Annotated in this window: 50 protein-coding genes and 1 pseudogene (2 of these 51 cut by a window edge); 24 read left to right on the forward strand and 27 right to left on the reverse strand. The window is 57.8% G+C overall.

Features of this window, described 5'->3' with window-relative positions:
- Positions 1-447: the start of a MalY/PatB family protein gene (locus DW112_RS03310; protein WP_118065670.1), read on the reverse strand. 765 nt of this gene lie to the left of the window's left edge; the window shows 447 of its 1212 coding nt (coding positions 1-447); it begins with the start codon at positions 445-447; its stop codon lies beyond the left edge, outside the window.
- Positions 448-559: 112 nt separating this feature from the next.
- Positions 560-1297, reverse strand: a complete 738-nt coding sequence (locus DW112_RS03315) for a tRNA (N6-threonylcarbamoyladenosine(37)-N6)-methyltransferase TrmO (protein ID WP_233545850.1) — start codon at positions 1295-1297, stop codon at positions 560-562.
- Between the two features lie 142 nt (positions 1298-1439).
- Between DW112_RS03315 and DW112_RS09935 the strand changes: the two genes are divergently transcribed.
- The gene (locus DW112_RS09935) at positions 1440-2267 is read left to right on the forward strand and encodes a TipAS antibiotic-recognition domain-containing protein (protein WP_158563822.1); all 828 of its coding nucleotides are present in this window, start codon (positions 1440-1442) and stop codon (positions 2265-2267) included.
- A gap of 51 nt (positions 2268-2318) precedes the next feature.
- Entirely contained in the window at positions 2319-2564 is a 246-nt protein-coding gene (locus DW112_RS03325; protein ID WP_118065674.1) for a glutaredoxin, read from the forward strand.
- Positions 2565-2735: 171 nt separating this feature from the next.
- Here DW112_RS03325 and DW112_RS03330 read toward each other — a convergent pair whose 3' ends face one another.
- Positions 2736-3692: a tRNA-dihydrouridine synthase gene (locus DW112_RS03330; protein WP_118065728.1), complete on the reverse strand. Its 957-nt coding sequence runs from the start codon at positions 3690-3692 to the stop codon at positions 2736-2738.
- Between the two features lie 538 nt (positions 3693-4230).
- Between DW112_RS03330 and DW112_RS03340 the strand changes: the two genes are divergently transcribed.
- Positions 4231-4758 carry a DUF3592 domain-containing protein gene (locus DW112_RS03340; protein WP_118328323.1) on the forward strand — a complete coding sequence of 176 codons (528 nt, stop codon included), beginning with the start codon at positions 4231-4233 and terminating at the stop codon, positions 4756-4758.
- 63 nt (positions 4759-4821) lie between these two features.
- The gene (locus DW112_RS03345; RefSeq protein WP_117583288.1) at positions 4822-5955 is read left to right on the forward strand and encodes a hypothetical protein; all 1134 of its coding nucleotides are present in this window, start codon (positions 4822-4824) and stop codon (positions 5953-5955) included.
- Positions 5956-5992: 37 nt separating this feature from the next.
- On the opposite strand, the gene DW112_RS03350 is transcribed toward DW112_RS03345, so the two are convergent.
- The 5 genes from DW112_RS03350 to DW112_RS10170 form a co-directional block, all read right to left on the reverse strand.
- The gene (locus DW112_RS03350) at positions 5993-9247 is read right to left on the reverse strand and encodes an ABC transporter ATP-binding protein/permease (RefSeq protein WP_118328324.1); all 3255 of its coding nucleotides are present in this window, start codon (positions 9245-9247) and stop codon (positions 5993-5995) included.
- A 221-nt stretch (positions 9248-9468) separates the two neighbouring features.
- Positions 9469-11160, reverse strand: coding sequence for an FAD-dependent oxidoreductase (locus DW112_RS03355; protein ID WP_117636918.1), 1692 nt, complete (start codon positions 11158-11160; stop codon positions 9469-9471).
- Positions 11161-11385: 225 nt separating this feature from the next.
- Positions 11386-12348, reverse strand: coding sequence for a redoxin domain-containing protein (locus DW112_RS03360; protein ID WP_117635847.1), 963 nt, complete (start codon positions 12346-12348; stop codon positions 11386-11388).
- Between the two features lie 35 nt (positions 12349-12383).
- Positions 12384-13295, reverse strand: a complete 912-nt coding sequence (locus tag DW112_RS03365; protein ID WP_233503109.1) for a 4Fe-4S binding protein — start codon at positions 13293-13295, stop codon at positions 12384-12386.
- A complete protein-coding gene (locus DW112_RS10170) occupies positions 13288-13464 on the reverse strand; it encodes a CD1871A family CXXC motif-containing protein (RefSeq protein WP_055252401.1) in 177 nt (58 codons plus the stop codon). The genes DW112_RS03365 and DW112_RS10170 overlap by 8 nt, the downstream gene beginning before the upstream one ends.
- Positions 13465-13523: 59 nt before the next feature.
- On the opposite strand from DW112_RS10170, the gene DW112_RS03375 reads away from it, so the two are divergent.
- Both DW112_RS03375 and DW112_RS03380 read left to right on the forward strand, forming a co-directional pair.
- Positions 13524-14198 (forward strand): response regulator transcription factor, encoded by a 675-nt coding sequence (locus tag DW112_RS03375; RefSeq protein WP_118328325.1) that lies wholly within the window; start codon positions 13524-13526, stop codon positions 14196-14198.
- Positions 14195-15343: a HAMP domain-containing sensor histidine kinase gene (locus DW112_RS03380; protein ID WP_055252403.1), complete on the forward strand. Its 1149-nt coding sequence runs from the start codon at positions 14195-14197 to the stop codon at positions 15341-15343. Before DW112_RS03375 ends, DW112_RS03380 begins: the two co-directional genes overlap by 4 nt.
- Before the next feature lie 346 nt (positions 15344-15689).
- Here the strand turns inward: DW112_RS03380 and DW112_RS03385 are convergent, their stop codons facing one another.
- Entirely contained in the window at positions 15690-16187 is a 498-nt protein-coding gene (locus DW112_RS03385; protein WP_118328326.1) for a nucleotidyltransferase domain-containing protein, read from the reverse strand.
- Between the two features lie 84 nt (positions 16188-16271).
- Entirely contained in the window at positions 16272-17186 is a 915-nt protein-coding gene (locus tag DW112_RS03390) for an ATP-binding cassette domain-containing protein (protein WP_233545851.1), read from the reverse strand.
- Between the two features lie 49 nt (positions 17187-17235).
- Between DW112_RS03390 and DW112_RS03395 the strand changes: the two are divergent.
- A pseudogene (locus DW112_RS03395) lies at positions 17236-17607 on the forward strand (transcriptional regulator); the annotation flags it as partial.
- Positions 17608-17899: 292 nt separating this feature from the next.
- Here the strand turns inward: DW112_RS03395 and guaA (DW112_RS03400) are convergent.
- Positions 17900-18880 (reverse strand): glutamine-hydrolyzing GMP synthase, encoded by a 981-nt coding sequence (guaA, locus tag DW112_RS03400; RefSeq protein ID WP_118328327.1) that lies wholly within the window; start codon positions 18878-18880, stop codon positions 17900-17902.
- A gap of 297 nt (positions 18881-19177) precedes the next feature.
- On the opposite strand from guaA (DW112_RS03400), the gene DW112_RS09985 reads away from it, so the two are divergent.
- Together DW112_RS09985 and DW112_RS03410 are read left to right on the forward strand one after the other, a co-directional pair.
- Positions 19178-20182: a helix-turn-helix transcriptional regulator gene (locus DW112_RS09985; protein WP_055252404.1), complete on the forward strand. Its 1005-nt coding sequence runs from the start codon at positions 19178-19180 to the stop codon at positions 20180-20182.
- 155 nt (positions 20183-20337) lie between these two features.
- Positions 20338-24705, forward strand: coding sequence for a hypothetical protein (locus DW112_RS03410; protein WP_118328328.1), 4368 nt, complete (start codon positions 20338-20340; stop codon positions 24703-24705).
- A gap of 175 nt (positions 24706-24880) precedes the next feature.
- On the opposite strand, the gene DW112_RS03415 is transcribed toward DW112_RS03410, so the two are convergent.
- Entirely contained in the window at positions 24881-25441 is a 561-nt protein-coding gene (locus DW112_RS03415; RefSeq protein ID WP_117635853.1) for a sugar O-acetyltransferase, read from the reverse strand.
- Positions 25442-25676: 235 nt separating this feature from the next.
- Between DW112_RS03415 and DW112_RS03420 the strand changes: the two genes are divergently transcribed.
- Entirely contained in the window at positions 25677-27674 is a 1998-nt protein-coding gene (locus DW112_RS03420) for a type IIA DNA topoisomerase subunit B (protein ID WP_055252409.1), read from the forward strand.
- Positions 27675-27719: 45 nt separating this feature from the next.
- Positions 27720-29960: a DNA gyrase subunit A gene (locus tag DW112_RS03425; protein ID WP_118328329.1), complete on the forward strand. Its 2241-nt coding sequence runs from the start codon at positions 27720-27722 to the stop codon at positions 29958-29960.
- A gap of 99 nt (positions 29961-30059) precedes the next feature.
- On the opposite strand, the gene DW112_RS03430 is transcribed toward DW112_RS03425, so the two are convergent.
- The 3 genes from DW112_RS03430 to DW112_RS03440 form a co-directional block, all read right to left on the reverse strand.
- Positions 30060-31349, reverse strand: a complete 1290-nt coding sequence (locus tag DW112_RS03430; RefSeq protein WP_089572817.1) for an ATP-binding protein — start codon at positions 31347-31349, stop codon at positions 30060-30062.
- 180 nt (positions 31350-31529) lie between these two features.
- A complete protein-coding gene (locus DW112_RS03435; RefSeq protein ID WP_055252412.1) occupies positions 31530-32060 on the reverse strand; it encodes a flavodoxin family protein in 531 nt (176 codons plus the stop codon).
- Between the two features lie 198 nt (positions 32061-32258).
- The gene (locus DW112_RS03440; RefSeq protein WP_118328330.1) at positions 32259-32819 is read right to left on the reverse strand and encodes a TetR/AcrR family transcriptional regulator; all 561 of its coding nucleotides are present in this window, start codon (positions 32817-32819) and stop codon (positions 32259-32261) included.
- Positions 32820-32962: 143 nt separating this feature from the next.
- Here DW112_RS03440 and DW112_RS03445 point away from each other — a divergent pair, with 143 nt between their 5' ends.
- The 3 genes from DW112_RS03445 to DW112_RS03455 are packed head-to-tail and all read left to right on the forward strand — an operon-like array spanning position 32963 to position 35466.
- Positions 32963-33928: a hypothetical protein gene (locus tag DW112_RS03445; protein WP_199585308.1), complete on the forward strand. Its 966-nt coding sequence runs from the start codon at positions 32963-32965 to the stop codon at positions 33926-33928.
- Between the two features lie 3 nt (positions 33929-33931).
- A complete protein-coding gene (locus DW112_RS03450; RefSeq protein WP_118328331.1) occupies positions 33932-34630 on the forward strand; it encodes a hypothetical protein in 699 nt (232 codons plus the stop codon).
- Complete coding sequence (locus DW112_RS03455; RefSeq protein ID WP_118328332.1) at positions 34618-35466, forward strand: NAD-dependent protein deacetylase, SIR2 family; 849 nt, start codon at positions 34618-34620, stop codon at positions 35464-35466. The genes DW112_RS03450 and DW112_RS03455 overlap by 13 nt, the downstream gene beginning before the upstream one ends.
- Positions 35467-35494: 28 nt before the next feature.
- Here DW112_RS03455 and DW112_RS03460 read toward each other — a convergent pair whose 3' ends face one another.
- Positions 35495-35845: a TetR/AcrR family transcriptional regulator gene (locus DW112_RS03460; protein ID WP_118065712.1), complete on the reverse strand. Its 351-nt coding sequence runs from the start codon at positions 35843-35845 to the stop codon at positions 35495-35497.
- Positions 35846-35988: 143 nt separating this feature from the next.
- Between DW112_RS03460 and DW112_RS03465 the strand changes: the two genes are divergently transcribed.
- The 4 genes from DW112_RS03465 (at position 35989) to DW112_RS03480 (ending at position 38562) form a co-directional block, all read left to right on the forward strand.
- Positions 35989-36189, forward strand: coding sequence for a hypothetical protein (locus DW112_RS03465; protein WP_089572807.1), 201 nt, complete (start codon positions 35989-35991; stop codon positions 36187-36189).
- Complete coding sequence (locus tag DW112_RS03470; protein ID WP_118328333.1) at positions 36186-36875, forward strand: radical SAM mobile pair protein A; 690 nt, start codon at positions 36186-36188, stop codon at positions 36873-36875. The genes DW112_RS03465 and DW112_RS03470 overlap by 4 nt, the downstream gene beginning before the upstream one ends.
- A complete protein-coding gene (locus DW112_RS03475) occupies positions 36863-37771 on the forward strand; it encodes a radical SAM mobile pair protein B (protein WP_118328334.1) in 909 nt (302 codons plus the stop codon). Before DW112_RS03470 ends, DW112_RS03475 begins: the two co-directional genes overlap by 13 nt.
- A 230-nt stretch (positions 37772-38001) precedes the next feature.
- A complete protein-coding gene (locus tag DW112_RS03480; protein WP_233545853.1) occupies positions 38002-38562 on the forward strand; it encodes a GNAT family N-acetyltransferase in 561 nt (186 codons plus the stop codon).
- Between the two features lie 345 nt (positions 38563-38907).
- Here DW112_RS03480 and DW112_RS10060 read toward each other — a convergent pair whose 3' ends face one another.
- Positions 38908-39117 (reverse strand): hypothetical protein, encoded by a 210-nt coding sequence (locus DW112_RS10060; RefSeq protein WP_233505628.1) that lies wholly within the window; start codon positions 39115-39117, stop codon positions 38908-38910.
- A gap of 1396 nt (positions 39118-40513) precedes the next feature.
- On the reverse strand, positions 40514-40681 hold the full coding sequence (locus DW112_RS09940; RefSeq protein ID WP_158571723.1) for a hypothetical protein: 168 nt from the start codon (positions 40679-40681) through the stop codon (positions 40514-40516).
- Positions 40682-41515: 834 nt separating this feature from the next.
- Between DW112_RS09940 and DW112_RS03495 the strand changes: the two genes are divergently transcribed.
- From DW112_RS03495 to DW112_RS03520, 4 genes are all read left to right on the forward strand, one after another.
- Positions 41516-42802, forward strand: a complete 1287-nt coding sequence (locus DW112_RS03495; RefSeq protein WP_117628872.1) for an MFS transporter — start codon at positions 41516-41518, stop codon at positions 42800-42802.
- Between the two features lie 260 nt (positions 42803-43062).
- A complete protein-coding gene (gene abc-f / locus DW112_RS03500; protein WP_117629050.1) occupies positions 43063-44532 on the forward strand; it encodes a ribosomal protection-like ABC-F family protein in 1470 nt (489 codons plus the stop codon).
- A gap of 674 nt (positions 44533-45206) precedes the next feature.
- Complete coding sequence (locus DW112_RS03510; RefSeq protein WP_117628874.1) at positions 45207-46169, forward strand: Abi family protein; 963 nt, start codon at positions 45207-45209, stop codon at positions 46167-46169.
- A gap of 533 nt (positions 46170-46702) precedes the next feature.
- The gene (locus DW112_RS03520; protein WP_118328337.1) at positions 46703-47122 is read left to right on the forward strand and encodes a YjdF family protein; all 420 of its coding nucleotides are present in this window, start codon (positions 46703-46705) and stop codon (positions 47120-47122) included.
- Between the two features lie 208 nt (positions 47123-47330).
- On the opposite strand, the gene DW112_RS09865 is transcribed toward DW112_RS03520, so the two are convergent.
- Together DW112_RS09865 and guaA (DW112_RS03530) are read right to left on the reverse strand one after the other, a co-directional pair.
- Positions 47331-47720 (reverse strand): hypothetical protein, encoded by a 390-nt coding sequence (locus DW112_RS09865; protein WP_158571724.1) that lies wholly within the window; start codon positions 47718-47720, stop codon positions 47331-47333.
- 384 nt (positions 47721-48104) lie between these two features.
- A complete protein-coding gene (gene guaA, locus DW112_RS03530) occupies positions 48105-49703 on the reverse strand; it encodes a glutamine-hydrolyzing GMP synthase (protein ID WP_035136929.1) in 1599 nt (532 codons plus the stop codon).
- Positions 49704-49971: 268 nt separating this feature from the next.
- Here guaA (DW112_RS03530) and DW112_RS03535 point away from each other — a divergent pair, with 268 nt between their 5' ends.
- Positions 49972-50985 (forward strand): asparaginase, encoded by a 1014-nt coding sequence (locus DW112_RS03535; protein ID WP_117786451.1) that lies wholly within the window; start codon positions 49972-49974, stop codon positions 50983-50985.
- A 22-nt stretch (positions 50986-51007) separates the two neighbouring features.
- Here the strand turns inward: DW112_RS03535 and DW112_RS03540 are convergent, their stop codons facing one another.
- Together DW112_RS03540 and tnpA are read right to left on the reverse strand one after the other, a co-directional pair.
- Positions 51008-51256 (reverse strand): helix-turn-helix domain-containing protein, encoded by a 249-nt coding sequence (locus tag DW112_RS03540; protein ID WP_118328338.1) that lies wholly within the window; start codon positions 51254-51256, stop codon positions 51008-51010.
- A 133-nt stretch (positions 51257-51389) separates the two neighbouring features.
- Entirely contained in the window at positions 51390-51860 is a 471-nt protein-coding gene (gene tnpA / locus DW112_RS03545) for an IS200/IS605 family transposase (protein WP_117734320.1), read from the reverse strand.
- A 207-nt stretch (positions 51861-52067) separates the two neighbouring features.
- On the opposite strand from tnpA, the gene DW112_RS03550 reads away from it, so the two are divergent.
- On the forward strand, positions 52068-52457 hold the full coding sequence (locus DW112_RS03550) for a hypothetical protein (RefSeq protein ID WP_118328339.1): 390 nt from the start codon (positions 52068-52070) through the stop codon (positions 52455-52457).
- 9 nt (positions 52458-52466) lie between these two features.
- On the opposite strand, the gene DW112_RS03555 is transcribed toward DW112_RS03550, so the two are convergent.
- From DW112_RS03555 to DW112_RS03575, 5 genes are all read right to left on the reverse strand, one after another.
- Positions 52467-52820, reverse strand: a complete 354-nt coding sequence (locus DW112_RS03555; protein ID WP_233545854.1) for a DUF1648 domain-containing protein — start codon at positions 52818-52820, stop codon at positions 52467-52469.
- A gap of 41 nt (positions 52821-52861) precedes the next feature.
- The gene (ychF, locus tag DW112_RS03560) at positions 52862-53938 is read right to left on the reverse strand and encodes a redox-regulated ATPase YchF (protein WP_035136922.1); all 1077 of its coding nucleotides are present in this window, start codon (positions 53936-53938) and stop codon (positions 52862-52864) included.
- A gap of 114 nt (positions 53939-54052) precedes the next feature.
- Positions 54053-55306, reverse strand: a complete 1254-nt coding sequence (locus DW112_RS03565) for a 4Fe-4S binding protein (protein ID WP_118328340.1) — start codon at positions 55304-55306, stop codon at positions 54053-54055.
- 151 nt (positions 55307-55457) lie between these two features.
- Positions 55458-56525 carry a glycerol dehydrogenase gene (locus DW112_RS03570; protein WP_118328341.1) on the reverse strand — a complete coding sequence of 356 codons (1068 nt, stop codon included), beginning with the start codon at positions 56523-56525 and terminating at the stop codon, positions 55458-55460.
- A 113-nt stretch (positions 56526-56638) separates the two neighbouring features.
- On the reverse strand, positions 56639-57671 hold the 3' portion of the coding sequence (locus DW112_RS03575; RefSeq protein WP_118328342.1) for a glycerol dehydrogenase. The gene runs 68 nt beyond the window's last position; only the last 1033 of its 1101 coding nucleotides appear in the window; the start codon falls outside the window, past its right edge — the gene reads right to left on this strand; it ends in the stop codon at positions 56639-56641.

The following is a 57671-nucleotide window of genomic DNA, read 5'->3' on the forward strand; positions in this document are numbered from 1 at the left end:
AAGCGGGCTGTGGACAATGCGATAGCCCGCGGCCTCGATGGACTTGGTAAAGCCGATGTAGGTGGGACTGTGGACCAGCACCGCATCGCCCGGCTGGACATATGCGCGCAACGTCGACACGACACCGCCCAGTACGCCGTTTTCGTAGCCGATATGCTCAGGGAGCAGGCCTTCGACGCCATTACGGCGGGTCTGCCATTCGATGATGCGGTCGAAGTACTCGTCGCGCGGATTGAAATAGCCAAACATGGGATGCTGGGCGCGCTGAATGATGTACTCCTGGACCGTGGGCACCGTGGCAAAGTTCATGTCCGCTACCCACATGGGGATGCGGTCGAAGCCCTCGTCGGGTGCGTTCGGAGCCATGCCGGGAATTTCTCCCCAGGAGTCAACGGCGATGGCGTCCATGCCGTGGCGGTCGATAAGCGAGGTAAAGTCGTATTTCATGCTGAGCTCCCGTGCAAAGCGGATTGTTTCGGTAGGCGTTATTGTCCACCAGCGTGGGCGGTTTTGACATGGGGTTTGGCGCTTAATTTGACGGGTGCGGACGAATGGCTGGTTAGTCTTGCGCGTCGTTGATGGCGGTTACCGTCAGCCTTGTTCCGTCGACCGTAAACGATATGTCGAGCCCGGCGTAGGCCAAGTGGTAAACGCGGTTGGGCTCGTGCTTGCTACCCGCACGGCGCGGATCTTGGCGAAGGACCTCGACCAAGCCGGGGAGCTTTGCAGGCGGGACCATATCTTTCAGCGCTTGTGGGAACTCAACATCGAGCTCTTGCCACGGCGCGTCCTCAATCCAGCCGCCCGTCGCATCCGGGTGACAGTCGGCAAATGGAATGTAGGGCTTGATGTCGTAGATGGGCGTGCCGTCGCGCAGGTCGGCCCCCAGTATATGGATGATCGGGCCATCATCGGTGAGCTCAACACGGCTGAGCTTGACGCAGGTGAGCCCGATGGGATTAGGGCGAAACGGACTGCGTGTGGCAAACACGCCCACACGCTCGGCTCCACCCAGACGCGGCGGGCGCACGGTTTTCGACCATTTTGCGTTGGTGCCGGACCTGTCCTGCGTTTTGGCATCGGCGGCTATGTCCTTAGCCGTGCCACCGGGCGTTCCGTTTTCGAAGCACCATAGCAGCCATAGGTGAGAGAAGGAGTCCAGACCCTCAACTGCAGCGTTGGAGGCAAATTCCGGCTCAAAGACGATGCGCCCCTGCAGATGGGGCGCCAAAAAGCTGTTGCGTGGGATGCCGAACTTCTGCGGCAGGTCGGTATGTATGTGTGCAATAGGTTCCATGCCGGTCATTGTACGGCATGAAGGTGTGAGGCGTCGTGCGCAATTCTTTGTCGCGGTCCCCCGTCGTGCAACCAACGGTTGCTTGGAAGGGCGTCTGCCGCCGCGTATGCTTAATGCCATCAACCAGCAGAAAGGAGCCGCTATGGCCTTCGCAGAAAAGCTCATTGCTGTCCGTCGCGCCCATCACCTAACTCAGGAGCAGCTCGCCGCCAAGCTCTTCGTCACACGCCAAGCCGTCAGCCGTTGGGAGCGCGGCGAGGTCACACCGGGCATCGACATGATGAAGCTCATTGCCGCCGTGACCGGCGAGCCACTGTCTCATCTGCTCGAAATGCCCGAGTACTATTGTCAGAGCTGCGGCATGATACTCACGCCCGACGACTGCGGTACCGATGCTCACGGCGCAACGACCGACCATTACTGCAAGTGGTGCTACGACCACGGCAAGTACACCTACGAGACCACGATGGAGGCAATGATCGAGGACTGCGCCCCGCGTCTGGCGCAAAACACCGGCATGTCGCTCGACGAGGCAGTCTCGCTCATGGGTGCCGTGCTGCCGCAACTGGAGCGCTGGCGTACCGTGCAGGAAAACGAGGAGCGCTACGGCGCCGAGGCACGGGCGCGCTATGGCGATGAGGCTATCGATGCAGCAAACGAAACGTTACTGGACATGGATCCCCAGACATGGAACGACATGAAGGAACTCGAGCGTGCCATTCTGGGTCAGCTCTCGATTGCCATGGGCGACGGCGATCCAAAGAGCAGAAAGGCCCAAAAACTTGTTGCGATGCATCGTCGTTGGATTGGCCTCAACTGGGGAAGCGAACCCCAAGACGAGGCATACCTGGGGCTCGCCCACGGTTACCTCGCCGACCAGCGCTTTGTTGACTACTACGACAAGCCCTGCGGCACCGGAGCCACGGCGTTTCTGGTCCAGGCAATCGAGTCATCGCTGACTCGCGCATAGACCGCGGCGGCATTGGGTATCTCAATCGAAACCTCAACCGATTGGAGACCTATGGCTACTGATCACAAGCTCGAGCTGTACGTTATGACCGGCTGCCCGTATTGCATAAAGGTCAAGCGCTTTTTGGCCGATAACGGCGTGACCATCCCCGAGCGCAATATCTCGACCGACCCCGATGCCGAGCAGACGCTCATCGCCGTCGGCGGCAAGCGCCAGGTTCCCTGCCTGTTCATTGACGGCGCGCCGCTCTACGAGTCGGGCGACATCATCGCGTGGGTGCAGGAGAATTTGCTCTAGCGTTCTATTGCGGTCGGCCGGCCCCAACGCACAAACCCATACGAACCAAACATGTACGTCAGCATCCAAAGTCGACATTTTTCGACATCTTTGGATGCTGGCGTACAGCTTTTCAATCTAGTCATTGGGGACGTTCTTGAATGACTAGTCGTTAAAGAACGTCCCCAACGACTAGTAGCCACAAAAGCGGGCAACAGGCGCGAGCGGCTGCTCGCGAAAGACGCGCTCGACGGCGGCGCGGTATTCGTCGACCTTTTTGGTCTTGCGCACGAGCTTGTGCACGGTAGCGGGATCGGCGAAGGCACATTTGGCGTAGAACCACCATTCCTTCATGCGAAAGACCGCGTTGCCCCCAATCTCGTCCGCATAGGCCGCAAACAGCGTGTCGTGGAAGCGCTGCAACTCGGCAGCCGTGGCGGCAGGGCCGCCCTTAACCATGCGAGCCAGCGCGGGGTTCGCGAGCAAGCCGCGCCCCAACATTACGTGGCGTGTTCCGGGATAGGCCCCCACCAGCGCATCCATGTCCTCAAGATCAAAGATGTCGCCGTTATAGGCCACGGGAAACGGCGCCCGCTCCAACGTCTCGCCGTAAAACTCTTTACGCGGCGAGCCCGTATAACGGTCCTTTTGCACGCGCGGATGCACGATCAGCTCTGCCAGCGGCATGCGGCAATAGAGGTCGAGCACGCGTTCGTACTCGTCATCGCTTTCCAACCCCAGCCTGGTCTTGACCGACACCGGCAAGGGTGAGCGTTCGCACACGTCGCTCAAGAACACCTCGAGCTCATCCAGGTTGCGCAGAAAGCCCGAACCCTTGCCTTTGGCAACAACCGTACCCGAGGGGCAGCCAAGGTTGAGATTGACCTCGCGGTACCCCATCTCGGCGAGCACCTGCGCCGCCCACACAAACTCGTCCGCATTCTTGGACATCAGCTGAGGTACTACGTTAAGCCCCTGGTTATTGGCAGGATCGACCTCTTTAAACGCCTTGCCACCAAAGCGGTTGCCCACCCGCGGCGGCGGCAAAAACGGCGTGTAATAACAATCGAGCGCGCCAAAGCACTCCGCATGCACGCGACGGAACACATGCCCGGTAATCCCCTCCATAGGGGCCAGCGATAAATTCATCAACATCCACTCTCAAATCAATGTGACAAAGGGACAGTCCCTTTGTCACATCCCATTCAAGCGGTTCAGGAACTCTTCGCAGGCGCGAGAACGCAGGCGATATTTTTTCCACACCAGATACGATGCAATGGTGAAGGGGCAAAAGGGCAGTCCCTTTGCCCCAAGTGCCGGCTACCGGACGCAAGCTAGTTGCCGTTCGCGAACGCCGCCCATATTTCGAGGTCTAATACTTTTCCCGAGAAGTGAACGGCTCTATTTGGACCCCCGAAGCATTGACATTTTTAGGCGTCAAAACCGCAGGATTTGACTGGCAAAACCGCAGGAAATTGCACGCCAAAAGTGTCGATGCTTCGGGAGTCCGTTTTCACTCGTTCACTTCTCGGGAAAAGTATTAGACCTCGATTCCGCAGTCCCCGATGTGACAAAGGAACAGTCCATTTGTCACATTCAGAATTGACCCCCCCCCGCAATAGCTCATCGATGGCGGGATTCTCTATACTGGGTCACATATGACGGTATCGCGCCAAAGGAGAACGCCGTGACCACGTCGCAGATATCCCTGCTCGCGCTCATCTTGGTTGGGGGCATCGGCATCCTGCTTATCGGAGTGAGCGCGCTCATGAAAGCCGCCGCTCGCAAGAAAGCCAAGGCCTGTACCGCCGTGACCATGGGAACGGTCATCGACCATCGCTTTATGGGCGAAGGCAGGATGTATCCCGTTTTGGAATACGCCGTCGACGGCACGCAATACCGCGCGAAAAAACAATTCCGTGGCATAATGACCAAAAGCTTGTCGGGACTCCCCATCCGCACGCAAGCCACCGCCTACGAAGACGCCAAGGGCTGGCTGCACGTGCAGACAGGCCCCATCGCCCGCCTAGGCACCCTCGCGGAGCAGCTTTGGCCCCTCGGTAGCCAAATGACCGTGTACTACAACCCCAGCAACCCAGACAAAAGCTATGTCGAACGCCCCATCGTGGGCAACTTTGCCACACTGATGTTTAACATCGCAGGCTTCTTGCTCATCGCGATGAGCATCTTGCTCTATGTTCTTATCCAGCGCTAGCTCAAACTGATGCGCCCCGCGCCCCATGCGCCGCAACGACCGTTACGACACCAAGGATCAGCCATGGCAACACTTTCCGAACAAGAACGTAAGCGCATCCAGCGATACTGCATCTGTCCCAAGGTTGCCGGCGCGGCGCTTGCCATGGCATTCGTGCTGCCCTTATTGATTATTCCTTTCGAAATGATCGACGACATCGTCTTCCATCACGAAGGCTTCCAAGAGACGGGCATGATGACCGCCTTGGTGCTCACCGCCATCGAGCTCGTCATATTCTGCTACTGTGCCCTCGCGCCGCGTTTTGGCATGCGCGGCAAGCAGTGGAAGGAAATGCAGAACCGGCTCGCCATCGAGCAGAGCGAGAAAGACCGCTCGGCACAAATCGCAGGCGTTGTTGGCACGCAGGCCGCCGCACGCCTGCTCAAGAACAGCGACAACGAGACCGCACGCAACCTGGGCGGCGCGGCAGAAGTCGCCGCTGCCGTAGGCGCCGTCGCCACCGCGGCAGACGTGCTTGCCGAAAGCTTCGCCAACGCAAGGGCCATGGCAGAGGCCTGTGGCGTGCCTGTCCCCCGTGCAAAGAAGTGGGTCGTCGCGCTTGTGGCGCTGCCCCTCGCGATCGTGTGCGGCGCCTATATCCCGCAGCTGGCGCAGGGAAACATCGAGATGCAGGAGAACGCCGCGGCCGCGGCCGAGCAGATCGCCATCGCACGCAAGGCATTAGAGCCCTCATGCGAGTACGTGTCCGCCGATGACCCCTACGAGCGATATCAAGATTACGGCTATCACGTCCGCAGCTATCTGCACGACGGCGACTCCGATGCCCAGAAGACCTATACGTACCTGGATTTTGACAACAAGGGAACGCTCACGGAAGTGAGCTACGCGGCAGAGATCGACCCCGACGCGAGCCTTGAGGACAACCTCGCCCGCATCGAGCTCGACTTGGACGAACTTTCCTCTGTCGTCCAAACCGTAGACGTCAAGACCGTGAGTCCCGAGCTCCTAGCACCGCAAAAGCTCCCCGAAGAGTTTAGGCAGGCTTTTTTGAACGGTTCGCTCTACGAGAGAATCTCCATCAGGACGAGTGACAACCCCATCAAAACGTACTATTCGTTTGACACGGATCCCGAGGATGAATTTGACGAGTACACCCATCCAAGCATCCGTATCACATTGATGGGCAAAACGAGCTAGCCACCCAATGTGACAAAGGGACTGTCCCTTTGTCACATTATTCGGAGCGTAGGGCTTCCACAGGGTCTTTCTTGGATGCGCTGCGAGCCGGCAGCAGGCCGGCAACGACCGTCAGCAGCACCGAAATTACAATGAGCATCAGCGCGTCTTGAACGGGCAGGCTCATCAGGTTGGGCACCTGCTTGGCCGCAAGCGCCCAGGCATTAACCGGAAAGCTCACGGCCACCACGACGACAATGGCAAAGACGCCGGCAATGAGGCCTTCGATAAAGGTCTCGGCATTAAATACGTTGGCCACGTTGCGCTTTGACGCGCCGATCGCGCGCAGGATGCCAATCTCCTTTTTGCGCTCCAGCACGCTGATGTAGGTGATGATGCCGATCATGATGGAGCTCACCACCAAACTGATACTCACGAATGCGATGAGCACCAAGCTGATAGTATTCACGATGTCGGTCACCGAGCCCATGATGATGCCCATGTAGTCGGTATACGAGATTGCCTGCTCATCGTGGCCAGCAGCTTTGACCTGCTTGTTGTACGCATCGATGTAATCGAGCACGCGCTCCTTGGCCTCAAAGTCGCGCGGGAAAATCTTGACCGAAATGGGGTCCGCCTCGTCCGCATAGCCCAACGTGGTCAGATTGTTGTCGTAGGTGAGCTTCGACGCCTTGGCATAGCTCATCATGAGCGAGCTCAGATCCTCGGCGTCCATGTTGAAGTGGATGGCACGAGCAAAGGCGCCCGCATCCACGCGCATGGCGCTCGCCAGGTTGGCAAAACTCGAAGACATCTGCGTCGCCATTTGGTCCATGAACCCTGCCGCACCCGCCTTGAGCTGGGTTGATACCGTCGTCGCAATCTGCTCGCTGACCGCCTTCATCACCTGATCCATAGACTGCTGCAAATACGGAGCCAGCTGCTTTTGCACATAGTCGCCCATCACCTGCTGCAGACGCTCGGCCAAGGCATCGCCGCCCAACGCCTTGAGCTGAGCCAGGCATTGCTGGGCTGCGGCATCATTCTCAAGATACGCCGAGAATGCGGCAGCAAGCTTTGACGCGTCCTTAAGATCTTCGGGCGACAGCGCCTTAAACTGATCAGACTGCAGAAAGCCCTCAAACAGCTGGTTGGCAAGCGTTCCTACCTGCTGCATCTGCTCGGGCGTGAGTTCCAGACCGTCAAAGATGCCCGAGAAATCTGGGGCCGGCGCTTTGGCCATGATGTCGCTGAAGTCGATGTCCTTCCCAACGCCCGAAAGGTCAAGGTCCAGCCCGGACAAGTCGATACCAGAAAGGTCTATACCGCCGGCCGCACCCGAGAGCGCCGACGTATCGAACGAGAACGCACTCTTGAGCGCCGCTTCGTCCACACCGAACATGCTGCCCAAATCCACGCCCTGTTTGGCCTCGCCTTGCAGTTCATCGAAAGACTTGCCCGTAAAGACATCCGTCTCGGGGTGGGCAAGCTGCTCCTGCACGATTTGCGAATCGGCAGCACGCTCCATAAGCTGGCGAGTCAGCGCATGCGTATAGGCAATGCCCGGGGACAATGCGCTCGCGTTTGCCGCCTCGTTGGGTCGCACCACGCCCACAATGCGCACGTCAATACCGTCGGCAACCTTGGCTTTCATAAAGTCGGCGTCGCCAGACATGTCAGTCCACATGCCGGTCTCTTCGTTTTTGCGATAGGCATCGGCCGGCGACAACACCTTAAACGTCGTGGACAGTGCATCGTCGTAGGTAAAGTCGCTGCCGGTCTTGGGCGTCTTGACCTTGCCGTCGGCCGTCATGGCACTGTTAACCAGGTCGTTGAGCTCATCGATATCCAGCGCGCCGATGCTGTAGAGCGTGTAGTCGCCCACCGTTCCGCGGCTCGAAAGCACCATCACGGCCTCGTTGGCGGACGTAGGCCAATGGCCGGCAACGACATCGTACTGGCTGTCGAGCAGGCTCTGGTCGTCAATCATCTCGTTAAAGACCGACGTTCCCATGGAATCCATGCTCACCGTTGCCGCCGAGCTCGCGCCTCCGCTCATGGCCTCGGTCATAGCGTTGGGAACAAGGCGAACGGGCTTCTCGTCGCCCTTACTCGAACGATAGACAACCGGCGTCACGCCGTAACCATACTGAATAGCGTTGACCTCTTTGTCGATACCGTTGCCGCCGTCGTCAAGCCATGCCTTAAAGCTCGTCATATCGTTAGATTTAACACTTGCGAACATGTCCTTTACGGCCGTGACCACAGGGATCTTATCGGTCCCCTGAGCCTTGCCGCCGGTAGCGCCATCGGACGAGTCCTCGCCCTTGGACGCCTCCTCATCCGTGCCCCCATGCCCGCCCATCATGGACGACAGGTCGTAATCTTGTTTGGAAATCGTAAGCGGGTAGCTCGAGAGTGTGTCCTCCTCGACCTTTTTGGTGTAGCCGTTTACGCCATTGGAGAGCGCCAGAATCGCCGCGATGCCAATAATGCCGATCGAACCAGCAAAGGCCGTCATAGCCGTACGGCCCTTCTTGGTCAAAAGGTTTCGCGCCGAAAGCCCCAGCGCTGTCACAAAGCTCATCGAGGTTTTGCGCGTGGGCTTGGCCTCGCGACGCGCGGGCTCGGCAGCATCAAAGGGATCTGAATCGTCGGTGACCTTGCCGTCCGCCAGGTTGACAATGCGCGTGGCGTACTTGTACGCCAGCTCGGGATTGTGCGTGACCATGATGACCAGACGGTCGCGCGCAACGTCCTTGAGCAAATCCATGACCTGGACGGACGTCGTTGAATCCAAGGCGCCGGTCGGCTCGTCAGCCAGCACAATCTCGGGGTCATTGATCAGGGCGCGGGCAATGGCCACGCGCTGCATCTGCCCGCCCGAAAGCTGGCTCGGGCGCTTGTCAACGTGCTCGCCCAGACCGACTGCCTCGAGCGCCTTGCGTGCACGTTGGCGGCGCTCGGCATGCCCCACGCCCGTGAGCGTAAGCGCCAACTCCACGTTTTCCAAAATGCTCTGATGCGGAATGAGGTTATAGCTCTGGAACACAAAGCCGATGCGATTATTGCGATAGGCATCCCAATCGCGGTCGTTGAAGTCCTTGGTCGAGATGCCGTCGATCAGCAGATCGCCCGAATCAAAATGATCGAGTCCACCGATGACGTTGAGCATCGTAGTCTTACCCGAACCCGAGGGACCCAGAATGGCTACGAACTCGTTATCGCGAAAAGACAGGCTTACGCTGTCGAGCGCTACCTGCGTAAACGACTGCGTAACGTACCTTTTGCAAATAACCCTGAGATCCAGCATGGACGGCAACCTCTCTCGCGCGGGCGCGCTCGCCCGCTCCCCCGCCGTTCACGTTCGGCGCGTTTGTCCTACTCTATCCTCATTTTTGGCCGATACCAGTGAGGAATGTAACGAACCGCGCCAAAAAACGAACGGGACAGCACGCCGCATGGCGCACCATCCCGCATATAACATCCCCGATGCGACAAAGAGGCTGTCACTTTGTCACATTCCAATGCGCGCTACTTTTCGAGCCCGCACGGCATAACGTTAGCGCTGCCGCGGCGAGCCTCAGTCACGGCTGCAAAGAAGCGATAGCCGCCCGAGAAGTTAAAGCACTCAAAGCCATGCTGCGCCAAAATGCGGCAAGCAATGTAGCTGCGAATGCCGCTCTGGCAAATCACGTAAACCGGCTTGGCCCGGTCGAGCTCGCCCAGGCGATTGCGCAGATCATCGACGGGAATGTTTACGAAACCATCGATATGCCCGCGCTCATACTCCCCTTCCGTACGAACATCGAGCAGCTGCACGCTGCCATCGCGTGGCAAGTTGGGCTCATCCTCCCAATGCCACTGCGCCAGTATGCCGCGATTGAGGTTCTCGATCATAAAGCCCGCCATATTGACGGGATCCTTCGCCGATGAATACGGCGGCGCGTATGCTAGGTCCAAATCCTTAAGCCTATCGCCGCGCATGCCTGCCTGGATGGCAGTCGCCAGAACGTCGATACGCTTGTCCACACCATCGATGCCCACGATTTGCGCACCCAGCAGGCGCAATCCCTGCTTCTCGAAGACAACCTTCATGGTCATGGGCGTTGCACCCGGATAATAACCCGCATGCGAACCGGGCGACAGGACCACGCTGTCGCAGTCAATTCCCGCCGCGTGTGCTGCCTTTTCGGATAGTCCCGTGCTTGCCGCCGTCAAGTCGAATACCTTGATAACCGATGAGCCCAACGATCCGAGGTAGCAGCTGTCCATGCCGGCTATGACATCGGCGACGACACGCCCCTGCTTGTTGGCGGGGCCGGCGAGCGAAATGACCGCGTCCTCGCCGGTCACCTGATGCGTGACCTGCACGGCATCGCCCACGGCATACACGTCGGCAGCAGAGGTCTCCATGCGGTCGTTGACCACAATAGCCCCCTTGATGCCCAGTTCGAGCCCCGCCTCTTGCGCCAGATGGCTCTCAGGTGCCACGCCAATGGCAAGCAGTACCATATCGGCTCCGATAGGGCCATCGCCCGCAACATGGGTGACAACGCGGCCATCAACTTCCTCAAAACCTGTCACATCGGCCTTGAGGCGCAGATCGATACCGTGCTCACGCACCTCGGTATGCAAAAGGGTCGCCATGTCGTAATCCAGGTTGTTCATAAGCTGGACGGGACGCTGCAGAAGGGTCACCTGGAGCCCCAGCTCGCACAGATTCTCCGCCGTCTCGACGCCAATGAAGCCGCCGCCGATCACGACGGCACTGCTCGGTCGCCGCTCTCGAACATAGCTGTGAATACGCAGCGTGTCCTCAACGGTGCGTAGGCTAAAGATTTTATCCGAGTCGATGCCCGGCAACGCAGGGCGAATCGGCTTTGCACCCGGCGACAGGATGAGCTTGTCATACGTCTCGACAAATTCCTCGCCCGTCAGCATATTGCGAACCTCGACCGTATGCGAATCGGGATGGATGGCAAACACCTCGTGACTCGTCTTGACCGCAATGCGAAAGCGATCCCAAAAGCCCTTGGGAGACTGCAGCGTCAATGCGCTCTCTTCTTCTATCACGCCGCCAATGTAGTACGGAAGCCCACAATTGGCATACGATACAAAACCCGTGCGCTCAAAGATGACAATTTGGGCCTGCTCGTCGAGTCTGCGCAAACGTGCCGCCGCCGATGCGCCGCCCGCGACGCCTCCAACGATAACCACCTTCATAGCTAACGCACCACCTTTCCCGTGTAGCCGCTTATGCCGCCGATATTCTTGACACTGCCATACCCAGAACGCTTAAGAAAACTCACAGCTTGGTTGCTTCGCGCACCGCTCAGGCAATGCACGAAAAGCTGCGTGCCCTTTCGACGTATACCCATGATGCTACCCCGAAGCAGAAAAAGAGTCGCTGTTTCCAGCGACTCCCCTTCAGTTGTCTGTCCCACAGACTTACTGTTCGCTCTTCGCGAGTGCCTGATCGATCAGTTTGTTGAGCGCCTCGCGCTGCTCAGCGGAGTTGATGCCGCCCATGATCGGCTCTCCCACAATGTTACCGTTCTGGTCGATCACGTAGGTGGTCGGGAACGAGTACAGGTTGGAGGTGAACTTTCCGGCCTCGCTGTCCGACTTAAACCAGATGTTCTTATACGTCACGCCCTTCTTGGAAAGCACGTCCTTGGCATCAGCCACCTCGTCTTTATTGCCATCGAGCGTAAAGGAATTAACGCCCACGACCTGGCCGCCCTTCTCGGCAAGCTCCTTGTTGAGCTTCTCCAGATCGCCCAGCTCTCCCACGCACGGCTTGCAGGTGGTAAACCAGAAGTTCATGACGGTGACCTTGTTCTTGGAGAACAGCTCGTCGCTGTTTACATCGTTGCCGTCCAAGTCCTTGCCCTTAAAGCTGGGGAACTTCGTCTCCCCGCTCTCGCCGTTGGTCATGCCTGCGGTCGAGGCATCGACGCTCTCCCCCTCGCCGGGCGTGCTGCCGCATCCGGGGAACTCCTTCTCCAGCGCCATGAGCTTGTCCTCGATCTCCTTGACCTGCTGCGCGCCGGCCTTAAGCGTCTTAAGCTCGTCAGCCGCAAACTGATCCTTGGCGCCCTCGATGGTATCGAGCAAGAAGTCACCGTAGTTCTTGCCGTCCTCAATCATGGGAGTGTCTTTGTTGGCCGCAAGGAACACCTTTTCCCATAGGGCGTTATCGCTCGCAAAGATCTCGTTTTCCTTTTGCAGCAGCTGCTGGTACAGCTTGGCCGCCTCCTCGGCGCTCGACGGCTTTTGTGCCACAAGCTCGGCAATCTGCGCATCGCCGCTCGTGGCATCCTTCGCGTCGCCCTTGGGGGCAGAGCACGCCGCGAGAGTCAGCGCCAGCACGGGCAGCATCAACAGAGCCGCAATTTTTGACAGTTTCATGGTTCCTCCGTTTATATCGAAACTTATATAGGTACCTATTTGTTTTCGCAGGCTTGCGTGGACTGCGCGGGTTTGTCGCCAGTCACACCCAGCCCGTAGCGAAAGCTAATAGCATCGACGGGGCACGCGCCCACGCATTTGCCGCAACGAATGCACTCGGCATGGTCGGGCGTACGCGTAACGTCCACGTCCATCTGGCACACCTTGGCGCACTTGCCGCACGAGACGCATTTACAATGATCGACCTGAATCCCCAGCAACGACACCTTGTTCATGAGTGCATAAAATGCGCCGAGGGGGCAAATCCATTTACAGAAGGGGCGGTAGAACAGCACGCTCAGCACCGCAACCGCAATGAGGATCGCGAGCTTCCAGGAAAAGAGCTTTCCCAGCGCGGAGCGGATTCCCGTATTCATGATGGACAGCGGAATCGCGCCCTCGAGCACACCCTGCGGGCAAATGTACTTGCAAAAGAACGGGTCGCCCATACCCACATCGTTAACCACCAAGACGGGCAGCAGCACCACGGCAAACAGTAGCACGGCATACTTGATGTACGTGAGCGGCTTGAGCTTTTTCGTGGAGAGCTTTTTGCTGGGAATCTTATGCAGAAGCTCTTGCAGCCATCCAAACGGACACAAAAAGCCGCATACAAAACGTCCCAGTAGCACGCCGATCAGAATGAGCGTTCCGGTGACGTAATACGAAAAGCTGAACTTAGACGATCCCACCACCGACTGAAACGACCCGATGGGGCACGCACCCGAGGCCGCTGGACACGAGTAGCAGTTAAGCCCCGGCACGCAGACGGCTTTGCCGGCTCCCTGGTAGATACCGCCCTTGGCAAAGTTAGGCAGGTGAATATTGGTCGCAAGCGTCGCCGCCGCCTGAATCAATCCGCGGAATCTCGCCAAAAGATGCGATGCAGTGTTTTTTCTTTTATCCAATTCCGATACACTCCAAGCACAGCCTGATTGCCTTGGCCAGCACGGCATCTGCCTCGCCGCGCATAATTCCAAAGCCAACCATGGCTACCCCAACGATCAGCAAAGCCACCTGCGCCACAGGCTTAATCGCTTTGAACAATCTGACCACTCCTTTCGTTTCGCGACCCATTGGACCATACCGACTATAAAATCCGTGTTAAGCGTGAATGACTATGCAAGGAGAACGTTATGCGCATCTTGGTCGTCGAGGACGAGCGGGCGCTGTGCGATGCGATCGCACGCAGCCTGCGCAACTTGGCCTATAGCGTCGACTGCTGCTACGACGGGCAGCAGGCCCTCGATCTACTCGATGTCGAGACCTTTGATCTTGTCGTGCTCGACCTCAATCTCCCCCATGTCGACGGCATGACCGTGCTCAGGCAACTCAGGACAACTGATTGTGAGACCAAGGTGCTTGTGCTCTCGGCACGTGGCGAGGTCTCCGACAAGGTAGCGGGGCTCGATGCGGGCGCCAACGACTACCTCACCAAGCCGTTCCATCTTGACGAGCTGGCGGCACGTATACGCAGCCTCACGCTCAGGCGCTTTACGCAAAGCGACGTTGTTCTAACCTGTGGATCGCTGAGCTTTGACACCAAGGCGCGCCTCGCCACAGTGGGCGACGAGATCCTGTCCCTCACGCGCAAGGAGACCGGCATCTTGGAATACCTGATGCTTAACCAGGGGCGGCCGGTGAGCCAGGAGGAGCTCATCGACCACGTATGGGACAGCAGCGTCAACAGCTTTAGCAACGCGACCCGCGTGCACATCTCGTCGCTGCGCAAAAAGCTGCGCGGCGCGTTGGGGCACGACCCCATCCGCAACCGAATCGGCGAAGGCTACGTTATGGAGGATGGCAAATGAAGCGGTTGTCGCTGCAGTGGCGCATCACGTTGATGACGGCACTGCTGATATGTTCGACCTGCGTACTTATGAATTGCCTGGTTGGCTACTCCGGCATGCGCTACATGGACTCGATTGGTGCAGAAGCGTCGGCGCACAGCAAGGTGGAGGCGGCCTCGCCCAGCTCATTTGACCCGACAAACAAAGAGCTCGACGACGCGCTGACCATCGTCGTGAACGACGCCCAAGAATCGTTTGGCGCGACGAGCTGGTATATAACTGCGGCGGTGACGCTGCTCGGCGGCGTGCTGGCCTACTTTGTAAGCGGACATGCGCTGCGGCCGTTGCGCTTCTTTGCGACGCAAGTCGAGAGCGTGCGGCCCGACAACCTCGCCGACACAAAAATCAGCGAGGACGTGCCCTCTGAACTCAGGCGCTGCAGCGCGTCGTTTAACGACATGATTGCCCGCCTTGACGAGGGATTTTCCGCACAAAGACAGTTTACGGGCAATGCGGCGCACGAGCTGCGCACGCCACTTGCGCTCATGCAGGCCCAGGTCGAGCTGTTTTGCGCCGAGCACCCCGACGTCGACGCCGATACAGCGAGCCTGCTCGGGCTGCTGCAGGAGCAGACCGAGCGAATGACGCACATGACAAAGACCCTGCTCGAGATGAGCGAGCTGCGCAGTGTCCCTTGCAACGATGTGATTGACCTAGCGCCGATGATCGAAGAAGTGCTCACGGACCTGGCACCCCTTGCCGAGCAAAAAGACATCACGCTTACAAGTGAGGGCGACGCGCAAACGATCGGCAGCGACACGCTGATCTATCGGTTGCTGTTCAACTTGACCGAAAACGCCATACGCTATAGCGCGCCCAACTCGACCGTGCAAATCAACGCCTGCGCCGAAGGCGACCGCGTGCTGCTACGCGTGCGCGACCAGGGGCCGGGCATTCCCGAGCAATACCAGACGAGCATCTTTCAGCCCTTCTATCGCGTCGACAAATCGCGCAGCAGGGCATACGGCGGCGTGGGGCTGGGGCTTGCGCTGGTCTGGGAGATCGCCGCACTTCACGGCGGCTCCATCGAGGTCGAAAAGAGCTCGGAGCGCGGAACGACCATGCTCGTGACTCTTCCCACTCGCGCACTCGGCTCATTAAAATAACGAACGGGATGGCACGCCGCGTGGCGTACCATCCCGCACATAATATCGAGGATGTGACAAAGGGACTGTCCCTTTGTCACATCTGCTAGTTCTCGTCGCCTACCAGCTGAGTTAGCTTACTCCCACTCTACAAAGACTAACGCTTTTTGTTTAGGAATTATTCTCTGTAATGTTTCTCGTTCTTTTGATTATTTGATATATCCATATTATCCTGCCTATACGAGCTAATGTTATCATTTTGTTATCGGCATTGATAACACCTACTCGATAACTGTGGATAATAACTATATGTAGCATGTCAAATTATAAGCTATTTTGCTTAGAGATTCAACACAAAACTGAAATTTTACTTTTCCTTATATTCAACTGGTATTGCTATTTGAAATGTTTCACACAACAGCATCACATCATGCACATCATTTTTATCGTGTTCATATCCCAAATGAAGCATTACCTGACTCAATGGTTCAATACAAGAAACAGTTATATCTCCAACTTTTCCAATACCGGAAAAAGTTTTTGATGGAAATATATCTCCCTCATAAACAATTCCGTCATCTGTAAATTCAAAACAATGTAAATCAATGATTCTTTGTTTATCATCTTTCCAGACAGTATGACCATCCGTTGTATAATCAGTATTTACTTCCTCAAATCCATGCTGCTTAATCACATAAATATAATCATGATAATGTTTCAGTTCAACAAACAAATCAATATCATTGTGTATTCTTGATTCTCTTTTAAGAAGTGCATCAACACCCCATCCGCCATCTAAATATACTTTAATTTCGTTTTGCAAAGCATATTTTATAATTTCACATGCATCTTCTGTACGTACCATAATCTATCCTCCAAATTCAAATCTTTGTATGCTTTCCAACTCACTAAAAGCCTGAAATTTGTCAGTCTTTCATCCTTTTTGTTATCAATCACCAATTAGCTGTAATCCATTAGGATTTAGCTGATATATTTTATCGCACACCTCTTCAATATACTTTCTATCGTGAGAAATGCTAATGACAGCCCCCGGAAATTCTCGGAGCATTTTTCTTATTACCGGACCGGACAATGGTGAAAAATTTCTTGTCGGTTCATCCAGAATAAGAACATTTGCACCACTTAAGCTCATCCTCAAGAGAAGCACTTTCGCCTTTTGTCCGCCTGATAACTCCCGAATCGGATGCTCCATTTCATCTGGTGTGTATTTAAGTGAACCAAGGTATGTTCTAATTCTTGTACGCTCTTCTTTATCTCCTGTTTTATCAAGGTAATCAACCGGTGTAACATCCAAATCCAGCAGGTCTTCATAAGTTTGAGGCATATATTCTGCTTTAATGTCATTCCGATTTAGGAGTTCTTCCGCTATCTTTTTTAGAAGAGTCGTTTTTCCTGCCCCGTTGGCTCCTATCATACAGATTTTTTCTGAACCTTTTATTTTTAAATGAATTCCTTCTGCTAAAATTCTTTTGCCATCCGGAGTCACAAGCTTTGAAAGTTCATATTCTATGACCGTTTTTCCTGCGGGAATGTGTGAGTTTTCATCCCCTAATTTGACAAAGATTGCTTCTTCCTGTTCCGGCATCTGAGTCATATTTTCATCTTCTTTTTCAAATCTTCGTTCCATTGCCTTAACCGTATGCATTTTGTCCTTTAAGTTTTTGGCAACAGACGGTGCTTGTCTGGTACAACTTCTTAATGCACCTTGTACACTCTGCATAACTCTTTGATATTTTTCATCGCGAATCTTTTTCTCCCTACGGTCACTCAGTGCCCGCTGTTTTTGGATTTCAAATTTATGAAGCCGTTCTTCCACATAGCGTCTATAGGGAAGCTTTGCCACGGTATATCTCGCCTTTGTTTTTCGTATAATCTGCTCGATATGTATCACCATGGCACAGGTGCTTGATGTTTCTCCACAGGCTCTTGATGTTCCTGACATAGACAGCTATATCGGTCTTATGCACACTCTGTTTACCCTTGAAGATATTTACGGTCTTACTGTCAGTGAAGCAGACGGAGAGGTATGCTTAAAGGTCAACAAGGACAAAGGCAGAGAAGCATATGAACTCCTCAAAATGCTGTATGCTTGGAAAGAACAGGCAGACAAGCTATCTTCCGAAGAAATCAACAGAGAAGAATACGATAACTGGCGTTACCATTATCCAGAGTTCGACACCACACAGCGTTGGGCAAAAGTTCCATCACAGGAATTAAGTGACGCTCTCGTGGAAGCATTCAAAGACCACTTGAAAGATAAATAAGCACCTACAGGACCTGCCACTGGCAGCTCCCTACAGATGCTTTGGCAACGACAAAAAAGCCCTTAACTATGGTTATTAACCACAGCTAAGGGCTTAGTTTATAATATGGAATTTGTTCAGAGCCAAGCTCCGAACTTTAGTCTGCAAGCCACCTGTTAATTGTTCCGTTACCCATAAACCACTGGATAACAAGAATAATGGCACTTGCTATGACTGTTATCAATTTGTTATCAAAAGACTAATCGAAATCGCTGAAACCCGCATAAACACTGGCTTTTTTAAGCAACTCGATTTATTCAAACTCGACCGTGCCGACGGGCTTCGGCGTGAGGTCGTAGCACACTCGGCAGATGCCGGGAACCTCGGCGGTGACGCGAGCGGTAATACGCTTGAGCAGCGCCCAGTCGAGCTCGGGCACCTCGGCGGTCATGACGTCAACGGTGTTGATGCAGCGGATGATGCAGGGCCAGTCGTAGGCGCGCTTACCCTCGCGCACGCCGGTGGCGCGGAAGTCGGGCACGACGGCAAAATACTGCCAGATGGTCAGACCTGCCTTGTCGATCTCCTCGCGCACGATGGCGTCGGCTTCGCGCAGCGCCTCAAGACGGTCGCGGGTGATGGCGCCAAGGCAGCGGACGCCCAGGCCAGGACCGGGGAACGGCTGACGCTCAACCATGTTCTCGGGCAGGCCGAGCTCGCGGCCCACGACGCGCACCTCGTCCTTGTACAGCAGCTTGACGGGCTCGCAGAGCTCAAACTGCAGGTCATCGGGCAGGCCGCCCACGTTGTGGTGAGCCTTCACGCCATCCTGGGACTCCAGGATGTCGGGATAGATGGTGCCCTGGGCGAGGAAGCTAACCTCGTCGCCAACCTTGCGGGCCTCCTCCTCGAACACGCGAATGAACTCGGCGCCGATAATCTTACGCTTGGCCTCGGGCTCCTCGACGTCCACGAGCTTATCCAGGAAGCGATCAGTCGCGTCAACATAGACCAGGTTGGCGTCCATCTGGTTCTTGAAGACGTCGACGACCTGCTCGCTCTCGCCCTTGCGCATCAGGCCGTGGTTCACGTGCACGCAGATGAGTTGCTTGCCGATGGCCTTGATGAGCAAGGCCGCGACAACCGAGCTGTCAACGCCGCCCGAAAGGGCCAGCAGGACCTTCTTGTCGCCGATCTGCTCGCGGATTGCAGCGACCTGCTCTTCGATGAACGCCTGGGCAAGTTCGGGAGTGGTGATACGCACCATGTCGTCGGGACGCTTGTTGGGATCCATGCAGAGCTCCTTTTCGGTTCGATGGGAATGCGTTACACGTATGCAAACGCACCGTCACATGACCTCATTATATGCAGAACGAGATGCGTTTCCCATCGCTGCGACAGAGCTTTTTACAGGGGTGGTATTTTTTCCTAATGTCGAGGTCAGCTAGGCTTCGGTAGCCACCTTGGGAGCATCGCCAATAGACTCTTCCTTTATACGTTCGGCACAATCGTAGGCGATACCCACAAATTCAAGTCCCGAGCAACAGGAGTACAATTGCTGCTATTGTTGCCAGCTGTTGGGAGATGGAAGATGGACTGCGATGGCTACCCATGCGTTCCCATGCCGTTGATGTGCACTGCCTTTGTGCCGGGGCAGATGGACGCTGCGGTTGCAGGCATTTCCGACCCCGATTCGCGCGCCATTGCCACGGCAGAAGCGCTGTACTTTCGCGGACAGGCCACCCTTGCTGCCAAGACGGCGCGCCCCTATCTTGACGCCACCGATCCCGCACTGCGCTATTCCGCATGCTTTATCTGCGGATACGCCAGTCTGTCGCTCAACCGTATCGCCGACGCCCGCCGGTGCCTTGCGGGCATCCTCGATACGCCAACTGACGAGGAATCGCCCGCCGTCCACGCCACGCATATCCTGTTCGCCTCGGCCGCGAGCGTCCTGCTGCACTTGCCTTCCCCGTATTCTGCCGAAGAGTTTTATCCGCTTGCGGCGCATCTGCCCGAAGGCCTGCGCTTGTTCGCCAGCTACGTGATGGCGCATGCCCTGTACCTGCGCGGCGAATATGGCCGCAGTCTGGGCATGGCGGAAAACGCCCTAATTATGAAACAGGGAAGCTATCCCATCTCGGAACTGTTCCTGCACCTGGCAGCTTCCATGGCATACATGAGTCTCAAAGACGTCGACGCCGCAAAAGCGCATTTTGGCGCCGCTTGGGACATTGCGCGCCCCGACGGCCTCATCGAGCTCATCGGCGAGCACCACGGCCTTTTACAGGGGCTCATCGAGGCGTGCCTAAAAACGCAATACCCTGACGATTTCGCGCGCATCATCGAGATCACGTACCGCTTCAGCTACGGCTGGCGGCGCATCCACAACCCCGATTCGGGCGAGGACGTGGCCGACGATCTAACGACCACGGAATTCACCATGGCCATGCTCGCCTGTCGTGGGTGGACCAACGCCGAAATCGCACGCCATATGGGAGTATCGCCGGGCACCGTCAAAAACCGCCTATCCGGCGTATACGCAAAGCTTGGCATCGGCACACGCGCCGAGCTGGTCGCGCATATGTTGCGTTAGCGACCGGGCTGCCAAGCGCATCGAACGCGTTCCGGAACCCGGCGCTTCGCTCGATCAATTTGGACATTTTGGCCATCGAACGGCACTACCGCCACGAAGCGTCTTCTCGCAAAATTGGATTATTTCCACCGATATTTGCGGGATGGGAGCCCAAGATGCTTGATCGCCGTTCGTTACTTGTTGCTGGAGCGTCCTCGCTGGCGAGCATCATGTTGCCTCGCGTGCCGGGAAGCGAAAATGCCTTCCTGCTGCCGTTCGCGCCCACCGCGGCCTATGCCGACGAAGAAGATCCCTTCAAGGTGCTCGTTCTCTCGCGCACCATGTTTGGTGTAGTCGTGGTCGACGTCGCCAACAAGAATACGCCCATCGCAGGTGCCCAGGTCACGCTCACATCGCGCTATGCCGTAGGCAAGCAGCTCACCGCCACGACCGATGACGAAGGCACGGCCATCTTTGAGGTCGCCCCTCTTTCGGAAGACTACGTGGACGAGGCAACGCTTCTCGACGCGTACGACTTTAACGGCGGCATCTCCATTAGCATGGCGGGCTACCGCGATGTCGAGATTCCCCTTGCGCGTATCCAGGGCGGCACCGCCATAACCGCACCCACACGTCCGCTGTCCGACGGCGAGCCGTACTTCCGCCAGCTCACATTCGACGAATGGGACATCCAGTACGCTGATGCCACGTTCATGGCATTGCCGAAGGACGACGCGGCAAACGACCAACCCGACACGCATGCCTTTATTGTACAGGCACATCTGCCACAGGGTGGACAGGCAACGCTGCACATCAACAAGGTAATGCCCGCCACGGGTAGCTCGCCCGAAACCGTCACGCAGATCGGCCAGATCAAGGCCAGCGCATCAGGCGCGGATAATCTGGCGACGTTCACACTCGAAGACAAGTTTCTCGACGCGGCATCGGGCCTTCTGGAGGAAGGGTGCAAGCTGCGCTTTGTCCTCGACTATCAGGGCAAAACCTACACGCTCTCATCCCCCATGGCCGTTGTCACCGCGCCGGCCGCAAAGGCGGAATCGGGCTCGACCACTATCGTCCCCACTACCATGGACCAAGAGGTCACTCCGTTTGATTTCCCCGCGGCGTTTCCCGGCATCGGCGGCAATAAGTTCACGTGCTGGATACCCACATTTCCGATCCTCTTCGATTTCTCGTTTGCTGGATACGTGCTGTTTGGCGGAGGATACAAACCAGCCAGCTATATGAACGATTCGGGCAATCCGGATCCGGAGTACTGGAAGAAGTCACCGCGCGAGTCGGGCGCCAAGCAGGCAAACCGCTACCTCGACGAAATGGAGGGGAAGTGGAATCAGTACAAAAGTATGAGTGCCGGTTCGGGCACCGATCCAAGAAACACCAAGCTCCTTCGCCACCATTGCACGCCGCTGTTCACGATGGATATCGCCACACAGCTGTACGGCTCGCTCGCCTACGATTGGGTGGGCAAAACCTGGGGTGACAACAACGACCCCGCATACGGCAATATTAAGGCCCTCTTCCAGGTAAGAACCGACCTCAATTGGACCGAGCAGTTTACCCTAGGACCGGTGCCGTTTTTCCTAAACGTCAACCCCTGGGTGCTGGCAAAACTGGCGCTCGCCGTGGGCGCCCACACGCACGGCAGCGGCGCGGCGTTTTTCAAGAACATTTCGCTCGACTATTCCAACACGTCGGGCTCGTTCACCATCCAGATCGGACTTGCCGTCACCTTTGGAGCCGGCATTGCAGGCGTCGCTTCGTCCGCTGTGCGTGGCGCCGCATCCCTCACACTGTTCATTGGGTACGAGAAGGCAGATGGACACCAGCTTCCGCGGCTGCGCGTAGGTGCAGACGTCGATGTCGATGTGATACTCCAGTTCGTAATGTTCAAGTGGACCACCAAGGCTTGGTCGGGGTCGTGGCCCACACTCATCGATTCGTGGAATATGTCGGTGAACAATGGCGACCAGTATGTGCTCCAACGCTCTGAGCTGGCATTGGGTGGAGATACGCCTTACACGCTGGATGCCTGCTTCGGCACGCCCGGCAACACCGAGGCAGGTGGTGTGCCGCAGTTTATCGCATCGGCCACCATCGTCACCAACGCCGAGCTGCTCGCACGCGCCGAGGTTAAGGCCACTGCCGTAAACGCCGCGCCTGTCGTGCGCGATTGGGATCAAGCGGTCACGCGCATTGAGCTCGAGGCGGATTCAGAAAGCGACGACACGGGACAGATCGAGCATTTCGTCCATGCACTGATAGAGAACGACGAAAATGCCGCACCGATGTATGAGTACACCTACATCGGTCAGTCAACGAACGCCGTTGCGGACCCGAACGCCAATTCTGCCGGCGTGTCGGAGGACGAGCGTGGCGGCGTCAAACCCTCGAGCGACAACGTGCTGTTTTCCGGCGTGCTCAGCGAAGCCCACATGAAGCTAACGATGATTGCCGGCGTAGAATACCTGTTCCGTATCGCCTCGGTGCGCTACGGCGACAATGGCCGCTCGCGCCTGGTGGTGCACACAAAGGCAAACGGCACGTGGTCCGCTCCCACGCCCGTGGACTTTCCCCTTGGGTTTGGCGAGGGCGACGTGGAGCGCGACGGCATATTCGATTACGACTTCGACGTGGTGGAATATACGGACGGAAGAGGAAACCAGGACGCCTACGTGCTGCTGGTCTCGGGCGAGCGCCCCGCCGGCGACAACACCCTTTTCGATACGGCAAGCACAGCCGGCATACTGTCCGTTGTGCGCCTGCGCATAAGTAATGACGAGATCCGCGTGGTGTCGCATACGTCATGGCGCAGCATCTCGCGCGGCCGCCTGCAAGAGGATGGCTACCATTGCCTGCAGTGCCCGCGCATCACGGCAGGCAAGACGCTGGTCGACGGGCGCCTGTCGGGTGCCTACCTCCACCGCCGCGGAACCACCGCAGAGAAGGCGCTCGGCAGCGAGGCCGAGGTTGCGCTGGAATGCTTTACCCTGTGGTCGGATGATTTGGGCGACAGCCTGACGTTCCGCCAAGTTCTTCGCTTTCCGCAGGCACCGTCGAGTATCGAGCTGAGCGAGCCCGAGAATATCAACGGCAAAATGGTGGTGCCCGTTGCGTACGAGACCGCAGACGGTTGCGGCTGCGCATCGTACGCCGTGATCGGCCAGTCCATTGCGGGCTGGGGCGTTATGCCACCAGACGCCACGGTGCCCCATGCGGTGCCGTGGCCACAACATTCGGGCTTTTTGGCCACCGTCAACGAGCAGCTGCAGCATATTACTTGGACGCGAGGCGCATCGGCATTTGCAACGCAGCCCGTGGGTGCCGCAGGCTGTGGCCCGGCATCGTTTAGCGTAAGCAACAACGGCAGGTGCGCGCTCTATGTAGAGAACACCGATGGCAAGGTGGGGCAAACCTACGACGAAGAAGGCAACCCGGTAGCAGTAATGGGCAAGCACTTCCGCATCTTCGCCAGCACCTTGGCAGGCGATCTGTTCACGGAGCCGTTCGTGATGTGCGAGCTGGACCATCCCGTCGATCAGATAACGACATTTTTGACGTCGGGAGGCATGCTCTCCGCGCTCGCCACGCACATTGTGAGCGCGGAGAAGAGCGAGGCAGAGCTGCACGGCATCGAAGTGCCTCTGGTGGCGTGTGCCACTCCGACGGGCGCGGTCGCTACCTCGGGCGCGGTGGTGCCCGGAGCAGCAGGCGAATCCTTCATGGTCACGGTGCGAAACGACGGCAACACTTTGCTGACTGCCGGCACAATCGATCTGTACCGAGAGGGCTCCAGCCAGCCGTTCTCCAGCGCATCCATCGGATTCGGAGCGAACGCACGCATGGCTTCGATCTACGATCCAGAGCTTGCCGAAGACGCTTCGGCCAACGACATGGCACACGTAAAGTACGCGCTCGAGACGCTGGGCGCACGTTTTGCAACGCACCCGCTGGTAGCCGACAACGGCAACGCCGTGCTGGCACCGGGTTGCACGGCACAGTTCCGCATGAGCTTCGCCATCCCCGAGAGTTGGAGCGACGAAGTGGGCAAACGCGTCACGCTGTATGCGAAGGCGCGTAATCTGGTGGCGCTCGATCCCGTAACGCTCGAGGAGATCCGACCGGGCGCAAACTCGGCGCTGAGTGCCGTTCTGCACGAGCTTCATGTGCCCGACGCGGCATGCGAACGCTCAGAAGTTCAGGTCGGCGTATGCGACAGCGCGGATACGACAGGACTTCACGACGCCCCGATGACAGCAGACGGCGATGGTAGCTCGAGTGGCGGCGGTACTGACGAGGGCGGCGGCTCCGGCGGAAGCAGCTCCGGCAGTGGCAAAGACCACGGCAATAACAAGCGCTCCGGAAAAGCGGGCGCGCTTGCGGGCACGGGCGACAGCAACGTCCCCCTAACCGCAGCCGCAGCAGCGCTCGCCGCAGTTGGTGCCGGCCTTGTCGCCTACAGCGCCCGCCGCACGGCGCTCGAAAAAGACACCGCCAATGAGGACAATTCGGATAGGCCTCGCTAGCTCCTAGTTACTTTTGTGAGAGGCGCCGACTCGGCTCATCGAACATCAAAATGGGCTGGTTCTGAATACCCAGAGCCAGCCCATTGCGCATTAGATGTCGCCAGCGGAGTCGAGCTCGGCTTCCTCGCCCCGCATTCCACCGAGGACAGTGGGGCACTATCGTTTAAGGGCTTCGTTATTGTTCGATGGTCTTCTTGACGACTGCGGGGACGCCTGCCGCCACCACGTTGTCTGGAAGGTCTTCCGTCACGACGCTGCCCGCGGCAATTACGCAACCGCTGCCGATGGTAACTCCCTGCAGCACTGACACGTTCGCGCCAAACCAGCAGTTATCGCCGACAACGATGGGCAGAGCCTTCTCGAGACCCAAGTTGCGGTCCTTTGCCTTTAGGGGGTGCGAAGCGGTGTAGAAGCCGCAAAACGGCCCGATAAACACGTTGCCACCAAAGGTGATAGAGCCGCCGTCCATAAAGTAGCAGCCATGGTTTACAAAACAGCCCTCACCAAAGGTCGTCTTGCTCCCGTAGTCAAAGTAGGCAGGCGAAAGGACCGTCAGCCCCCCGGGAAGATCGGTATCGAGCAAGGACTTCAAAGCATCGAGCTGTGCGTCGCTTCCAGGTTTTGCCATATTAAAGTCATAGCAGAGCGCCTCCGCCTTCGCGCGTTGCGCCAGGAGCTCCTCGTCAAAGTTGGCATCATGCCACTCACCGCGCTCCATCTTCTCTTTCTCGGTCATTGCGCCCCCTCAAACAACATGCAGTCTTGATGCGGCAATTCTACCAGCCGATAAGCCACGGTTTTAACACGAGCACCACACCGCGCAGGGAATGACCGCAGAAGCCAAAGGTGCCCGAATCCGAACGATTGTTCGATGGAATTCGTGTTGGTTGGAATCGCCCACGGCCTGGGCTATGCTACCTTGACTATCTATATGACTTAAACGCAGCAAAAGGAGCACCGAGAGAGCGAGCATGGCAAAAAACACCGCAAACTATGGTAACGACAGTATTCGTCAGCTCAAGGACGAGGAGCGCGTACGCCTGCGCCCCGCCGTTATCTTTGGCTCGGACGGACTCGACGGCTGCGCGCATGCCGCCTTCGAGATCCTGTCCAACGCCGTTGACGAGGCGCGCCAGGGCTACGGCAAGCTCATCACCCTTACCGCCTTTCGCGATGGTTCCATTCAGGTAGAGGACAACGGCCGCGGCTGCCCGCTCGACTGGAACCCCTCCGAGAAGCGCTTTAACTGGGAGCTCGTCTTTTGCGAGCTCTACGCAGGTGGCAAATACAACAACAACCAGGGCGGCGACTACGACTTCTCGCTCGGTACCAACGGCCTGGGCTCGTGCGCGACCCAGTACGCATCCGAGTACATGGACGTCACGGTTTGGCGCGACGGCAACAAGTACTCCCTGCACTTTAAGAAAGGCAAGGTCGTTGGCGCCAAAAAGAAAGCGCTTGAGATCGAGCCCAGCGACGAGGACCGCACCGGCACCACCATCAAGTGGCGCCCCGATCTTGAGGTCTTTACCTCGATCAGCATTCCCCACGACTGGTATCGCGAGACCATGCGCCGCCAGGCCGTGGTCAACGCCAACGTGACCTTCCGCCTGCGCATTGAGGGCGACGATGGCGAGTTTTCCGAAGAGGATTTTTGCTATCCCAAGGGCATCGAGGACTACGTGCTCGAGAAGGTCGGTACCGACTACCTTACCGAGCCCTTCTTTATCGAGGCTGACCGTCGCGGTCGCGACCGCGAGGACCTGCCCGATTACAACGTCAAGATCACCGCGTGCATGTGCTTCTCGCGCACCTTCATGATGCAGGAGTACTACCACAACTCGTCATGGCTCGAGAACGGCGGTTCGCCCGAAAAGGCCGCCCGTAGTGCTCTGACCAGCGCCATCGATGCCTACATCAAGCAACAGGGCAAGTACAACAAAAACGAGAGCGGCATTAAGTGGCAGGACGTCCAGGACTGTCTGGTGCTGGTGACCAACTGCTTCTCCACCCAGACGTCCTACGAAAACCAGACTAAGAAGGCCATCAATAACCGCTTTATCCAGCAGGCGATGACGGCATTCTTTAAGGAGCGCCTCTCGACCTATCTGATCGAGAACAAAGACGCCGCCAACAAGATCATGGAGCAGGTGCTCATCAACAAGCGCTCGCGCGAGAACGCCGAGAAGACGCGCCAGAGCATCAAGACCAATCTGCAGCAGAAGACCGACATGGCCAACCGCGTGCAGAAGTTCATCGACTGCCGCTCCAAGGACAAGAGCCGTCGCGAGATCTACATCGTAGAGGGCGACTCGGCAGCAGGCGCCATCCGCACCTCGCGCGATGCCGAGTTCCAGGGTGTTATGCCCGTCCGAGGCAAGATCCTCAACTGTCTGAAAGAGGACTACCCGCGCATCTTTAAGTCCGACATCATCATGGACCTCATGCGCGTGCTGGGCTGCGGTGTGGAGATCAAGGACAAGCGCATCAAGAACCTTGGCGCCTTTGACCTGGACAACCTCAACTGGAACAAGGTCATCATCTGTACGGACGCCGACGTCGACGGTTATCACATCCGCACGCTTGTGCTCACCATGCTCTATCGCCTGGTGCCCACGCTTATCGACGAGGGCTACGTGTATATCGCCGAGTCGCCGCTCTACGAGATCAACTGCAAAGAGAAGACCTACTTTGCCTACACCGAGCTCGAGAAGAACGGCATCCTCAAGGAGATTGGCGACCAGAAGTGCTCGATCAACCGCTCCAAGGGTCTTGGTGAGAACGATCCGGACATGATGTGGCTCACCACCATGAACCCCGAGACGCGCCGCCTGATCAAGGTAGAACCCGAGGACGTCACCAAGATGGAGACCATGTTCAACCTGTTGCTGGGCAACGACGAGACGGGCCGCAAGCGCCATATCTCCGAGCACGGCAAGGAATACCTGGACCAGCTGGACCTGCAATAGCAGCACATCGATAACGACGGCCCATAAGAAGTTCAAGAGGAAATCGTGGCAAAGAAGAAGACGAAGAACCAGCCAAAGAAAAAGCAGGTCAACGCCGAGAACGTCATCGGCCTGCACTCCGAGGTCACCGATCAGCCAATCACGCAGACGCTCGAGGTCAACTACATGCCCTACGCTATGAGCGTCAACGTCTCGCGTGCATTCCCCGAGATCGACGGCTTTAAGCCCTCGCACCGCAAGCTGCTCTACACTATGTACAAGATGGGCCTGCTCAAGGGCGAGCGCCAAAAGAGCGCCAACATCGTGGGCCAGACCATGAAGCTCAACCCACACGGCGACGCCGCCATCTACGAGACGATGGTGCGCCTGGCCACGGGCAACGAGGCGCTGCTTGCTCCTTTCGTGGAGTCGAAGGGCAACTTTGGCAAGTACTATTCGGGCGACCTGAGCTACGCCGCCTCGCGTTATACCGAGGCCAAGCTCTCCCCCATCAGCGCCGAGATCTTCAAAGACATCGACAAGGACCCGGTCGACTTCGTTGACAGCTACGACGGTGCCATGAAGGAGCCGCGTCTGCTGCCCACCACGTTCCCCAACATCCTCGTCTCGGCCAACAAGGGCATCGGCGTCGCTATGGCGTCCGATATCTGCGGCTTCAACCTCAACGAGGTCTGCACCGCCACGATGCACTACCTGAAGGACCCCGACTGCGACCTGCTCGAGTACATGCCCATGCCCGATTTCTCGACCGGCGGCGAGATTATCTACCGCCGCGAGGAGATGGAGAAGATCATCGAGACCGGTCTTGGCAGCTTCCAGATTCGCTCCCGCTGGCGCTGGATTCCCGAAGAGCGCATCATCGAGGTGTACGAGATCCCCTACACCACCAAGACCGATGTCATCATCGAACGCATCGTCAAGCTCTCCAAGGAGGGCAAGGTCAAGGAGATCGCCGACATCCGCGACGAGACCGACCTTTCGGGTCTGCGCATCGCCATCGACCTTAAGCGCGGCGTCGACCCCGACAAGCTCATGGCCAAGCTCTATCGCTCGACCACGCTGCAGGATTCGTTCTCGTGCAACTTCAACGTGCTCGTCGACGGCTATCCCCGTGTTATGGGCGTGCGCCAGATTCTGCACGAGTGGGTCAAGTGGCGTATTGCGTCCACACGTCGCCGCATTAACTTTGACCTGGGCAAAAAGTCCGAGCGCCTGCACCTGCTGCACGGCCTTGAGGCAATTCTGCTCGACATCGACAAGGCCATCGCCATCATCCGCGGCACTAAGCTCGAGGCAGAGGTTGTACCCAACCTTATGAAGGGTTTCGACATCGACGAGACCCAGGCCGAGTTTGTCGCCGAGCTTAAGCTCCGCAACATCAACGAGGAGTACATCCTCAACCGCACCAAGGACATCGCCAAGCTCGAGGGCGAGATTGCCGAGCTTGAGGAGATCCTCTCCAGCGAGGAGAACATCAAGAAGGTCATCAGCGACGAGCTAGCAGCGGTCAACAAGAAGTACGTGATGCCGCGCCGCACGGGCAGGATCGAGCCCCATGAGGTTATCGAGGTGAGCCCGGAGCCCGAGGTCGAGGAGTACCCGGTCACCATCATGCTCTCGCGCGATGGCTATCTTAAGAAGATGACGGACCGCGTGCTCAAGAAGGCGACCACGCTCAAGTACAAGGACGGCGACAAACCCTTTATCGAGTTCCCGTCCTCCAACACCCACGAGCTGCTGGTCTTTACCAATAAGAGCCAGGTGTACAAGTGCAAGGTCGCGGCGTTTGAGGACACCAAGTCGGCCCAGCTGGGCTCGTACCTTCCGACCGATCTTGAGATGGAACCCGACGAGAGCGTCATCTGGGTCATCGACCCCGAGGACTACAAGGCCGACGTGCTGTTCGTCTTTGAGAACGGCCGCGTGGTGCGCGTCGCGCTTTCTGGATACGTCACCAAGACCAACCGCAAGCGCCTTAAGAACGCCATCTACGGCGGCAGCAAGCTGCTGTATGCGCAGGTGCTCAAGGAGGACCGCGACCTCGCGCTGGTCTCGAGCGACTACCGCCTGATGAACTTCAACACGTCGCTGCTCAAGACCAAGACGACCACCAACACGCAGGGCGTCCAGGCCTTTACGGCCAAGAAGGGCCGCTCGGTCACCACCGTCGGCACGACCGAGGAAATCCTTGGCGCCGGCGTCTCGGCCGAGAAGTTCACCGCGCAGAGCCTGCCCTCCGCCGGCGCCCTCATGAAGGAAAATGACATGCCGAGTTTGTTTGACTAAAACAACGGCGACTAAACCGTCATGGTTTTACAAAGCAGCGGGGCCCGGAGCGCAGTAAACGCTGCGCCCCGGGCCCCATGCATTACACCAGCATCATCCCTATAGACAAAATGCCGCATAAAGCGGAACAGACATAAGCCCATCATTCATTCCAAAGGGCTTAGTCGATAGCCTGATAAGGCGCACGCCCGGATGGGTCTTTTTAAGTGAGGACAGACTTCGAGATCTTGTGTTCTCTCCCGCCTTGACTTCAATCGCAGACAAGCATCCCTGCTTCTCTACTACAAAGTCGATTTCCGCACGATTATCTCGCGCCCAATAATGCAGTGGATAACCCATGGCTGAAAGCTGTTGGGCAACGTAGTTTTCGGTAAGTGCACCCATGAATGTGCCGCCGATACCGGCAAGAATATCGGCGCGTTGAGCACCGGCCTTGGAGACCAGCAGCCCTGTATCCGCCTGATAGATTTTAAAAGCAGAAGGGTTAACGAAGGCCTCTAAGGGGCTTTCGATCTGCCCGACTAGGCTGCAGCGCGCCACCGTACCCGACAATACAAGCCAATCGAGAGCATCTCCAAAGAGAGACGCATTGCCCCCCGCTCGCACTACCTTGTATTGAAATTTACGATTCTCTTTGGCAAGCTGCTGTGGAATGGAATCGAAGCACGCACGCGTCTTTGCACTCAAGCGTTCATCAGCATATTTATTGGTGTCGGCGGAATATCCGTCGAGAATAATCCGATGCTTTTCGGCCACATCAATGATTGACTGATCATCGATGTACGTTTGGACCGCCTCGGGCATTCCGCCAACAACAAGATACTGTCGATAGAGCCCAAGCGCCTTTTCATGAAGGCTTGGCGCAAGAGGACCCATTATCTCGAATGATGAGCGTATCTCGTCGACCAGCTGATCGTGCCCCATCGCCCAGAGAAACTCCTCGAAATCGAGTGGAGTCATCTCGATCAAGTCGGTCTTTCCGACGGGGAACGAATACGACTGATGGTTAATGGCAACCCCAAGAAGCGACCCAGCAGCCGCAACGTAATACTCGGGAGCATCTTCGCAAAAGTATTTAAGGGAAGTGAGCGCTTCCTCGCATGCCTGGATCTCGTCAATGAACAGTAAGGTTTTGCCAGGCACGATACGCTGTCCCGTACGAGCCTCGATCGCGCGTACAATCGAATGAGGGTCAAGACCGCCTGAAAAATCCGCTCGCGCCGACCGGTCGTTCTCAAGATTAACGTAGACAACCGATTCGAAAAGATCCTGGGCGTACGTTCTGAGCAAATAGGTCTTGCCACACTGGCGCACGCCTTTGACCAGCAAAGGTTTTCTATCTGCTCTGTCTCGCCATTCCCTAAGTAGCTCGTCTGCCTTGCGACGCATGCGCAACCTTCCCTCATGAACTTCTGTTTGACAATATTTTAACGCGGATTAATTTGTTTTCAGTTATTTTTCTGCGTTTAAAAATTGTTCTATACGGCACTTGAGGGAATTCGCCCCTATCTCTCGGTAAGGACAGCAAGCATTTCCACCAACGCTGATTGCCATGCGTTCTTCTTGTCCTTAGGCAAGCTTGCGAGCGAGCTCTCGCACCTCTTTCAACTTGGGCGAGGATGCCATGCTGTCGCGCTCGGTCATACCGCTGATGGTGACAATGCCCTGGTCCTCCCACTTGCAGTACGCGCAGGTTGACTTGTACATAGCGATCGCCGCATCATAGACACCCTCGCTGTGGCTATCGAGTAAAAGGGCCGTCTTGGTGAACGGGAATCCCGTGGCACCGAAGGCGTACAGGCGGTCGATGGCGGTCTTTTCCTGCGCAGTGATATCAAACCAGTAGATAGGCGAAGCGAAGACAACCATGTCGGTGTCTTTCAGCGACTCAATCACGTTGGCCATGTCATCCTTCTGCACGCAGACGCCCTCATGGGCGAAGCAGTACTGGCATCCCAAGCAGCCGGCGATCTTCTTGCTGGCAACGCGGATGACCTCGACCGTATGGCCGCCCTCACGCGCGGTCTCGGCAAACGCCTCGACCATGGTATCGGTATTAGCGCCCTTACGCGGGCTGCCGCTCAATACAACGATATTCATAGGATTCCCTCTCCCTCATGCTGCAGGCGCGCAGCATGCTTTCTTGTAACCAAAACGAATGGTGTTAATCAATCGCCAGCAGGCCATATCTCTTGTTCAAGTTCCCTAAAGAAGCTCAAGACGATTGCGATTGCCTTATACAACGTCGAAAATCAAAGAGGGCCCATAGCAACGCCACCTACCTGAAATGACATGCGGTCAAGACGAGCTACGAGGATCGTGACGAGCCGATACCGCCCGCATACCTCCTTCAGAATAGGCACTGAGCAGCTCCTGGGCGTGGGCGAACTCGGGCCCTCGCCTCCAACCAAGTAGGCGGTTGACCGCGAGATTTCCCTGGACGTTGTGGACGAAGAGCAGATAGGCGTCCTCGCGCGAAAGCCCAGTCTCCTCCATGATCGAGGGAACCATCTGCTCGGCGCCGCGCTCGACGACGCGCTGTGCCACCCGGGCGTACGCGTCGTCATCCGAGTAGAGCAGATAATAGTCATCGTTTGCCGGCGGACGCTGGCAGAGGGCATCCGCCTCCGATCCCTCGAGCGGGGGCACCGCCGCCAAGGCCTCGTCAATAAGTGCGTCGAGCAGCGCGAACTTGTCCTCGTAGTGCAGATAAAACGTGCCGCGGTTGATATCGGCGCGGCGGCAGATATCCGCTACCGTCATCTTCGCGAAGCCGACCTCGGCCAGTAGCGCGAAGAACGCCTCCCGTATGACCGAGAGCGTATAGCGTCGGCGACGATCGATCTTCCCCACTTCCATGGCCCCTCCAATTGCAGCGCTCAACAATATCCAGCAGCCGCTCGTTTATCGACAGCAGCTCGAAGCTGTTCATTGCTCTGATGCAAATCAACATTGATACTTTTTATAGACACCTGTTCATTGTAGTTGAAAGAGAGTATCAAGTGACTCTATACGAACAGCTCGTTATCGAACTCACCAACCGATCGTTTTCCCTTCATGCCGCCTACCGCAGCGGCAGCACGCCCTATGAGCTGAGTGACCGCGAGCCCGAGCCCTACGACCAGCAAATCGAGGACTTCGCCCGTATGATCGAAGAAGCCGATTGCGTGCTGGTGGGCGGGGCCTCCGGGCTCTCCGCGGCGGGCGGCGGCGACTTCTACTACGAGGACAACGCGACCTATCGCAATCATTTCGGCAAATTCGCCGAGCGTTACGGTTTCAAGGGCGCTTTCGAGGGGTCGTTCTACCGCTGGCCCACCGCCGAGGCGCGCTGGGGATACCTCGCCACCTTCCTCGACACCACGCTCAACGCCCCGCTGCGCAAGCCCTACAAGGACCTCGACGCCATTCTCGCCGAGAAGGATTTCTTCGTGCTCACCACCAACCAGGACACGCAGTTTGTGAAGCTCTATCCCTGGGAGAAAGTGGCAGAGATCCAAGGCGACCACCGCTTCTTTCAGTGCTCCCGCTGTTGCACCGACGCGGTGTGGGATGCGGTCGAGCCGGTCTCCAACATGGTAGAGGCCATGGGAGACGGCCTTGAGGTTCCGACAGAGCTCGTGCCGCGCTGCCCGCACTGCGGGGCAGAGGCGTTCCCCTGGGTTCGCGGCTACGGCAACTTCCTGCAGGGCGAACTCTACGAGGAGCAGTACCGCAAGGTGTCCGACTGGCTCGACGCGCACGCACGGCAGAGGATCCTCTTCCTCGAGCTGGGTGTGGGCCGCATGACGCCCGCGTTTATCCAGGAGCCGTTCTGGGCCCTCACGGCGCAGTTACCGCAGGCCAGCTACATCGCCGTAAACAACAAGACGCAGTTTCTCCCCCGCGCGATCGAGGATCGGGGGCTCGCCGTTCGCGCCGACATCGCCGACGTGCTTGCCGACGTGCGCAAGACGCTGGGGAGGTAGCGCATGGAGACGGCGAAAGCAGTTCGCATAGGCAGGGCGCTAGCCGAAGCGGATCTTGTCATCATCGGCGCTAGCAACGGACTGGACATGGCAGAGGGGCTCAACCTTTTCTGCGCCGATGCTCATTTCCAAGAGGTGTACGGGGACCTCGCCCAGGCAGACGGCATCGGCTGCATACTGCAGGGGCTTGCCTCCCCGGATGCCAGCGTGCGACGCCGATGGGCCGAGCGGTTTCATCAAAAGGAATATCTCGAATATGAGCCCAGCCCGCTCATGAACGAGCTGCGGCGTCTTACAGAGCACGCTGACACCTTCGTGATCACGTGCAATATCGACGGGCACTTCGTACGCGCAGGGTTCAACGAGAACCGCGTGCTCGAGACGGAGGGGGGCATACGCACGTCGATCGACGAGCGGCGTCTCGCCCATCCAGACGCCCTCGCCACGGCCCAGCTCGAGGAGCTCGAGCGCCTTGTGCAAGCCCATCGCAACGGCAGGGTCGCCATCCTCGAACTTGGCGTGGGACTGCGCAACGGCATCATAAAGCACATGCTCGCCCAGATCGCGAACGTCTGCGAGCACGCCACCTACATCGTGTTCAACTACAGCCAGGCCATGGCGCCCGACGCCTCGTGCGAGACGATTCTCGTTGACGGCGATATGACCCCGGCTTTCGAGGAGATTGCCCAATGCCGTCTCTAGAGAGGGAAGCGTATAGGCTTCGAAGCCTTATCGACGATGCCGACGCCATCATCGTCGGCATCGGCTCGGGCATGTCAAGCGCCGCCGGGTTCAACCATTACAACCGCGCAGGCATGGCGCGCGCCGGAATGACGGACTGGCAGCAAGCCTTTGGCTTCAAGAGCCTTTTCGACGGCTTCTACCACCTCTACCCCAGCCTCGAGCAGCAATGGGCCTACTACGCGCGATACATCGACTTCATGCTGCGCGAGCTGGCCTCGCAGCCCTATCTCGACCTACGGTCCCTCATCGGCCATAAGGACTACTTCATCCTGAGCACCAATGTAGACACCCAAGTCGAGAAGACGTTTCCCACCGAGAGGATCTGCAACTATCAGGGAAGCTTCGCGCACCTTCAGTGCAAGCAGCCATGCTGCGACGAGCTCTTCGATGCGAGCCCCTACGTCGAGCGCATGCTCGCGGGCATGGCGGGGTTCGAGGTCCGCAGCGAGGATGTCCCCCGATGCCCGCATTGCGGCTGGCAGCTTGTGCCGTGGGTGCGCGACGACACGTTTCTGCAAGGTGCGGCATGGCGCGAGAGCCTCGGACGATACGAGCGCTTCGTGCGCGAGCGCAGCGATCGCCGCGTGCTGTTGCTGGAGCTCGGCGTGGGCGAGATGACCCCCGGCATCATCACGCTCCCGTTCTGGAGCATGACCGCGAAGCTGCCGGATGCGCACCTTTTGAGCGTAAACATCTCGGGCGGCTCGGCTCCGCTGCAGCTTGGAAGCAAGGCAGGGGCGATCCAGGCCGATTTGGGCACGCTGCTCTCGGCGGCGCGGGCAGGTGGCGAGTAACGCGGAGCGGTAGACGCGCAATGAGGTTTTAGCCGCAGCCTCCGAACGAGAGGGCTCGGAGGCTGGTATTCCTGAATCGCAGGTCACGATGGGTTATCGGAATCGCGAAGAGCGGATACCGCCAGTAAGCCCCCTTCGGAATAGGCGTTGAGCAGCTCCTGGGCATGGGCGAACTCGGGGCCTCGTCGATAAGCGCATCGAGCAGCGCGTACTTATCCTCGTAATGCAGATAGAACGTTCCCCGGTTGATCTCGGCGCGGCGGCAGATGTCCGCCACCGTCATCTTCGCGAAGCCGACCTCGGCCAGCAGCGCGAAGAACGCCTCCCGTATGACCGAGAGGGTGTAGCGCCGCCGGCGGTCGATCTTGGTTTCTCCCATCGCCTCTCCAATCTGAGTCGTTTGACAATGTCCAGTAGCTGTTCGTTTATCGACAGGTGCACGCGTTTGTTCATTGCCCCTGCGAAAATCAACAAGGATACTGTTTATAGACACCTGTTTTTTATAGCTGAAAGGGAGCACGGATGACCCTGTGCGAGAAGCTCGGCATCGGGCTTGTCAGCCGATCGTTTTCCCATCGGGCCGTCTATCGAAACGGCGGCACGTCATACGATTTGAGCGATTGCGAGCCTGCTGCTTGCAAGCAAGATATCGAGGCTTTTGCCCGCAAGGTGGGGGAGGCTGATTGCGTGTTTACGGGAGAGGCAGGTAGGCAGGCGTTATGAGCATCTGCATCAAAAATCAGATTCAGAATATGAATATCGTCATCGGCTGCACGGTGGGGTGTCCATATTGCTATGCCCGTAACAATGTGAAACGTTGGCATATGATTGACGACTTCGCTGATCCTGCGTTCTTCCCGAGCAAGCTCAAGATGATGGAAAAGAAACGCCCGCAGAACTTTCTCCTTACCGGCATGAGCGATCTCTCCGGGTGGAAGCTGGAATGGCGAGACGAGGTATTTGCAAAGATCCATGAGAATCCACAGCATCAGTTCCTGTTCCTGACCAAGAGACCCGATTTGCTGGATTTAAATACCGACCTGGAAAACGCATGGTTCGGCGTTACGGTGACGAGGAAAGCGGAGCTGTGGCGTATCGACGCCCTTCGGAAAAACGTCAAAGCAAATCACTTCTTCGTTACTTTTGAGCCGCTATTCGACGATCCCGGTACGGTCGACCTTTCCGGAATCAACTGGATCGTCGTCGGTACCATGACCGGGGCGCAGAGCAGGAAGGTTCATACGGAACCGGGGTGGGCATGGTCTTTGACGGACCAGGCGCACGCGCTTGGCATTCCAATGTTTATGAAGGAAGACCTCGTCTCTGTCATAGGGGACGAAAACATGATCCAGGAATTGCCGGAAGAATTCGAAAGAGTGCTGGAGGTACAGAGAACATGGCGGAAGTGATCGATGGAATCCTCATCAATGAGATGGAAGCAAAGAACATCATGACCAAGTCCAGCCTGCCGGTAGGCGGCTACTCGGTCAATCCCTATGTAGGCTGCACGCATGCCTGCAAGTATTGCTATGCCTCCTTTATGAAGCGCTTTACCGGACACAAGGAGGAATGGGGCACCTTTCTTGATGTGAAGCATTGGCCGGAAATCAAGAATCCGAAGAAATACGCTGGACAGCGGGTGGTTATCGGTTCTGTGACGGACGGCTACAATCCACAGGAGGAGCGATTCGGGAATACCAGGAAACTCCTGGAGCAGCTGATTGGCAGCGATGCAGATATTCTGATCTGCACAAAGTCCGATCTTGTGGTACGGGATATCGATCTGCTGAAGAAGCTTGGACGAGTGACCGTTTCATGGTCGATCAACACGCTGGATGAGAACTTCAAGAACGATATGGACTCCGCGCCGAGCATCGAGCGTCGCATCGCTGCTATGAAGCAGGTGTATGACGAAGGTATCCGTACGGTCTGCTTCGTGTCCCCGGTATTTCCCGGCATCACGGATTTTGAGATGATTTTTGAGCGAGTAAAGGATCGGTGCGATTTGTTTTGGCTCGAAAATCTCAATCTTCGGGGTGGTTTCAAAAAAGCGATCCTGGATTATATCGCCGAGAAACACCCCGATCTCGTACCGCTTTACGATGAGATCTATAACAAGCGCAACCGTAGCTATTTTGAAGCGCTTGAAGTAAAAGCCGAGGAAATGGCCAAGAAGTACGATTGCCCCTTTGTGGACAACGAAATGCCTTATGGCAGAGTCCCCCAGGGGCATCCGGTGATCGTGGACTACTTCTATCACGAGGAAGTCCGAGGGTCGGATAATAGCGGAAAAAGAAATCGTTAAACGGAAACCGACGACGATTCGCTCGAGCGATTAGCGTCCACGCGTGGCTTCTGCCGATTGGCGCAACGGGCGACGGATTAAGGGATCGTTCGGGCGGATGATCCCGCTGCAGTACAGGCGGTCGCTCAATTTGGCGGCATGAGCGTTTTCGCACGGAAAACCAGTATCCCCTGTGCCGAGTTTAAACGTAGCGAATACAATGGGCACTGAGCATCAATCGAAAGTGGTCGATGGAGATGGATATGCAACTGGCAACCGAGCGGCTGATACTGCGCCCGTGGGCCGAAACGGACGCAGAGGACCTGTACAGATACGCGAAGGACGACAGGGTGGGGCCGATTGCCGGCTGGCCGCCTCACTCGAGCGTTGACGACAGCGCCGAAATCATCCGCACCGTGTTTTCCGCGCCGGAGACGTACGCCGTTTGCCTGAAGGAAGACAACAGGGCCATCGGAAGCATAGGGTTGATGATTGGCGCGCGGTCCGACAAGGAGATTCCGGACACTGAGGGAGAAATAGGCTACTGGATCGGTGTCCCGTTCTGGGGCAAGGGGCTGATACCGGAGGCGGTTCGAGAGCTCGTCCGCCATGGTTTCGAGGACTTGAAACTGGACAAAATCTGGTGCGGGTATTTCGACGGGAACGAGAAATCGAAACGCGTTCAGGAAAAATGCGGCTTTGTTTGGCACCACACCCGCAAGGACGTCTGCTGCGAGCTGATGGGCGACATCCGTACAGAACAGATCACTTGCCTGACGAGAAGTGATTGGCTGAGTCAGTCTAAAGCTTGATATGCAACATGGGTTCTGCGAGCAGCTCGCAAACCCCAGGTCGCAAGTCTTCGTCAGCGGTGAGCAAAGTGAGTGGTCTCAGGTGGCTTGCCTATGGGCTGGCGCGCAGGCTGGGGCTTCGCCATTGGAGCGATCGTTTCATGTACTAGCCTTTTCGCACAGCCCATGATTTAAAAATAATTGGTTTTCCGCAAGCAAGGCTTCCAAGTGCCAGGGACGTTTTCCCCGGCTTTTTCTTATCCAGTTGAGCGCACTTGCCGTCCAGGTCGTCAGATAACGAAGGCAAGCAGCATAGTCATTGGGATCGTTCTTAAATGACTAGTCGTTAAAGAACGTCCCCGACCACTAACTATCGCAAGTGACGAAATCGGGCAGGCGGATGCACGAGATAAAGTTGAAGTCGTCTTTCCTCGTGTAATCGATCTCGCCATCGGCGCGGTCTTGCCACCAGAAGCCCTCGAGCGGCGGCACGACGAAGTCGAAATAGCCTTCGATTTCCCGCAGGCCCTTCTTCGACCTCTTGATGGCATAGGCAACGCCGTAGAGCAGCGGCAACGCGCTCTGCTACGCGCCGCCTTCGGCATTGGGATCGCCCTTGCCCCGCACGGCAACGTAGCTCATAGACGGAACGATCAGAATGCTCGGCTTGTCAGGCGGTTTGCCCGCGATGTTGTAGCGCACCGTAGACGCTGATGGAGATGGCTGCGCGCAGGCACGAGTGCGCCGCCGCACCTCATGGCCTGTTTCTCGGGTATTTGGGGCGCGCGGCGTTCAAAAATGCGGAGCGACTCCGCATGGCTCGAGACTGAGCCGAGGTGCCCTACTTCTCGCCCTCCAGCAGCCCCACGATACGGTCGATGTCGACGGCAAAGCGAGGCCTTCCCTCGCGCTCGTAGCGATCGAGGTATGCCTGGCACTCGGAGACAATGCGCTTGGTGTTGCCGTCGATGATGTGCTGGAGCGTCTCGTAGTAGGCCGAGCCCTCGGTCCTGAAGCGGCGCTGCCCCTACAGGTGAGCGATACTCTACGCCTTGCGGCACCCCGTCGCCCACGGAGGTTAAACGTGCACGTAAGCCGTACTCTGAAAGCCGCGGCTTCCGGCAAGTAGTTTTTACCACGAAAACTCGCCTTAGATGCGTGTAGCTCTCAAAATAACACTCGCCGAGCCGTTACTTAACCGCCGACCTCGCTTGATGCAGAGGACATTGGGGCAACGATAATGCGGATGAGTGCCGTGGATTCAAGTGGGCCTCGTGCCGTCCTTTCTGCGTTCATGCGCCCGTCTTCATTGCCTGAACTAAATTCCCCAAATAGAGCGTTATGGAGCGCATCGCGGCGTTACATGAAGAAGCCCCAGATAGCCAATTCTACCTGGGGCTTCATTGCTATTCACTACCTTTTGTGACGTGCCGTTTTAGACCCTCGGCTACTCCCACTCGATGGCGTCGGTTCTGCCGTCCCGTCATTCCAGTTACACCCAGTTTTCGGCATCGACACGGAACGCGTGCCGCCGAATGACGCGATGTCGCGTTTCGTCGGCTTCGGGGACAAAAGTTGGGACAACCTCAAAAAACTTTTTTCAAACTCAGGGCTTTGAGTTTTTATTTTTGTCCCAAGGGGCACGGAGAGCCGCCTTTGGAGGCTCGATATCGCCGAAAACGCCCGTTTTGAAACTCAACCGCCTTTGAGCCTGCAAGCCACCAGCTTCAACAGTAAGTGAGTCGACGCGGGTGGCTTACGAGCCGTTCACAAAACCGCAGGCCACAGGTCTTTGTCAACGATAAGCAAGGTGAATAGTCTCAGGTGGCTTGCCCATGAGTTGGCGTAAGCCTGTTTAGCAAAAGGCTAATCGGACACGACAGGCCGCCCGCATGGCGACGGCGTTTCCCGTGCGGGCACAAACAGCCCTGCGTGCCCTGTCGCGCGATATCCCAATGCGACGTTCAGAACCCTACCCGCCAAGCAGCCACCTCGCGAAATTCAGCACGAGCACGCCCTCCCGGGTATGGGGCTCATGCCTCGTGCGAGTGATGAGAATCTTCGGGAATGCATCCCCGATGGATAGAATCGGCGCAATCCCCCTCTCGAGCGTCGAATCGGCGCCGATATCGTCGCTCACATACACTCTCCTTCCCGGTTTCGAAACCTGGAAGGCAGTATGCGCAAGGATGCGTCGAGGTGCGATCCCAGTCGTACCATGCCAGCAGAGATGTCGAGGCACATTCGTTCATGCTGCAATGCGGGCATCGGAGATGAAAAAAAGCCCGTCGGGTAGTCATGGGCGTGCGGGAGCCCGCATCAGTAACCTGCCTCCTCGGTTGTCCCTTCTTTGCATGGTCGTCTACATAAAGGAGGAACCAGCCATGCAGATCAGCATGCTTGCCCTTCTTGGGTCACGGACCGGGGAGGCGAGGGCCTCCGTCGGGACCGCCCCGAGCAACCGGCATATCCAAGGAATGACAAGGCTCGATCGCTGTGCTGGTCAGGATGCCGAAGCGGGCCGTCCGCCAATCGGAATGCGGGTCAGGATGCTGCAACGTGATTCCAGCTGCAGGATACGGCTCCTTTGCGGTTGCCGCAAAACCTGCTGGCAACATTCTTACTATCCGAATGATGTACGCATCCCTTGGGATCGTTTCGCCTGACCAGGGCCATCTTCAGCGCCTCATCGGCCAGCTCGGCAGGCGCCTCTTCCACGCGTAATAGCCCTGGCGGGTCACCTACGCAACCAAAGATACAAAAGGGATCGAATGGCCAGAAAGGATTGTCCTTGCCGACAGGCAATCCTTGACAAACGAGCTTCAGCCTCCTTAAAATTGCGTGGTTTGCCGAACTGAGTCAGCGAAGGAGGGGTGTCGTGGTTGGTCTTTTCCGCACGTGGATGAGCGCCTAAAAAGCGGCGCTGTTATGGCGTCGCGCTGTTTTGCACGCCATTCCACGATTGGACATAACCATGATGTTTGAAACCTCTCGGCGCAGGTCTGTTTCGCTGTGCCATTCATGGCAATTTAAGATTTGTTTCGTATGGGGCGGGGAGCTCGTGTCGACATTGACGAGCTCGATTCTCCAAATGGGTCTCATTTGGCATATCGCCCTCACGACAGGATCATCTTCCCTCCTCTCCCTGGCATCGTTAGCAGGCTTTCTGCCGATTGCTTTGTTCGGAGTCCTTGCGGGCGCCGTTGTCGACAGACTGCCTTTGAAACGTGTTCTCATCGGCGCCGACCTCTTCGTTGCCGCGGTGGGCGCCGCCTTGGCGATTGCCTCGTTGGCCGGCAGCTTACCTGCGTGGTCAATACTCATCGCCCTGTTTCTCCGCGCAGCTGGCACTTCGTTCTACAAGCCGGCCTCCCAATCCCTCACGCCCCATCTCGCCCCGCCAGAGCATCTCGTTCGCCTATCGGGAGTGATGCAAGCGATTCAGTCCGCCGGATACATTCTTGGCGCCGCGCTCGCGGCAGTGATTTATCCTGTGGCGGGCATTACCGCCATGATTGCCCTCGACGTGCTGGGGGCGCTTTTCGCTTCTCTAGCTGTCCTCGCCGCTCAGATAGACGCAGGAGGACTCGACGAAGCCGACCGCAGCTCGTCCTTTTCCAATAAAGTTCGAGAACTTTTCTCTGAGATTTCGGACGGCTACAAGCTGATCAGGGGATACAGGGGGCTGTTCGCCATTCTTTGGTGCGGGTTCGTCTTCGCTTTCGCGTTCTCCCCACTCGCGGCATTGTTCCCAATAATGACCTTGGGACATTTTGGCGGTAGCACGGGGGATGCTGCTTTGGTGGAGGTCCTTTTCTCCGCAGGCATGCTGGCTGGGTCCGGCATTTTGGCGGCCACGGGAGGGTTCCGCAATAGGTCGCTCACCATGGTCGCCGCAATCGCCGGCTTCGGCGTCGTCGCAATCGCATCCGGATTGCTCGGCCCGTCGCTGTTCGCCGCTTTCCTACCGGCGAGCTTTCTTATGGGCGCATGCTCCCCGCTGTACGCGGGAACCCAGACTGCCCTTATGCAGGAGCAGATACCTCCTGAGTACCTAGGCCGCGTTTTTGGTCTCTATGGAACCATTATGGCGTGGGCCATGCCCATGGGCCTCGCAGCCCCCTCCGTTTTTGCGCACCTGCTCGGAGCTCCGTTGTGGTCCGTCGGTTCTGGAGCGACCATGACACTGCTTGCGTTGGCGATGCTTCTCGCTCCAAGCGTCCGAAACGTGGGGAAAAAAGATTCCGGGCAGATTCAATAGCCCAAGCATTCGAAAAAAGAGGCGGCAGCCATCGGTTCGCGCGTCAGCCTTCAAGCCCTTGCGACGACGAGGTATTGCGCCGACATCCCACATCGCGCTCCTTATTCGCCGCCAACTATCATTTTCGGATTTGCCGGCTTGCGCAAGGCCAAAACGCTCACGCCGGCAATCGGGCAAAGGCGAAAAATCGACGTGAGCGATTCTTTATTGGCATGGCTGCGCTTCCAGAAAACGACAATACACAAAAGGTGGTTCAACTTATGGAACTCATAGTCAAAGCTAAAGACATCTTTTTGGAATATGCCGGCCGCGATATTCTGGACATCGAAGAATTGGAAATCTACCCCTACGATCGCATCGGCTTGGTAGGAGACAACGGTGCAGGCAAAACCAGCCTGCTAAAAATCCTGAGCGGCAATCTAACCATTGCGGACGCCGACGTCAGGCGCTTCGGCAGCATTGCCCTCATCGGCCAGCTCGACGAACTCGACCTTGATGCGGCTCAGGACAACGGCGAGATGCTCTCCCGTCTCAACGTCGCCGAAGTGGCGCAGGAGACGATGAGCGGCGGGGAGGAAACACGCGCCAAGATTGCCTCTGCGCTCTCCCAGCATGCAAGCGCGATCTTCGCCGACGAGCCTACGAGCCACCTCGACCAAGACGGCATCCGCCTTCTCGTCGGACAGCTCAAGGCATTTGATGGGGCCCTGCTCATCGTGAGCCATGACCGTCATTTTCTCGACCAGGTGGTAGACAAGATCTGGGAGCTCAAAGACGGCGGTATTTCCGAATTCTGGGGTGACTACTCCGACTATCTGCGACAGAAAGAAGAAGAGCGCAAAGCTCAGGCGACTCGATACGAAGAGGCGATGCGCGAGCGCGATCGCCTCGAAGCCGCCATCGAAAAACAGCGGAAAAAAGCACGGCAGGTCGACGCCAAGCGGAAGGGTGCGAAAAAAAGCAACGAGTATGCAGGTCGCTTGGGGCATCAGAAAACAACCGGCACCAAGCAGAAGAAAATGCATCAGGCAGCTAAGAACATGGAGAAGCGCCTCGAAGCGCTCGAAGGGATCGAGGCCCCAGATAGCATTCGCGCCGTGCGCTTCCGCCAGAGCAAGGCCCTGGAACTGCACAGCAAATTTCCCATCTCGGCAGATGATTTCAGCTTGAGCTTCGGCAACTGCGTGCTCTATGACCACGCGAAATTCGAGATACCGCTCGGTGCCAAAGTGGCCATCACCGGTGGCAACGGCACAGGAAAGACCAGCCTGCTGAAGGCAATCGTTCGACGCGCCGACGGTATCAACATCTCTCCCAAAGCAGAGATCGGCTACTTCGAACAGACAGGTTACAAGTTCGACGCCCGCCAGTCTGTGATCTCGTTCATGCAGAATGGTTGCGAGTACAGCATGACCGAAATTCGAGGCATCCTCGCCTCTATGGGAATCGGACCGCGCGACCTGACAAAGGACGTTGGCGTTCTCTCGGGAGGCGAAGTCATCAAGCTGCTACTCGCGAAGATGCTGCTGGGCAGATACAACATCTTGCTCATGGACGAGCCTGGAAATTACCTGGACATCAAGAGCGCCGAAGCCCTCGAGCAGATGATGAGCGCCTATGCCGGAACGATAGTGTTCGTCTCCCACGATAAGAGGCTGGTCGAGAACGTCGCAGACATTGTCTACGAAATAAAGGACACCAAGCTAGTCAAAATCTTTCAGCGCGAATAGCCCTAAATGAGCAGGAAATAATCCCCGAACGGAGACAAGGGAGTAAAACGGCAAAGAAAGAGCCTCCGTCCCAACGCAGGGAACGGAGGCTCTTTAATCGCTTTTACTCATCTCCGTCGCTGGTGGCTTTGTCATGACTCTCGTACGAAACGAAACTCAGCGGCATAGTGCGGCACTCAAAATCGCAGGTCAGAACCCTGTCGTCCTACTCCCACTCGATGGCTTTGGTTCTGTCGTCCCGTCATTCCAGTTGCATCCAGTTTTCGGCATCGACATGGAACGCGTGCCGCCGAATGCCGCGATGTCGCGTTTCGTCGGCTTCGGGGACAAAAGTTGGGACAACCTCAAAAACTTTTTCCAAACTCAGGGCATTGAGTTTTTGTTTTTGTCCCAAAGGAGCTTCCGGCCGTGATTCGGGTGCCCGATTGGGCGGAATCGCCCGTTTCTGAAACTCAACCGCAGCATCACGCGCAAGCCACTCGCAACAACTGCAAATGATTGGTCGCGGGCGGCTTCCAACGCGATTCCAAAGCCGCAGGTCAGGCGACTGCGCTGCTGACAGGGAAAGGGAGTCGTATCAGGCGGCTTGCCCATGAGTCGACGATGAGGCCTCCATCGAATGTCGAGAACATGCTGGTAAAATAGGCAATACTTTTTATGACAGGAGACCGAGCATGGCCGAACCCCACGATAGGAAGCCGATCCTCACGATCGAGCAGCAGATAGAGCACCTCAAGCAGAAGGGCGTAGCCTTCGAGCTGTGTTCCGAGGAAGAGGCCGCGGACTACCTGCGCGACAAGTGCAACTTCTTCAAGCTCGCATCCTACCGCAAACTCTTCTCGAAATACGAGGGAGGCCCGCGCGACGGCCGCTACGTAGACCTCGACTTCGGCCAGCTGCGCCTGCTCGCGGCGCTCGACCAGGAGCTGCGCCACGCCCTGCTCGGCATGACGCTCGACATCGAGCATTTCCAGAAGGTGACACTGCTTCGCGAGATGGAGGACCGCGGAGAGGACGGCTACGCCATCGTGGCCGACTACATGGCATCGCTTACCACTGCAAACAGGGAGTACCGCCTGCGCGAGCTCAAGATGAGCGGCCGCAGCCCCTACAGCTCGAGCCTCTACGCGAAGTACTCCGGCGACATGCCTGCCTGGGCCTTCCTTGAGCTCACCTCGTTCGGCACCCTCATCGACTTCGTGCGCTTCTGCGCCAGGCGATGGGGCGACAGGCGCCTCGAGGCCTCCCACTACGACCTCAAGCGCGTGAAGTCCGTCCGCAACTGCGCCGCGCACGGCTCGTGCCTGATCAACTGCTTCGCCGAGAGGGGCGCCGCCCGGGGCTCGGCGTCCAGCGGCGTCTCCCGAAGGGTCGCCGCCGTGGGAATTCCCAAGGCGACCAGGAGGAAGTGGATGGGGAACACGGCCATGCAGGAGGTCGCGACCGTGCTCGTGGCGCACTCCGGCTTGGTACCCGAGGGCTCCTCGCGCTCGCGCGCCGCATCCGAGCTCGCCGGGATGTTCGCCAGGGCCGACGGCGAAACCGAGGCGCTGCCCGACAAGGGGCCCGACGCCGCAGCTCGCTCCGCGCTCGAGTTCCTTCGCAGGTTGACAGAATCGCTCGGGTTGGTAGAATAGCCTGCAGATAGCAAAACCTTCACGGTTTTAGGGGCGGACTTGCGCAAGCGACTCTGCCCTATTTTTATATTCACTCGCTATAGGAGACGGGTGATACCTGGGTCAATGACAGAACTGAGAGGCCCGGAATAATGGAGCCAGTTAGAAACCCTCGGGTTTGCGGGGCGGGATCGTGAGAGCGGTTCTGCCCTATTTTTTTCCTCCGTCTGCCCCAAACCAAGTAGTTCGAAGATAGCCTGTAGGTGTCCTCATGGGTGCCTATTATTTTTCAGGGAATCAGACGCCCGTTCATGAACGCGGCCATCGGCCGCTTCATGAACGGGCGACCGGCTTGACCTGGATCGAACCGCCTTCATCCCCGTCTAGGCGCCGGCAATCAACACCGTAAATCCGCGCGTGCTACAATGCGGGCACCAGAGATGAAAACACAGTCCCCGTCGGGTAGTCGTGGGCGTGCGGGAGTCCGCATCAGTAACCTGCCTCCTTGGTTGTCCCTTCTCTGCATGGTCATCTACATAAAGGAGGAACCAGCCATGCAGATCAGCGCGTCGTCCACTCTGACCGTATATCACGACGGCCAATTCTGGGTCGGGCTGGCGGAGCATGTCGAGGACGGCAGATACGGCGTCGCCCGCATCGTCTTCGGCACAGAGCCGTCCAACGAGGAAATCCTGCAATTCATTACAAGCAAATGGGCGAAGCTCACGTTCTTCGGCGACGAGGCCACGGAAACAAGCAAGCCCGCGAAGAATCCCAAGCGACGCGCTCGCGAGGCAGCGAAAGCCCTTAAGCGGCCCGCGGTGAGCACCAAGGCACAACAGGCGCTCGCAGCACAGCGGGAAGCGATGAAGCGGGAGTCGGCTCGAGCAAGAAGCCAGCGTCGCGCGGATGAGGCGGAGGCGCGCTTCGAGCAGCGAAAGCTGAAGCGCAAGCAGAAGCATCGTGGGCATTGATCGCCATGTGCAGCAAGGCAAACCATATACAGCAGTGGGGCCAGTTCCACTTGAAGCCGACGCCGCGTAGACGCTAAAGGTGACGGCTATGCACGGGCACGGGCGAGCCACTGCACTTCACAGCTTGTTTCTCAAGTATTTGGGACGCACACGCGGCGTTCAAAAATGCGGAGCGACTCCACATGGCTCGAGACTGAGCCGAAGTGCCCTACTTCTCGCCCTCCAGCAGCCCCACGATACGGTCGATGTCGACGGCGAAGTGGGGCCTTCCCTCGCGCTCGTAGCGGTCGAGGTACGCCTGGCACTCGGAGACAATGCGCTTGGTGTTGCCGTCGATGATGCGCTGGAGCGTCTCGTAGTAGGCCGAGCCCTCGGTCCTGAAGCGGCGCTGGTAGGACTTGGTTATGGGGAACATCTTGATGTAGTGGATGCCGTGGCGACAGCCGGGGCGCGTCGTGGGGCGGGGTGGCAACGCAAAGTACTGGTCTTTGGGCACGTTGGGGGCGATGTTGGAATGCAGCGGCACGGCGAAGTCCCTGCGCTTCCCGCGGAAACGCAGCCTCACCACCACGATGCAGGGGCGATTGTGCTTAAGCATGAGCTCGCGTTCGCCCTCGACGAGGTCGAAGAAATCCTGGGGATGGATACGATCTTCATCGGCTACGCCCCCTTCATACGAAGCGGGGCCCGCATCGCTGCAGACCCCTACAGATGGGCGATATTCTACGCCTTGCGGCACCCCGTCGCCCACGGAGGTTAAACGTACACGTAAGCCGTACTCTGAAAGCCGCGGCTTCCGGCAAATAGTTTATACCACGAAAGGTCGCTTTCAACGCGCATAGCTCGCAAAATAACACTCGCTGGGCCGTCACCCCTGGCCGTTACCCTCCAATCTTCATTGGAGTCAGCAGGTCAATTCATATAGTTATGGGGGTGTATCCTAAAGGAAATCAAATTAATACCCCCATAACTAAGGAATTTTCTATTCCCACTCGATGGTCGCGGGCGGCTTGGACGTAATGTCGTAGCAGACGCGGTTGGCGCCAGGGACCTCGGCAACGATGCGGCCGGAGATGCGAGCCAGGACGTCGTAGGGCAGCTTGGCCCAGTCGGCGGTCATGGCATCGCTGGACTCGACGGCACGCAGGATGATCGGGCGCTGGTAAGTGCGCTCGTCACCCATAACGCCGACGGACTTGATGTCGGGCAGGACCGCAAAGTACTGCCAGCAGCTGTGCTCGGAGTTGCGCTCGCCGGTCTGCTCAAACAGGCGCTGGTTGTAGGCGTCGAGCTCCTCGCGCACGATAGCGTCGGCGTTCTTGAGGATCTCGAGCTTCTCCTTGTCGACCGCACCGATGATGCGGATGGCAAGACCCGGGCCCGGGAAAGGCTGACGGAACACGATGTGACCCGGCAGACCCAGCGCCAGACCAAGCGCGCGGACCTCGTCCTTAAAGAAGTGGTCGAGCGGCTCAATGAGGTCGAAGTGCACGCCCTCGGGGAACGGGATCAGGTTGTGATGGCTCTTGATGGTGGCCGTCTTGCCGCCCGTCTTGCGAGCGCCGGACTCGATGATGTCGGGGTAGATGGTGCCCTGAGCCAGGTACTTCACGGGTTTACCATCGGTCTCAAGCTGCTGAGCAACCGCGAAGAACTCTTTCCAGAACTGCGTACCGATGATGCGGCGCTTCTCCTCGGGCTCGGTCACGCCGGCCAGAAGCTCGGCATAACGGTCCTCGGCGTGGACGTGGATAAAGTCGACGTCAAACTGCTTGGTGAAGACCTCCTCCACCTGCTCGGGCTCGCCCTTGCGCAGCAGACCGTGGTTGATGAACACGCAGGTCATCTGCTTGCCTACGGCGCGGGCGCCCAGCGCAGCCACGACGGAGGAGTCGACGCCGCCGGACAGGGCCAGAATCACGCGGTCGTCGCCGACCTTCTCGCGGAACTCGGCCGTCATGGTCTCGACCAGGTTGTCCATGCTCCAGTTGGGCTCCAGGCCGCAGATCTCAAACAGGAAGTTGCTCAGCAGCTGCTGACCATACTCGGAGTGCTTGACCTCGGGGTGGAACTGCGTGGTGAAGATCTTGCGCTCGACGCACTCCATGGCGGCAACCGGGCACACGTCGGTGCTGGCGGTAACGGTAAAGCCCTCGGGCACCTCGGACACGGCGTCGCGGTGGCTCATCCACACGGTCTGCTCCATAGGCGTGGAGTTAAAGAGCTTGGCGCCGGCCGTACGCGTGATGGTAGCGCGGCCGTACTCGCCCACCTCGGAGTGGCCGACCTTGCCGCCGAGCGTCACGGCCGTAATCTGATGACCGTAGCAAAAGCCCAGGACGGGAAGGCCCAGGTCAAAGATGGCGGGGTCGATGGACGGAGCGTCCTCGGCGTACACGGAGGCCGGGCCGCCAGAAAGGATGAGCGCAGAGGCGTTCATCTCGCGAATCTCATCGGCCGAGATGTCGCAGGGAACGATCTCGGAATACACGTTGAGGTCGCGGACGCGACGGGCAATGAGCTGACCGTACTGCGCACCAAAGTCGAGTACGAGGACCTTTGCGGAAGCCTTTTGATCCATGGTTTCCCCCTCCTGTTGGCGGGGAGCCGGTGCCCGCCCGCGTGAATGAACGAAAATAACTTTCATAGTGTACACGTTATATGGGGTTTCTCGTCCCTCGCAGCCATCAGCGCACGGCAAACGCACGACCTGGGCCCCTATTTGGCTCCAATTGAAGTGTTACCAAACGTTACAGATGATGTAATACGTTTGAACATTGGACGCCCTGTGCCACAATACTGCCGAACGACTCCGCCTCTGCGGCGGCAAATACGATAGGAATACCAGCATGAAGCGCATCCTTCTCATCGCCACGGGCGGCACCATCGCATCGACCGAGGACGGCAACGGCCTCTCCCCCGCCCTGACCGGTGAGGAGCTCGCCCAGAGCGTCCCCGAGATCTCGGGCCTCTGCGAGCTCGACGTCGTGCAGCCCATGAACATCGACAGCACCAATATGCGCCCGAGCGACTGGATGCGTATCCGCGACGTCATCGTCGAGGGTTATGCCGACCACGACGGCTTCGTGATTCTGCACGGCACCGACACCATGAGCTACACCGCGGCAGCGCTTTCCTACCTGATTCAGGACAGCCCCAAGCCCATCGTGCTCACCGGCTCGCAAAAGCCCATGGGCAATCCATTTACCGACGCCAAGCTCAACCTGTACCAGAGCCTGCTCTATGCGCTCGACGAGCACTCGCACGACGTCTCGATCGTGTTTGGCGGCGTAGCCATTGCCGGCACGCGTGCCCGCAAGCAGCGCACCATGAGCTTTAATGCGTTCATTAGCGTCAACTATCCGCCCATTGCCTATATCCGCAACGACCGCATCGTTCGCAACGGACTCCACGGCACTCACCAGAACGAGAACCCGGTTCGTTTCTACGACAGCATCGACCCGCGCGTATTTGTACTCAAGCTTACGCCCGGCGTAAACCCGGGCATCCTCGACGCCCTTGCCGATAGCTACGACGCCGTGATTCTGGAGACCTTTGGCATTGGCGGTATCCCCGAGTTTGGTGAGTCGGGCGAGTCGTTCCAAGAGGCAATTTTCCGCTGGGTCGATTCGGGCCGCACCGTCGTTATGACCACGCAGGTCCCCGAAGAGGGCCTCGATCTGGGCGTTTACGAGGTCGGCCGTGCTTACGCCGATCATCCGGGCATTCTGCGCGGCGACGATATGACAACCGAGACGCTCGTGGCCAAAACCATGTGGGCACTCGGCCAGTCACGTGATGCCGCCGAGATCCAGCGCCTGTTCTACAGCCAAGTCAACCACGACCGCATCCCGATGGCGTAATTCAGTTGTCGACGAGTATCCCCTATTCGATGCCCTCGAGAAGCTCTGACACCGTCATGCCGAGTGCGGGTGCGATCTTAAATAGAACCTTGAGCGTGAAATTTGCCGTCCCATCTTCGATTCGGTCGAGGTAGGGTCGGCTGATTCCTGTCGCCACACAAAAATCAACCTTGGAGATACCAAGGTCCCTGCGTGTCTCTTCGACCCGCCTGCCAAGAATCTGTTTCGCACGTTCGTCCATGCAGCCGAGTTTGAAATGGAGCTGAATCAAAACCACCCCTAAAAGGGGTGGTTTGCTCTTAGGGTATAACCCTTGGATTTCCGGCACGCGTCTAAAGGCGCCGGCCCTCACGGGGTTCGGGCCGCACTGCAGGTTGACCCGTGACGGGCCGGTCAAACCGGCGCTATTTGCGCCCCGGCCCCCTATCGAAGGGGTCCTCGTACTCCTTGACGCTCAGCCGGTCGAGCGCGATGTCGGCCTTCTCCTGCTCCCGGATGTACTTCGCGATCGTCGCCTCGTTCAGGCCGACGGTGGAAACGTAGTAGCCCTCGGCCCAGAACTTCCTGTTGCCGAACTTGTACTTCATGTTCGCGTGCCTGTCGAATACCATCAGCGAGCTTTTCCCCTTCAGATAGCCCATCACGCTGGACACGCTGTACTTCGGCGGTATCGCCAGCAGCATGTGGACGTGGTCGGGCATCAGGTGCCCCTCGATGATCTCTATCCCCTTGTACTGGCAGAGCTTCCTGAAGATCTCCCCAAGGTCGGACCTTATTTGGTTGTAGATGACTTTGCGCCTATACTTCGGCGTGAACACGACGTGGTACTTGCACATCCACTTCGTGTGCGACAGGCTGTAGGCCTTCTGGGCCATACGCCACCACCGCCCTCTCGACTCGGATTCCTTGCGGCCTGAACAATCGCAAGTGTCCGGCGAGGGGGCGGCTTTGTAAAGCCGGTTGTCCCCACCCGCATAGCGGGTGGTTTCTGATGCGGCGCGCTGCGCGCCCCGCACAGGCTAAAGCCTTTAACAAAAACGTAAACTATAGTTTACGTTTTGCCGAATACACAGGAGTTTTCTATGTCGGGTTCTTCGGTCCGCATGTACCGAGCCACGCTTCGCACAAACAGCGCACCGCCCAAGCTCGTCGTCGTTGAAGCCGAATGCCTTTCGCCCGATGAGCGCACAGCATTTGCATTGCTATCAAGTCGCGTCGCCGCCGTTCTGATCCCTTGCCCAGCGCAAGGTGAACTTGCCATCCAATGCCAAACGCACAGCTGCCCGCTCAATCAGGCTGCCGTAATCGCAACCAGCCAACGCGGCCTGCCGCTCCTTCTAGAAGCCGGCATCGCACTCGCCCTTCATGGCGCCGGATACGAAAACGAGACCGCCGCCGACATGGTCTTTAAACCACGATCGAGCGGCGGCCTCGCAGCAGCCATTGAATATATGTGCAGACTCGTTGCCTAAAAGGACAAGCTAGAAACCAAGGCCAAAGCCCGTTCCGGTAATCGCCGAGTACATAAAGTAAACGTTGACCACGTTGAGGAACACACCCGTGATGCAACCGTTGCGCAGGTAGCGCTCGCACACGATGCGCGCCATGGCGGCGGAGTCATCATTGTTTTTAGCCTGGCGTCCCGCCGTAAAGTACGTCGCCACGCTCAGCAGCAGGTTGAGCACCGGCAGTGCCAGCAACTCGTAGCTCTTGCCCCAGCGCGTCGCCTCGCCGGCGGCATTAAACTTTGTTGCCACCTCGGGACCAATGTTGGGGATAACGCACGCTGCGACCACCAGCGGAATCACCGCAAGCACGAGCAGTGCAATACCCATGTAGCCAGCTTTTTTGCCATATTTAAACATATGCGTCGTCCTTACACGTTAAAGCGGAAGTGCACGACGTCGCCATCGGCCATGACATAGTCCTTGCCCTCAATACGCAGCTTGCCGGCGGCCTTGGCGCCCTGCTCGCCGCCGAGCTCGATGTAGTCGTCGTAGCCAATGACCTCGGCCTTAATAAAGCCGCGCTCAAAGTCGGTGTGGATGACGCCGGCGGCCTGCGGGGCGGTCGCGCCCTGACGAACCGTCCAGGCCTTGACCTCCATCTCGCCGGCCGTAAAGAACGACTGCAGGCCGAGCAGCTTGTAGGCTGCCTGCGCGAGCACGTCCAGACCGGGCTGCTCCAGGCCCAAGCTCTCCAGGTAGTCGGCCGCATCCTCGGGATCGAGCTCAGAAAGCTCAGCCTCGATCTTGGCGCAGATGGGCAAAGGCTTGACGCCATCGATGGGCGCCAGATCGTCGTTGAGCATATCCTCGTCCACGTTTGCCACATACAGGATGGGCTTCATGGTGAGCAGGAACAGGCCCTTGGCGGCGGCACGCTCCTCGTCGGTCATCTCCATGGATGCGGCGCGCTTGCCCTCGTTGAGCCAGGCAAGCAGACGCTTGGCAACCTCAAACTTGGGCATGAGTTCCTTGTCGCGCTTGGCCTCCTTCTCGAGCTTGGGCAGCTGCTTCTCGAGCGTGCCCATGTCGGCCAGGATGAGCTCGGTCATGATGGTATCGGCGTCACCGGCGGGATCGACGAACTCGCCCGTGCGGCCCACCTCACGCATGACGTTGGGGTCCTTAAAGTAGCGCACGACCTCGCAGATGGCATCGGTCTCGCGGATGTTTGCCAAAAACTGGTTGCCCAGGCCCTCGCCCTCGTTGGCACCCTTCACCAGGCCAGCGATGTCGACAAACTCGACCGTAGCCGGCACAATGCGGCCGGGGTTAACGATGTCGGCGAGCTTTTGCAGGCGGCTATCGGGCACATCGACGATACCCACGTTGGGGTCGATCGTGGCAAACGGGTAGTTGGCGGCAAGGCCGGTCTTTTTGGTAAGCGCGGTGAACAGCGTCGACTTGCCCACGTTGGGCAGGCCCACGATACCGATGGAAAGGGACACGACAGCTCCTTTTGGTACAAGCATTTCAAACTGCATAAGTATAGCGCCGCCGCAGCATCTGGGCGAACCCGGACGCCACGGCAGCACGAATGAAGCAGAGATAGGGGTCGCTGACTAGTCCGCGAGTTTCTCCACCTGATCGAGCATCTTGTCGAGCTTGGCCTTCGCCTCAGCCTTGACCTTCTGGGCTTCTTCGTGGGCCTTAGCCTTCTGGGCGGCCTTTTCCTCGGCCTCGGGATCGACGACGACCAGGTTGGACGCGTCGTGCTCAACAAGCTTGAGTGCATGCTCGGGGCACACCTTGACGCAGGCTCCGCAACCCAGGCAATACGTGGATTCCAGTGCAAAGCGGCCGCTTCCCACCAGATCGCAGGCAAACGTGGGGCATACGTTGACGCACTCGCCGCACGACGTGCACTTGTCAAAATCGCATTCCGGCGTGCTAACCTGCATGTTCTGGGCAAGCTCAGGGTGGTTTTGCAACGTCGAGAGCACCAGTTGGCGCCCGTGCGTGAGCGAACGGCGACGCTTGGTCGTCGTGGTGCCGCACATGGTGTTGAGCGTACGCTCCAGCTGGGTAATCTGATGGCGATGAACCTTGAGCTTCTGCGTCACCGAGGCGAGCGCCGCCGTCGCCGGATTGAGCTTGGTCACCGTCAGGCCCGTGGTGCGGGCAATCTTTTCCATGTACTCCTTGCGCTCGTACTCGCGGCGCTTATGACATTTGAGGCTCTTGGGGTCGACCTCCAGGCCCATGCCCGTACCGGCCCACTCCTCGGCGGTAGCGATTGCCTCGCCCAGAATGTCCTCACCGCCGGTGTTGCGGCATTTATCGCACACGCCCAACGGCAGGTACACACTCACGTTGGGATAGTCCGCCAGTACCGAGAACCAGGTCTCGGCCGTAATATCGCCCACGCAGGCAACGACGACCTCGTTCTCGCGCGGCATGCGCTTAAGGGCGCGCGTGCAGGTGACGTAGGCGGTCTCGTGGCTCGTAGCTGCCGAGACAATGTCGTCATACAGGTTTTTGGGCGCCAAGCGCGGCGAGATGATCGCCTCGGTCGGACAGGCAGCGGCGCACAGGCCGCACTTGCGACAGGAGTCGAGGATCTCGATGGCGTCTTCCTCGACCTCGATAGCGTTGACCGGGCACACGTCCATGCACGCGGTGCAGCCGCTCTTTTCGTTTTTGCAGGTCAGGCACGGAATGGTGTTGCCGCGCGGACGCTCCTTGTAGTCGGCAGGATTCCACTGCGGAGCCGACGGATCGAGTGCATCGGTCACGCCGCCAAGCGGGTTTTTAAGAAAGTCGAAACCCTTGCTGATCTCGATAATGTCATCAAACAGATCGTGTTCCTGCGCCATGCGCGGCCCCTCCCTGAGCAGTGCAAACAAGCAAGAAATAATGATACGCCATCGGCCCGTGCCTCGAGCAAATTACACGCGGAGCACCTTTGCGGCAAATAGCCCATGGCCTATCGCCGCCTCGATTGCACAAGGTCAATCAAGCGCCAAACTATGCCTCGCACATGAGCTGCACGAGCTTTTGTTTGGTCACCTTGGCCTGCTCGTTGGCCATATTACGCTCGTTTCTAAAGACCGCATTTGCAACACCCTGCAGATCGGCATCGGAAATCTCGCCAAGGCCCAGCTCCTCGAGCGTCGTCGGCAGACCAACGCGCTGGCAAAACTCGAGCACCTGATCAAGCTCGGGCGCACGCTCCAGGCGCAGCTGCACCACCAGGCCAAACGCTACGGCCTCGCCGTGCATGGCCTTGCACTCGGGCAGAATCGTCAACCCGTTAGCGATAGCATGGGCGAGCGCTAGGCCGCCACTCTCAAAGCCGACACCCGAGAGCAAAATATTGCACTCGATCAGGCGCTCAACCGCTGGCGATGTACGGCCCTTTTTTAGATCGCGCTTGGCAGCGACACCACACTCCATAAGCGTATCGTAGCAGGCACGTGCCGCGACCAGGGCCAAGTGCCCCGGCGTTCCACCATGCTCGTTGGTGCCGTGCGCCGCGGCACACGAACGCGCCTCAAAGTACGTTGCCAGCGCATCGCCCATACCAGCGACCGTCATACGCAGTGGGGCCGCCGCGACCACGTTGGTATCGACCACGACCAGGTCTGGATTTTTCTCGAGCATCAGGTAGCGGTCGAACGACCCATCCTCGTGATACAGAACCGAAATCGCGCTGCACGGACCGTCCATCGAAGCCGCCGTGGGGCATACGCACAACGGCAACTCGGCATAAAACGCTACTGCCTTGGCGATATCGAGCATCTTGCCACCGCCAATACCCACCACCATGTCGCAATACTCGGCCTGGGCTTCCTGAGCCATTCTGACAACGGCCTCTTCCGTACACGGACCGTTATAAATCTTAAAGAACGGCTCGCTTAGATCTTCGTCCAGAAATCCATCGACGATCTGCCTGCACAGCCGATCCTCGGTGCCCTGGTCAAACAAGACATAGGCAGCGCAGCCCAACCATGACAAATACCTGCCCTGGCGCGAAAGCTCCCCCGGCCCCTGAACATACCGGCCGGGACCGCCGTAAACCATAGGAAGCGCCATACGAGAATCCACCCTTCATCAAACAACGATTGGTGCAAAGTAACCTGACCCCTTTGCACCTTAGCAAAAAAGGGGCAAAGCCATCTGCTGGCTTTGCCCCTTTTTTGCTTGATTTACTCATCCATGAGATAGTAGTGGCCCAGTGCGTCTGCACCCAGAATGGCGTTTGCGACCATCTCGGGCGTCACCTCAAACGGCATGTTGCACATGGTGTCCTCGGGCGCGCACGCGGCCTCGGCAACAATCATGGCCTGCTCGCGCGTAACCTCGGCAACGCCAAGCTCCTTCATCGTGACCGGCAGGCCCAGCTCAATGCAGAAGCCCAGGACTTCCTCGAGTTTCTCAGTCGGAGCATCCTCGAGTACCAGCTGGACGATGGTGCCAAAGGCGACCTTCTCGCCGTGATACATGCCGTGGCACTCGGGCAGCATCGTCAGGCCATTGTGGATGGCATGAGCAGCAGCAAGGCCCGAGCTCTCAAAGCCAATGCCCGAAAGCAGCGTATTGGCCTCGATGATATGCTCGACTGCAGGCGTGAGCGCACCCTTCTCCAGCGCGACCTTGGCCTTGACGCCATCGGCCATAAGCGTCTCGTAGCAAAGCTTGGCGAGCGCCAGACCGGCCATGCCGCCCTTGCCGCCAGCGCAGGTGCCACCGTCGGCATCATGCGTCGCCTGGGCCTCAAAGTAGGTTGCGAGCGCATCGCCCATACCGGAAACCGTCAGGCGCACCGGGCTCGCCGCGATAACCGTCGTATCCATCAGGACAATGTTGGGGTTTGCCTTAAGGAAGAGATATTTATCGAACTGGCCATCGTCGGTGTAGAGCACCGAAAGCGCCGAACACGGGGCATCGGTCGAAGCAATGGTGGGACAAATGATAACCGGGGACTCCAGGTAATAGGCGACGGCCTTCGCGGTGTCGAGGATCTTGCCGCCACCGACGCCGACGATGATGTCGCAACCGTTGTCGCGAGCGAGCGCGACCAGGCGATCGACCTCACCCTTGGAGCACTCGCCGTTAAAGTCCTCAAACAACAGCTCGGCCTTAGCCTCGGCAAAACCGCCCTCGATCTTGGCACCGACGCGCTTCTTGCCCGAAGGCGTCACGATGACGAGGGCCTTAGCGCCGAGCGGCTCGACATAG

This window comes from Collinsella sp. AM09-41, assembly GCF_003473245.1.
Classification (GTDB): Bacteria; Actinomycetota; Coriobacteriia; order Coriobacteriales; family Coriobacteriaceae; genus Collinsella.

Bases quoted from the DNA above. Each gene is read 5' to 3' on its own strand.
- DW112_RS03480 (WP_233545853.1), top strand. From the start codon at position 38,002: ATGGAGATGGATATGCAACTGGCAACCGAGCGGCTGATACTGCGCCCG.
- DW112_RS03520 (WP_118328337.1), top strand. From the start codon at position 46,703: ATGCAGATCAGCGCGTCGTCCACTCTGACCGTATATCACGACGGCCAA.
- DW112_RS03565 (WP_118328340.1), bottom strand. From the start codon at position 55,306: ATGGCGCAGGAACACGATCTGTTTGATGACATTATCGAGATCAGCAAG.
- guaA (WP_118328327.1), bottom strand. From the start codon at position 18,880: ATGGATCCCAACAAGCGTCCCGACGACATGGTGCGTATCACCACTCCC.
- DW112_RS03350 (WP_118328324.1), bottom strand. From the start codon at position 9,247: ATGCTGGATCTCAGGGTTATTTGCAAAAGGTACGTTACGCAGTCGTTT.
- DW112_RS03420 (WP_055252409.1), top strand. From the start codon at position 25,677: ATGGCAAAAAACACCGCAAACTATGGTAACGACAGTATTCGTCAGCTC.
- DW112_RS03325 (WP_118065674.1), top strand. From the start codon at position 2,319: ATGGCTACTGATCACAAGCTCGAGCTGTACGTTATGACCGGCTGCCCG.
- DW112_RS03330 (WP_118065728.1), bottom strand. From the start codon at position 3,692: ATGAATTTATCGCTGGCCCCTATGGAGGGGATTACCGGGCATGTGTTC.
- DW112_RS03465 (WP_089572807.1), top strand. From the start codon at position 35,989: ATGACCCTGTGCGAGAAGCTCGGCATCGGGCTTGTCAGCCGATCGTTT.
- DW112_RS09985 (WP_055252404.1), top strand. From the start codon at position 19,178: ATGGACTGCGATGGCTACCCATGCGTTCCCATGCCGTTGATGTGCACT.
- DW112_RS03475 (WP_118328334.1), top strand. From the start codon at position 36,863: ATGGCGGAAGTGATCGATGGAATCCTCATCAATGAGATGGAAGCAAAG.
- tnpA (WP_117734320.1), bottom strand. From the start codon at position 51,860: ATGGCCCAGAAGGCCTACAGCCTGTCGCACACGAAGTGGATGTGCAAG.
- DW112_RS03450 (WP_118328331.1), top strand. From the start codon at position 33,932: ATGGAGACGGCGAAAGCAGTTCGCATAGGCAGGGCGCTAGCCGAAGCG.
- DW112_RS03430 (WP_089572817.1), bottom strand. From the start codon at position 31,349: ATGCGTCGCAAGGCAGACGAGCTACTTAGGGAATGGCGAGACAGAGCA.
- DW112_RS03510 (WP_117628874.1), top strand. From the start codon at position 45,207: ATGGCCGAACCCCACGATAGGAAGCCGATCCTCACGATCGAGCAGCAG.
- DW112_RS03460 (WP_118065712.1), bottom strand. From the start codon at position 35,845: ATGGGAGAAACCAAGATCGACCGCCGGCGGCGCTACACCCTCTCGGTC.
- DW112_RS03435 (WP_055252412.1), bottom strand. From the start codon at position 32,060: ATGAATATCGTTGTATTGAGCGGCAGCCCGCGTAAGGGCGCTAATACC.
- DW112_RS03375 (WP_118328325.1), top strand. From the start codon at position 13,524: ATGCGCATCTTGGTCGTCGAGGACGAGCGGGCGCTGTGCGATGCGATC.
- DW112_RS03355 (WP_117636918.1), bottom strand. From the start codon at position 11,160: ATGAAGGTGGTTATCGTTGGAGGCGTCGCGGGCGGCGCATCGGCGGCG.
- DW112_RS03455 (WP_118328332.1), top strand. From the start codon at position 34,618: ATGCCGTCTCTAGAGAGGGAAGCGTATAGGCTTCGAAGCCTTATCGAC.
- DW112_RS03360 (WP_117635847.1), bottom strand. From the start codon at position 12,348: ATGAAACTGTCAAAAATTGCGGCTCTGTTGATGCTGCCCGTGCTGGCG.
- DW112_RS03470 (WP_118328333.1), top strand. From the start codon at position 36,186: ATGAGCATCTGCATCAAAAATCAGATTCAGAATATGAATATCGTCATC.
- abc-f (WP_117629050.1), top strand. From the start codon at position 43,063: ATGGAACTCATAGTCAAAGCTAAAGACATCTTTTTGGAATATGCCGGC.
- guaA (WP_035136929.1), bottom strand. From the start codon at position 49,703: ATGGATCAAAAGGCTTCCGCAAAGGTCCTCGTACTCGACTTTGGTGCG.
- DW112_RS03495 (WP_117628872.1), top strand. From the start codon at position 41,516: ATGATGTTTGAAACCTCTCGGCGCAGGTCTGTTTCGCTGTGCCATTCA.
- DW112_RS03410 (WP_118328328.1), top strand. From the start codon at position 20,338: ATGCTTGATCGCCGTTCGTTACTTGTTGCTGGAGCGTCCTCGCTGGCG.
- DW112_RS03440 (WP_118328330.1), bottom strand. From the start codon at position 32,819: ATGGAAGTGGGGAAGATCGATCGTCGCCGACGCTATACGCTCTCGGTC.
- DW112_RS03415 (WP_117635853.1), bottom strand. From the start codon at position 25,441: ATGACCGAGAAAGAGAAGATGGAGCGCGGTGAGTGGCATGATGCCAAC.
- DW112_RS03315 (WP_233545850.1), bottom strand. From the start codon at position 1,297: ATGGAACCTATTGCACACATACATACCGACCTGCCGCAGAAGTTCGGC.
- DW112_RS03550 (WP_118328339.1), top strand. From the start codon at position 52,068: ATGTCGGGTTCTTCGGTCCGCATGTACCGAGCCACGCTTCGCACAAAC.
- DW112_RS03385 (WP_118328326.1), bottom strand. From the start codon at position 16,187: ATGGTACGTACAGAAGATGCATGTGAAATTATAAAATATGCTTTGCAA.
- DW112_RS03535 (WP_117786451.1), top strand. From the start codon at position 49,972: ATGAAGCGCATCCTTCTCATCGCCACGGGCGGCACCATCGCATCGACC.
- DW112_RS09865 (WP_158571724.1), bottom strand. From the start codon at position 47,720: ATGCTTAAGCACAATCGCCCCTGCATCGTGGTGGTGAGGCTGCGTTTC.
- DW112_RS03570 (WP_118328341.1), bottom strand. From the start codon at position 56,525: ATGGCGCTTCCTATGGTTTACGGCGGTCCCGGCCGGTATGTTCAGGGG.
- DW112_RS03380 (WP_055252403.1), top strand. From the start codon at position 14,195: ATGAAGCGGTTGTCGCTGCAGTGGCGCATCACGTTGATGACGGCACTG.
- DW112_RS10170 (WP_055252401.1), bottom strand. From the start codon at position 13,464: ATGGGTCGCGAAACGAAAGGAGTGGTCAGATTGTTCAAAGCGATTAAG.
- DW112_RS03555 (WP_233545854.1), bottom strand. From the start codon at position 52,820: ATGGGTATTGCACTGCTCGTGCTTGCGGTGATTCCGCTGGTGGTCGCA.
- DW112_RS03345 (WP_117583288.1), top strand. From the start codon at position 4,822: ATGGCAACACTTTCCGAACAAGAACGTAAGCGCATCCAGCGATACTGC.
- DW112_RS09935 (WP_158563822.1), top strand. From the start codon at position 1,440: ATGGCCTTCGCAGAAAAGCTCATTGCTGTCCGTCGCGCCCATCACCTA.